At 47.2% G+C, this 46,211-nt stretch carries 34 protein-coding genes; 8 read left to right on the top strand and 26 right to left on the bottom strand.

From position 1 onward, the window contains the following. The first annotated feature begins 174 nt into the window (after positions 1 to 174). Entirely contained in the window at positions 175 to 2,238 is a 2,064-nt protein-coding gene (locus ACR0QT_RS11220) for an ATP-binding protein (RefSeq protein ID WP_432630862.1), read from the top strand. A 238-nt stretch (positions 2,239 to 2,476) separates the two neighbouring features. Here the strand turns inward: ACR0QT_RS11220 and ACR0QT_RS11215 are convergent, their stop codons facing one another. From ACR0QT_RS11215 to ACR0QT_RS11170, 10 genes are all read right to left on the bottom strand, one after another. Next, positions 2,477 to 3,976, bottom strand: a complete 1,500-nt coding sequence (locus tag ACR0QT_RS11215) for a response regulator transcription factor (protein WP_432630861.1) — start codon at positions 3,974 to 3,976, stop codon at positions 2,477 to 2,479. Next, positions 3,957 to 5,741, bottom strand: coding sequence for a sensor histidine kinase (locus ACR0QT_RS11210; RefSeq protein ID WP_432630860.1), 1,785 nt, complete (start codon positions 5,739 to 5,741; stop codon positions 3,957 to 3,959). Before ACR0QT_RS11210 ends, ACR0QT_RS11215 begins: the two co-directional genes overlap by 20 nt. Before the next feature lie 182 nt (positions 5,742 to 5,923). Beyond that, on the bottom strand, positions 5,924 to 6,751 hold the full coding sequence (locus ACR0QT_RS11205; protein ID WP_432630859.1) for a carbohydrate ABC transporter permease: 828 nt from the start codon (positions 6,749 to 6,751) through the stop codon (positions 5,924 to 5,926). 4 nt (positions 6,752 to 6,755) lie between these two features. Beyond that, positions 6,756 to 7,685, bottom strand: a complete 930-nt coding sequence (locus ACR0QT_RS11200) for a carbohydrate ABC transporter permease (RefSeq protein ID WP_432630858.1) — start codon at positions 7,683 to 7,685, stop codon at positions 6,756 to 6,758. Between the two features lie 93 nt (positions 7,686 to 7,778). Then, entirely contained in the window at positions 7,779 to 9,116 is a 1,338-nt protein-coding gene (locus ACR0QT_RS11195; protein WP_432630857.1) for an ABC transporter substrate-binding protein, read from the bottom strand. 281 nt (positions 9,117 to 9,397) lie between these two features. Continuing rightward, complete coding sequence (locus tag ACR0QT_RS11190) at positions 9,398 to 11,881, bottom strand: TIM-barrel domain-containing protein (RefSeq protein ID WP_432630856.1); 2,484 nt, start codon at positions 11,879 to 11,881, stop codon at positions 9,398 to 9,400. Between the two features lie 489 nt (positions 11,882 to 12,370). Further along, positions 12,371 to 14,092 (bottom strand): ABC transporter ATP-binding protein, encoded by a 1,722-nt coding sequence (locus ACR0QT_RS11185; RefSeq protein ID WP_432630855.1) that lies wholly within the window; start codon positions 14,090 to 14,092, stop codon positions 12,371 to 12,373. Then, entirely contained in the window at positions 14,083 to 14,856 is a 774-nt protein-coding gene (locus ACR0QT_RS11180) for an energy-coupling factor transporter transmembrane component T family protein (protein ID WP_432630854.1), read from the bottom strand. Before ACR0QT_RS11180 ends, ACR0QT_RS11185 begins: the two co-directional genes overlap by 10 nt. Positions 14,857 to 14,966: 110 nt before the next feature. Beyond that, a complete protein-coding gene (locus ACR0QT_RS11175) occupies positions 14,967 to 15,569 on the bottom strand; it encodes an ECF transporter S component (protein ID WP_432630863.1) in 603 nt (200 codons plus the stop codon). A gap of 107 nt (positions 15,570 to 15,676) precedes the next feature. Further along, on the bottom strand, positions 15,677 to 16,465 hold the full coding sequence (locus ACR0QT_RS11170; RefSeq protein ID WP_432630853.1) for a nucleoside phosphorylase: 789 nt from the start codon (positions 16,463 to 16,465) through the stop codon (positions 15,677 to 15,679). Positions 16,466 to 16,803: 338 nt separating this feature from the next. On the opposite strand from ACR0QT_RS11170, the gene ACR0QT_RS11165 reads away from it, so the two are divergent. Then, a complete protein-coding gene (locus ACR0QT_RS11165; protein WP_432630852.1) occupies positions 16,804 to 17,391 on the top strand; it encodes a cysteine hydrolase family protein in 588 nt (195 codons plus the stop codon). Between the two features lie 138 nt (positions 17,392 to 17,529). Here the strand turns inward: ACR0QT_RS11165 and ACR0QT_RS11160 are convergent, their stop codons facing one another. Beyond that, the gene (locus tag ACR0QT_RS11160; protein ID WP_432630851.1) at positions 17,530 to 17,865 is read right to left on the bottom strand and encodes a nuclear transport factor 2 family protein; all 336 of its coding nucleotides are present in this window, start codon (positions 17,863 to 17,865) and stop codon (positions 17,530 to 17,532) included. A gap of 172 nt (positions 17,866 to 18,037) precedes the next feature. After that, positions 18,038 to 18,829: an SDR family oxidoreductase gene (locus tag ACR0QT_RS11155; protein WP_432630850.1), complete on the bottom strand. Its 792-nt coding sequence runs from the start codon at positions 18,827 to 18,829 to the stop codon at positions 18,038 to 18,040. A gap of 255 nt (positions 18,830 to 19,084) precedes the next feature. Between ACR0QT_RS11155 and ACR0QT_RS11150 the strand changes: the two genes are divergently transcribed. From ACR0QT_RS11150 to ACR0QT_RS11140, 3 genes are all read left to right on the top strand, one after another. Next, positions 19,085 to 19,240 carry a hypothetical protein gene (locus ACR0QT_RS11150; protein ID WP_432630849.1) on the top strand — a complete coding sequence of 52 codons (156 nt, stop codon included), beginning with the start codon at positions 19,085 to 19,087 and terminating at the stop codon, positions 19,238 to 19,240. Positions 19,241 to 19,259: 19 nt separating this feature from the next. Beyond that, the gene (locus tag ACR0QT_RS11145) at positions 19,260 to 20,657 is read left to right on the top strand and encodes a PLP-dependent aminotransferase family protein (RefSeq protein WP_432630848.1); all 1,398 of its coding nucleotides are present in this window, start codon (positions 19,260 to 19,262) and stop codon (positions 20,655 to 20,657) included. Between the two features lie 285 nt (positions 20,658 to 20,942). Beyond that, positions 20,943 to 22,094: an iron-containing alcohol dehydrogenase gene (locus tag ACR0QT_RS11140; protein WP_432630847.1), complete on the top strand. Its 1,152-nt coding sequence runs from the start codon at positions 20,943 to 20,945 to the stop codon at positions 22,092 to 22,094. Positions 22,095 to 22,272: 178 nt separating this feature from the next. On the opposite strand, the gene hemC is transcribed toward ACR0QT_RS11140, so the two are convergent. The 9 genes from hemC to ACR0QT_RS11095 form a co-directional block, all read right to left on the bottom strand. After that, a complete protein-coding gene (gene hemC, locus ACR0QT_RS11135; protein ID WP_432630846.1) occupies positions 22,273 to 25,428 on the bottom strand; it encodes a hydroxymethylbilane synthase in 3,156 nt (1,051 codons plus the stop codon). 270 nt (positions 25,429 to 25,698) lie between these two features. Continuing rightward, positions 25,699 to 26,487 carry an HAD-IIB family hydrolase gene (locus tag ACR0QT_RS11130; protein WP_432630845.1) on the bottom strand — a complete coding sequence of 263 codons (789 nt, stop codon included), beginning with the start codon at positions 26,485 to 26,487 and terminating at the stop codon, positions 25,699 to 25,701. A gap of 110 nt (positions 26,488 to 26,597) precedes the next feature. After that, entirely contained in the window at positions 26,598 to 27,680 is a 1,083-nt protein-coding gene (gene tig, locus ACR0QT_RS11125) for a trigger factor (protein WP_432630844.1), read from the bottom strand. Between the two features lie 132 nt (positions 27,681 to 27,812). Continuing rightward, on the bottom strand, positions 27,813 to 29,495 hold the full coding sequence (locus ACR0QT_RS11120) for an AAA family ATPase (RefSeq protein ID WP_432630843.1): 1,683 nt from the start codon (positions 29,493 to 29,495) through the stop codon (positions 27,813 to 27,815). Between the two features lie 241 nt (positions 29,496 to 29,736). Beyond that, a complete protein-coding gene (locus ACR0QT_RS11115; RefSeq protein WP_432630842.1) occupies positions 29,737 to 32,733 on the bottom strand; it encodes a hypothetical protein in 2,997 nt (998 codons plus the stop codon). 50 nt (positions 32,734 to 32,783) lie between these two features. Then, positions 32,784 to 33,665 (bottom strand): hypothetical protein, encoded by an 882-nt coding sequence (locus ACR0QT_RS11110; RefSeq protein WP_432630841.1) that lies wholly within the window; start codon positions 33,663 to 33,665, stop codon positions 32,784 to 32,786. Between the two features lie 597 nt (positions 33,666 to 34,262). Further along, on the bottom strand, positions 34,263 to 35,000 hold the full coding sequence (locus ACR0QT_RS11105) for a hypothetical protein (protein ID WP_432630840.1): 738 nt from the start codon (positions 34,998 to 35,000) through the stop codon (positions 34,263 to 34,265). A gap of 412 nt (positions 35,001 to 35,412) precedes the next feature. After that, positions 35,413 to 35,886, bottom strand: coding sequence for a hypothetical protein (locus ACR0QT_RS11100; RefSeq protein ID WP_432630839.1), 474 nt, complete (start codon positions 35,884 to 35,886; stop codon positions 35,413 to 35,415). Between the two features lie 282 nt (positions 35,887 to 36,168). Further along, a complete protein-coding gene (locus ACR0QT_RS11095) occupies positions 36,169 to 37,074 on the bottom strand; it encodes a tyrosine-type recombinase/integrase (protein ID WP_432630838.1) in 906 nt (301 codons plus the stop codon). 328 nt (positions 37,075 to 37,402) lie between these two features. Between ACR0QT_RS11095 and ACR0QT_RS11090 the strand changes: the two genes are divergently transcribed. Then, entirely contained in the window at positions 37,403 to 38,335 is a 933-nt protein-coding gene (locus ACR0QT_RS11090; RefSeq protein WP_432630837.1) for a rolling circle replication-associated protein, read from the top strand. A 102-nt stretch (positions 38,336 to 38,437) separates the two neighbouring features. Here ACR0QT_RS11090 and ACR0QT_RS11085 read toward each other — a convergent pair whose 3' ends face one another. The 5 genes from ACR0QT_RS11085 to ACR0QT_RS11065 form a co-directional block, all read right to left on the bottom strand. After that, entirely contained in the window at positions 38,438 to 39,844 is a 1,407-nt protein-coding gene (locus ACR0QT_RS11085; RefSeq protein WP_432630836.1) for an aminopeptidase, read from the bottom strand. A gap of 124 nt (positions 39,845 to 39,968) precedes the next feature. Then, complete coding sequence (gene dtd, locus ACR0QT_RS11080) at positions 39,969 to 40,415, bottom strand: D-aminoacyl-tRNA deacylase (RefSeq protein WP_432630835.1); 447 nt, start codon at positions 40,413 to 40,415, stop codon at positions 39,969 to 39,971. A gap of 97 nt (positions 40,416 to 40,512) precedes the next feature. Next, a complete protein-coding gene (locus ACR0QT_RS11075) occupies positions 40,513 to 42,315 on the bottom strand; it encodes a glycerophosphodiester phosphodiesterase family protein (RefSeq protein ID WP_432630834.1) in 1,803 nt (600 codons plus the stop codon). Between the two features lie 163 nt (positions 42,316 to 42,478). Next, complete coding sequence (locus ACR0QT_RS11070) at positions 42,479 to 43,144, bottom strand: GTP pyrophosphokinase (protein WP_432630833.1); 666 nt, start codon at positions 43,142 to 43,144, stop codon at positions 42,479 to 42,481. 183 nt (positions 43,145 to 43,327) lie between these two features. After that, positions 43,328 to 44,056: a S1 RNA-binding domain-containing protein gene (locus ACR0QT_RS11065; RefSeq protein WP_432626686.1), complete on the bottom strand. Its 729-nt coding sequence runs from the start codon at positions 44,054 to 44,056 to the stop codon at positions 43,328 to 43,330. Between the two features lie 339 nt (positions 44,057 to 44,395). On the opposite strand from ACR0QT_RS11065, the gene ACR0QT_RS11060 reads away from it, so the two are divergent. Beyond that, the gene (locus ACR0QT_RS11060; protein WP_432630832.1) at positions 44,396 to 45,145 is read left to right on the top strand and encodes a phosphatase; all 750 of its coding nucleotides are present in this window, start codon (positions 44,396 to 44,398) and stop codon (positions 45,143 to 45,145) included. Next, entirely contained in the window at positions 45,138 to 46,076 is a 939-nt protein-coding gene (locus tag ACR0QT_RS11055; protein WP_432630831.1) for a LysR family transcriptional regulator, read from the top strand. The genes ACR0QT_RS11060 and ACR0QT_RS11055 overlap by 8 nt, the downstream gene beginning before the upstream one ends. Positions 46,077 to 46,211 lie beyond the last annotated feature (135 nt).

Here is a 46,211-nt window from a genome sequence, read left to right as displayed (position 1 = left end):
TATAAGGGGTCACCTCCGTAACATTAAACTTTGGTCGGTAAAATGATTTGGGAGGCTTCTTATAGATGTATTTTATTACAACAAAAAGAATGTTGGAAGTATGTTTTTCAACACACCCCAACATTCAGTATAGAACCAAAACTTTTTTCCAACTATACGCTTCAGCGTGGTGGCATGATTCTGCTACTGGAAGATCTCTCCAACATTTCCGGTCTGTCCTCCAATAACGATACAAACCGGATCTTTGTCCGTTTTCTCTCTGATGAAACTGGTTTTTCTGAACTTCACGCTGACCGTGAGGAAGAAGTATCAGATCGAGACGTCGACGCTACGACAACCGCAAGCGCACCTGTCGTTTTAGAAAATTCCGGCTCAGATAAGAACAAGAATACGGCCGAATTTTTCTTTTCCTGCAACTTTAACGATCGAAGTCACGGCCTTTTAAAATGTCAGATGAAAGGGCAGTCCTGGTATGGCGACGCGATACGGACAAGCGGATATACCCTCTGTGTCTTTTTCCCGAGCTCTGAGGCCTTTTCTCAACGCTCAACTGCAATGTTTTTCGTCATTGCCTTTTACATCATTTTCCTGTTGCTCCTGCTTTTGATCCGCAGACATCTCGATGCCAAAAATATGGCAGAGCTGAACCGCCAGTATCGGATCATCGAGGCGATCGGAAATATTTATGAAACGGTTCTCGTCGTCGATTTAAAGACCAACACGCTGGAGGCTGTCACCGCTCCGGACTACCTGTTTGATGACATTCCATCCCACTCGCCCGCAGACCAGATCCTCGAGAAGTGGGCGAAAAAATACGTTGCCCCGGATTACATCCAGAAACATATTGATTTCATGGAATTCTCCACAATCCAGGAACGCCTCGGGACAAACACCCACCTTGAGCTCAAATACCTGCTCAACAATGGGGTCTGGTGTCAGGTCATGATGATTCCAAAGCGATACAACAATAGCCATCACATCGAGGCGATCCTTCTCGTCACGCGCAACATCACGGACGAGATGAAACACGAGCTTGCAGTCAACCAGCAACTTCGCGAATCCGCCGATGAGGCCAAAAAGGCAAATTCTGCAAAGACGGATTTCCTGCGCCGGATGAGCCACGATATTCGCACTCCGATCAACGGAATCCGCGGAATGCTCGAGATCGCTGACCATTTTCCAAACGATATGAAAAAGCAGGCGGAATGTCGAAAAAAGATTCTTCAGGCTTCCGACTTTCTTCTCGATCTCGTCAACAGCGTCCTCGACATGAACAAGCTCGAGTCCGGAGAATTGATTCTCGAGGAGGTTCCATTCTCGCTTCAGGACGTCTCCCATGAGGTTGCCACAATCATTCGCCCACAGACTGCTGAGCACGGTCTAAAGCTGAGAACCGGAGGTCTTTTTATCCGCCATCATCATCTGATCGGAAGTCCGCTCTACCTGCGCCAGATTCTCTTGAATCTCGCCGGAAACGCGGTCAAATACAATCGCCCCGGCGGTTTTATCTCCGTCTCCTGTCAGGAGATCTCAAGTGACGAGACGACCGCGACGTTTGTCTTCACCGTCGAGGATTCCGGTCTTGGCATGAGCGAGGAGTTCCAGAAGCACCTGTTTGAGCCGTTCTCTCAGGAGAATGTCGCAAGCCGGACTTCGTACACCGGAACGGGTCTTGGTCTCTCGATCACGAAAGAGCTGATTGAGAAAATGGGTGGCACAATCGCATTTAAGAGCAAACAGAACGTCGGGACAACGTTCACCGTCACCCTGCCATTCAAGATTGACAAGAATTATCAGGATTCTGCGTCCGCTCAGGCACTCGACGCCAACTGCAATTTAAACGGCATCCGCGTTCTGCTCGTCGAGGACAATGAACTCAACCGCGAGATCGTGGAATTCCTGCTTGAGAACGAGGGCATCCTCGTCACAAGCGCAGTTGACGGTCAGCAGGCTCTCGACAAGTTTAGGGAGTCAAAACCCGGAACCTTCCATTTCATTCTGATGGATGTGATGATGCCGGTGATGGACGGACTTGAGGCGACACGCCGGATTCGTGCGCTTGACCGCCCGGATGCAAAAAACATTCCGATCTTTGCGATGACGGCAAATGCCTTCGCCGATGACATCCGCCAATGCCGGGAGGCGGGAATGAATGAACACCTCGCCAAACCGCTTGACTCGAAGCACTTGATTGAGCTGATGCACCGGTATTTCTGTATGCAGAAGGGAGATATGTAATAACGATTATTCTCTTAACCGGCTCTCTCAGCGGGCAAAGTCCTGCAAACTCGCTCTCGCTCCGGATTCGGTCAGCGGAAGCGTCACTGGCGCTTCCTAGACATGCAGAGCAACGTAATGGTGCATAAGACCGTAAAAGACACGGTCTAAGCACCAACGTCTCACACGGGTTTGCAGTGACTTGCCCGCCGGAGAGCCAGTTTCCCATTCTTAGAACAAAAGAGCCTGTGAGACACTCTCACAGGCTCTTTCTATACTGCTCCGGGGTCATGCCCTCGACCTTCTTAAAGACTTTTGAAAAATAGGTGCTGTTCTCATAGCCGAGCAGATCGGAGACCTGATAGACCATCTTCCCCTCCGCGAGCAACTGCTTTGCGCGTCGGATTTTCTGGCGGTTCACATACGGGATAAAGTTCTCGTTCATCACGCGCTTGAAAAAGGAACTCAGATACGGCTCTGACACGCCGATATGGCGCGCAACATCAGCAAGCTGAATCGGGGAACTCAAATTCTGTTCAATGTAATCGAGTGCCATCTCAATGATGTCGGACTCGGATTTCTTTTGTCTCGTAAAATATGCGGTTGCAAAATGTTTTGTGAACTCTTTCCACCAGATGCGAAGATCCTCGAGGTTTGCCATATTTACGATCTTCTGGTAATGGCGTCTGCTGTCTGCGACCTCAAGCTCGTCGATCGCCCCGCCAAGCTGGGCGGACTTATCTGAAAATCGGCTCAGAATCTCAATCATCAACCGTTTGATGTACGGCACCGGATAATTCCCCGCCGTCTCAATCTCATCAAAGAGTTCCGAGATATTTTTGTCCATCTCCTCGAGCGACATTTTCTGGATTGCGCGCTCAAGGCGTTCCATATATTCCGCTCCGCCGAGAGTCTGCTGTTTTTCAAATGTAAACGGGGTCTCGAGGTCAACGATCTCCTCCCTGTTTCCATAAAATCCATATGCCTCGATGCTGTCCGCCAATCGGGTGAAAAATCCGGTCTCATGATCCCGGTCGCTGTACGGCGTGATCCCGATGTAACACCGGTTTGTGATGAAAAGCTCAATCTGTCGCTTGAGCGCCTCAACCTCCACGTTCTCTGTTCCCTCGCGGATCAAAAGAAGAAGTTTGCCCTCCCACATCAGTGCGAGGACATGCTTTCCAAGCCCCTGATAATACTGGGTCGCGATCGTCTCGATCAGCTTCATGTCCGTCATCTCTTCCGCATACTTCCACACCATGTAAAAACTCAGACAGCACCCACTCTGAAACTCCTCGGGAATGTTGCGAACCCGTTTTCGCATCTCATATCCGGTCTGCGCAGCGGACTTTTGCTCCGGCACGCTCTCCTCCTCGACTTCCATCTCCGGAAACGAATCCCGCAGATGTTTGAGCGACGCGAGAAGCTCTTCCTTGGAAAGACCAAATTTGCGGATGTAATCGACTGCTCCGAGCTTCATCGCCTCCTTCACCGTATCAAAATCATCGTAACAGCTCACAACGATCGTCTTCACCGAAAGATGGCGACTGCGAATGATTTTTAAGAGTTCCAGACCACTGATCTCCGGGATATTCAGATCCAGAAACATCAGATCCGGATGACCGCTCTCAATCTGTTGCAGAGCCTCCCTGCCGTCGCACGCATCCTCAAGAAGTGTGATCCCAAGTTCCTCCCACGGAAGCAGGGAACGCATTCCAACTCTCGCGAGAAGTTCATCCTCAACAATCAGCGCTTTCATTTTCATCCCCCTTTTCCTCGATCGCCGGAATCCGGAGCGAAACGCGGAATCCACTCTCGATCTCTGTATCAATCGTGAGTCCGTATCCATCTCCGAACAGCCCGGTCAGTCTCTTGTGAATATTCGGAAGACCGATCCCGGTCAGTCCCCGTTTTCCCGGCTCCTCGCGGTTTAAATCGAGCGTTTTTCCCCGGAGTCCCTCGCCGTTGTCTATCAACGTCAGCACAATATCCGTCCCCTGCATTTCCCCGCGAAGCGCAATCACCCCGCACTCCACATGAGACATTCCGTGAATAAACGAATTCTCGACGAGAGGCTGGAGACAGAAGCGCGGGATCTGGTACTTTCGGATATTTTCCGGAATCGAGAAAAAGAACTGAACCTTGTTTCCAAAACGGATCTGCATGATCTTCACATAGGCATTCAGGATGCGCACCGCATTGCCGATGCTCTCCATCTCCGCGTCGCTCTTGTACGTTTCACTTAAGAGAACGCCAAGCTCCGACAGCACATCTGCGACCTCCTCATCGTGATTCATCGAAGCCTTCCAGCGGATCGCATTCAGCGTGTTAAACAGAAAATGGGGATTGATCTGTGCCTTGAGCGCATCGAACCTCGCCTTCTCCTTCATCACGGCTTCCCGTCTCACGTCCTCCATCAGCTTTGCGATTCTGCTCTGCGCGCGGATCATCCCGTTCTCAAGCGCCTGCGTCTCAAGGAAACGGTTCTCCTCGAGTATCAGCTTCTTCGGATCGTTCTGCTCAATCCAGTCAACCTGCCTTGCAAAGAAGAGAATCGGATTCGTGATATACCGGCTGATCATCAACATGATTGCGACGAGAGCAACACCTGCACCTGCCATAAACAGAATCACAACCAGCTGGATCTGCTCGCTCTGTGCAAAAATTTCATGATAATTTCCGACATAGACGACCTGATTATTGCTCGAGGTCAGATTTGAGGAAAGCACATAAAAATTGCCGATCCGCCCCTGCTTTCCCTTAAATTTTCTCCAAACCTCAATCGTCTGCTCTGCGATCTCCGGCGAGAGTTCCTCGGGACCGGATGTGATGATTCTGCCGTTCTGGTCACACATGAACACGGTTCCACTGCGATAAACGGAATCAGACGAGTTCTTCGCCTTTCCGAAAAAGACATCTCTCGGAATCCGCACAAGCGCATAGCCGAGCGCATTTCCACGGTAACGCACGAGTGCGCGTCCAAAGCTCACATATCTGCGATTATCCTTGTAATCAAAGTACGGTGTCATCGCACTGTCCCAGTACGGAATCTGACCACTCTTTTGCATATTTTGATACCAGGTAGCCTCCTGATACTTTTCCGGGATCTCAGCGATCCTTGTGGAGCTGATCTTCTTTCCGTCATTCATCAGAATCATCAGCTCCGCCTCGATGCTTCCGAGCGTCGAGACATTCGTGTTGAGGATCATTCCCTCAATCTGTCCGACCGCGCGGTTTTTCATATACTCATTTTTCGCATTGTAATAATTCTTTAAAAAGCGACTGTTCTCCGTGTAGGTGATCATCGTACTGCTCGCATAGTTTGAGAGCAGGATTGCACTGTCAATCTCCTGCACATTCTGCGCGAACATCATCTTCATCGCTTCCTCAATCCCGGAGTCCGTCTTTTTCTTCAACAAAAAACAAAGGACAGTCAGAGCGAGAAAGAGGGGCACCAGAATGTAAAGCGTCACACTCTGAACCATACTGCGCCAGATGCTCGGCGCACCCTTCCTCTCTCTCATCTCTAACTGTCTCCTGAAACTTCTGTCTATTCTATCTATGTACGATGTATTCCGTCTGTAAATCTACCTGTCTACTTAATCATATTCCCTCGCCACTCTGATCAAATGCTCTGACTGAGAATATTGATCCTCACCTCGCATATCCTCATCATATAGAATTTTCTTCTACAAGAATCGGAATATCATCCCTTGACTGCTCCGGCAGACAGACCACCTACGAGGTTGTCCTGAACGAAGACGAAGAAGACGATAACCGGAATCAGGCTCAAGATAACGGACGCCATCAGCGGGCCCCAGTCGGTCGAATACTCTCCGATGTAATCGCGGATACCAACCTGAACCGTCTTTTTCAGCGTGGAATTGATGAACGTGTTTGCATACATAAACTCATCCCAGGACATCAGGAAGCAATACAGCGTTGTCGCGGAGATACCCGGCTTTGCCATCGGGAAAATCACCTTGATAAACGACTGAAATCTACTGCATCCATCAATCAGCGCGGACTCCTCGATCTCCCACGGAATCTGAAGGAAAAACGTGCACATATTCCAGACTGCAAACGGAAGAACGAACGAGCAGTTGATGATAATCAGACCTGTATGCGTATCAACCAGTCCCATATTTTTCATGATAACATAGTAGGGAATGGAAAGCAACACGCCCGGGAACATTTTCGTGAACAGGATGCTCAGCTTCATCTTCTCTGCTCCGACAATGTTGTAACGACAGAAGCCATATGCCGCCATGACTGCGAGAACCATCGAGATCACCGTCACGACAACGGAAATATACGCACTGTTTAAAAAGTAGCGCACGAAATTTGACTGAAACAAAACTCGCTTAAAATTATCAAATGTGACGTATTTCGGTATGATCTGATTCATATCATAGATCTGCTCCGGCGACTTCACCGAAGTCATCAGAACCCAGATAAATGGCAATACCGAGCACAGGGCAATCAAAGATGCCATCACATACAGAAACGTCCACTCACCCTTTGTCCGCTTCATCTCTCTACCTCCTGCCTTCCCGATCTGAGGAAATCATCTTTACATAGATCACAGTCAGAATCGCAATCACGATGAAAATCACAACCGAAGTCGCTGCTGCATATCCGAACTTGTGATCCACAAACGCCTGACGGTATGCATATGTATACATAATTTCAGTGCTGTCAAGCGGGCCTCCCTTTGTCAGAAGCCAGATTGCATTGAAGTTGTTAAAGATGGAAATCAGATTCAAAATAACCGCAACGGCCATCGGCTCCTTGATGTTCGGAAGCGTGATGTAAAGGAAGCGTTTCAGCTTTCCTGCCCCGTCAATCGCTCCGCTCTCATACATATCGTAAGATACGCCCTGAAGGGCTGCAAGAATAAAGATCATCAGAAACGGTGTGCTCTTCCACACATTTGCGACGATAACCGCCGGCATCGCACTCGTGACATTTCCGAGGAAAGAATATCCCTCTTTCAGGATTCCGAGGCGAATCAGAATTGCATTGAACACACCAATTTTGGTATCGTAGAGTGCGCTGAATGTCAGTGCACTGATCGCTGCCGGGATCGCCCACGGCAGAAGTGCCATTGTACGGAACACACCGCGTCCTTTGAGTTTCTCGTTGAGGATCAGCGCCACTCCCATCGCAAGTGCAAGCTGGATCACGATGTTCACGAGCGTCCACACAATCGAATTCATCACTGCATTGCGATACTTGGAATTTGCAAACACAACGAGATAGTTCTTGAGTCCGGCGAATGTCCCGAAATTCGGGGCATTCGCCTTTGTCATATCATAGTTCAGCAAGCTGATCCAGATTCCCTGCAAAAGCGGATAAACGCTGAGAAGCAGGATTGCGAGGATTGCCGGTGCAATCAGCAGATAACCGTGAATATTTCTCTGAAACGAGTACTCATCGGGTCTTCGTTTCTTTGTCTTCTCTCTCATAAAAGCGCCTCTATCATTCTAATCCAATATACTATGCTCACTCAAGCAATCATCGAAATCAAATACGATTCCAACCATTCTTCACGATTGATTCTAGTAGTTTTCGTTGACAAAGTCATTCAGCTCTGCTTCCAGCTCATTCAGTGCTTCCTCAGCAGTCTTCTGATCGAAGAATACCTTCTTGAATGCGTCTACAACCTTCTGATCGACGGAAGCTGCATTCTTTACTCGCGGTCTCGGAACCGTGTAAGCAGACTCGTCAATGAAGACCTGATACTCCGGATTCATCTCCAGAATCGGGGTGTAATCTACATCGCTTCTTCCAGGAATTCTTCCCTGCTCAGTCATGACATAGTCACATTCCTTGCTCGTCAGATAGTCAACAAACGCCCATGCAAGATCCGGGTTTGCGGTGTTTGCATTGATCGCCATGTTATATCCGCCAAGGCAGACAGCCTGTACGCTTCCCTTCGGCATCGGAGCCAGACCAAATTCCATATCCGGGTTGCCCTTCTGGATGTTCACATAAGCCCAGTCACCGCAGACAAAGAAGAGACAGTCGTCAGAGACGAACGTCGTGTATGCGGTTGCCCAGTCGGTTGCATCTTTCATTCCCTCCGGGAATGCATGGTACTTCGTGTGAAGACCAGTCCAGAATGAGAATGCTTCTTTACCAGACTCATCGTTGACGGTTACGACCGGCTTCTCTCCGGTTGTATCGATCACATCATTTCCATTCTCAAAGAAAATGTTGAAGAGTGCGTAGCCATCGAGACGGGTGGAGATTCCGGAATATCCCTTCTCAGTTGCAAGTTTGATGTCTTCCTCAAGCTCATCCCAGGTCGTCGGTGCGCTGTCCTTTCCGATCTCGGACAGGATTCTCTTATTATAATAGAGTCCGGTGTTGTTGTAATACCACGGAACGGAATAGTAATTTCCCTCATAGAGTCCTGACTCGAGCGGTCCCTGAAGATACTTGTTGTCCGATGCCTCGATCTTGTCATCGAGTGGCATGATCAGTCCCATTGCAGCCAGATCGATCGGCCATCCGGAGTTGTCGAGTGCCACGACATCCGGTCCGGAACCTGCCATTGCGGTCGTCGTAAACTTGCTGATCAGCTCCTGTCCTGCCAGTCCCTCAATCGTGACCTTCGTGCCCGGGTTCTGCTCCTCAAATGCCTTCGCCGCTCTCATGATCGCCGGATCATCCATTCCCGTGAACGTGCTGTTTACCATCACGGTGATCTCTCCGGATACGCTTCCGTCTGATGCCTCAGATGACTCCGATCCCCCATTCTCTGCGGACGACTCTGCAACTTCCTGTTTCGTCTCCGGGGCTACTGCCGATTTTCCTGCGCTTGCTCCCACACAACCGGTCAGTGCGCTCACTGCCGTCAAAGTTGCCATTGCCAGTGCCAGATGTTTTTTCATACCGATTTCCTCCTGTCATTTCCGCTCCCGGAATCCGAACTTTTTTATCTCAGATTTTCTTTCTTCCAAATCTTATTTATCTGTTTCAGATCTTATTTGTTTCAGATCTTATTTGTTTCAGATTCCGGGAACTTTTTGTTTCCTCCGTTTTTCTATGTGCTTATTATAGAAAAATCTTCCGACAAAAGGAATGGCGGTTTTTTTTCAATTTTTGCTCGCTTTTATGAATTATTTTCTGTATGTAATTTTTTCACCAGTTTTCTGCGTTTTATGATTAAAATTTAGCCGATCAGCATCTCGGTCAGCACTGCCTTCCAGCTCTCCGGAAGTTCAAGACCCGTAAGAGATGCCAAAATTTCTTCCTTCGTGTAGTCTCCTGCAAAGTACTGGTAGACATTTTTCTTCTTCACAATGCTTCCCTGAACTCGATCGAGGAAGTCAAAGACTCTTTCATTCAACTTCTCGCGCGATTCTTTTGCAGTGCAATCATCTGCTCCCGGAAGCGTCACGCTCACACTTCTTCCAGCCTCCAAAAGATCGGTCGTCAGTGTCAGCGTTCTCGTCTCCTCATCGTACTCGCCCGCCATCGCCTCACTCGAAGCAGTCGGCTCCACCTGTGCAAATCCACGCAGGCGCAGAACATAGCGACGTTTCTCCGGCACAACCGAGAGATCTCCGGACGGACTGATCGTCAGACTGACAGCATCATCCGTCCAGCTCAGAGAGATCTCCGTCCTCAGGCATGCACCATTCTCATAGTCAAATCCGTCTCCGCTATCCTCAAACAGCGTGTAGGTGTTGTCCTGTCCCGGGAAAACGAGAATCTCAAGCGTCTCCGGATTATCGATGCAATTATCTCCGGTATCCGGTGCCATCGGAACAATCGCGCCCGCCTTTGCGAGAACGCCCTGACGCTCAATCGGTCTGCTGATCGTCGTGTAATGTCCCTTCGGACCTCCGTGGCGGACTGCACCATTATCAAAATCATACCAGTTTCCGGCCGGAATCCATGATTTCTCCGTCGTGTATCCGGTCTCGTGATCGGTCGGATGAACCATCGGCTGAACGAGAAGTTCCGTTCCGAAGAAATACTCATTTCGGCAGACGTAGCTTCCCTCCTCCATCGGATAATAATAGTAAGCCGGAACAACAACCGGAACCATCTTTTCATGGCACTGTGCGTTCATCGTGTAGATGTACGGCAGAAGGCGATGGCGCAGGCGCAGGCTCTCTCTTGCGAGATCATCATACGGCTTCGGATAACGCCACGGCTCTTTTCCGCAGAACGGGTTGCTGTTGCTGTGAAGGCGGTTGATCGGGGAGAAGACACCAAACTGAATCCAGCGCACATACAGCTCATTATCCTTGATTCCGTTCATGTGACCGCCGATGTCATGACTCCACCAGGTGTAACCGACGTTCGATGCCGTCGCCGTAAAGTATGGCTGATACTGAAGCGCATTCCACGTCACATGCGTATCGCCCGAAAATCCGATCGGGTAGCGATGACTGCCGAGGCCACTGTAACGCGACAGCATAACTCCGCGCTTTCCAGTTCTCGTCAGATCAAAGTGATGATAGTGGTTCAGCATCCAGATCGGGTCCATTCCCTCAACTGCCGAGATCTTGCCCTGTTGCCAGTCCATCCACCAGAAATCCACACCGTTCTCCTCGTTCGGATGATGCAGGAAATGGAAGTAAGCGCGGATAAATTCCTGATTCGTGAAATCAAAGCGAACCGGATACTCAGACTCCGGATCTACACCCATCGCCTTTGCCATCTCCGGATATGCCTCCTCAAATGCACGCACACCGTCTGCCGGATGAAGGTTCAGCGTCACGCGGTAGCCGTGCTCATGAAGCCATGCCATGAATCCCTCCGGGTCCGGGAAACACTCCTTATTCCAGGTATAGCCAGTCCAGCCCTTTCCGAATCTCTCCGGAATGTCAACAAGGTGCCAGTCCATATCCATGACAACAACCGAGAACGGAACTTTCTCTCTCTCAAAACGCTCGAGAAGCTCGCGGTACGTCTCCTCGGTGTACTTCCAGTAACGGCTCCACCAGTTTCCGAGCACATATTTCGGAAGCATCGGAACTGCGCCAGACAGACGGTAAAAGTCATGAATCGCATGGAAGTAATCACGGCCATATCCGAGGAAATACACATCGACACAGCCCTTCTTTCTCGGCGTTACCCAGCCATCCTCCTCCATGATCAGAGACTCGCTGTCATCAAAAAATGTACGTCCGCTCGTATCGCAAAGACCCATGCCGAGATCGACATCGCCGTCCTCACGGTTTGTCTTTCCACCCGTCGTGCGCATGCGCTCAAGCGGACCAGAGCCCACATACCACTCACCGTCACAGCGGTCAAGCGTTCTCGCCGTTCCCTTTAAATTGTGCTCTCTCGCCGGATCGCCGTAGTCGGTTCTTCCATAATACCATCTTCCGCCGTAGTTCGTGAACGCATACTTCACATCGATGTAGAGGTGGTTCGGACTGAACTCCTTCTTATCATACACAAGATGAAAATACTCGGTATCAATCTCAAGACAATTCTCCTGATCCCGCACCGTAAATTTCGGAGTCTCAAAATCACGATTCCACACGACCTGAGTCGGGCGATCCTCAAACTCACCGGTCTCTGAATACTCCATACGAAGCATCTGAGAAGTCAACACCGTAAAGCGGTACTTATCCCCCTGTACCACCGACTCCGGACGACATTTTCCATTCAGTTTCAGACAAAATTGTTTTTCCATAACGTTCCCTGTCTCCCTTCTTTTTTCTCATTCAGCCTTATCGCTATTACCGTTCATGAGTTGCACAAACAATAATGGATCTTGCAAAATCTCCCTTTCATGTTCCTATAAACTTTCTCATAAAAATCTAATCCTATCGTACCACGACTCCCCCAAAAAGTCGCCATTCATTTTTCACTTGACCCTGCACTTTTTTCATGTCTAAAAAAGATTCTCACAAAAAAAGCTGGTAGGATTTTCCTACCAGCACGTTTCGTTTTCTATAACTCAGAGTAGATGTCCCCCTTCTGAGTTATACGCTCCGCGAGCGTCGACTTGAATGATTTGATATACCTGGCACAGCGACAAGGCGAATAAGTCCATGCAAACCCGTGTGAGGCGTCGGTGTTTAGACTGCGTATTTTGCAGTCTTACGCACCGTTACGCCGAACCCGGAGCGAGAGCGCGTTTGCAGGACTTTATTCGCCATTGGAGCTATCTGAGACATTTTTACTTTTCAATAACCTTATCACTCAGCAGTTCCTCGACCGTCAGATACGGCTTCTCATACCCCAACCGACTGCAAAGCTGCATCACATACGGCTTCTGAAGACACGCTTTTTTCAGTGCCTCCTCCTGCTCAAAGACTTCCTCTGCTCTTCCATCTGCAAGCACCGTTCCATGCGCCATGACGATCACGCGCTCGAAATTCTCTGCGACGAAATCCATATCGTGAAGAATCGCAATCACGAGTTTTCCGCGCTCCGTCAAACTGCGGATGATCGACCCGATGATGCGTCGTCCACGCCAGTCCTGCGCGATTGTCGGCTCATCGAGAATCAGCACATCCGTATCCATCGCAAGCACAGACGCGATCGCTGTCATCTTTCTCTCATACATCTCGAGATCATAGGGATTCTCCCCCTCTTTTCCGGAAAGCCCGGTCAGCTCGAGTGCCTTTTTCGCCTCGCTCTTTGCGCGCTCCGGGTCCATTCCGATGTTCAGCGGTCCGAACATGACCTCATCGAGAACGTTGTACTTGAAAATCTGGTCATCTGGATTCTGGAATACATAACCGACATTTCCGGCAAGCATTGCAACGGTTTTTCCTGCCATGTCCTCCCCGCGGAAATAAATATTTCCGGACACCGGCTTTAAAAGTCCCTTGAGCAGTTTGACAAGCGTCGTCTTTCCTGCTCCATTCTGTCCGATGATTGCGGTCGGTCTGCCGTCAAGATGAAGATTCAAATCTTTAAGAATCGGAACGTTCGCAAGATACGAGAAATCAAGATGCTCAATCCGAAACATTTCCATGCTCTTCTTCACGGCATTCTCTGCGCTGTTCGCCCCATCTAATCCATTCGATCCACTCAATTCACTCGATGCATTTGATGCATGTTTTGCCTGCATCACACCGACGGCTTCCTCAACCGTCACCGGATATGTGCCATCCGGAAGCGTGACATTCTCAGCACGGCAGATTCTCGTAAATGCCGGTGCCTGAACGCCGTAATCCTCAAGATTTTCCATCGAAAAAATCTTCTGTGGCGTGTCAAATGCGATCTGCTTTCCCTCGTGCAAAAGTAAAATTCGATTGCAATATGCCGCCAATTTCTCAATCTTCTGCTCAATCATCAGAATCGTGATTCCCGACTTTGTCAGCTTCTCAACCGCCCGGAAAACTTCCTCGCTTCCCTCCGGATCAAGCTGGGAAGTCGGCTCATCGAGCACCATCACATCCGGTCTCATGACAAGCACACTCGCGATTGCGACACGTTGCATCTGGCCACCTGACAGATCAAACGGATTGCGATCGCGGTACTGCCAGATATCGAGAAGTTTCAGTGCCTCCTCGGCGCGACTGTGCATCTCCTCTCTCGGCACACCGAGATTCTGCATACCAAACGCAACCTCATCGTACACCGTATCCTTTGCACCCGAGAGCTGATTGAACGGATTCTGGAACACGAGTCCTACATTTCCACACATCTGTGCAACCGGAGTACTCCCCGCTTCCTTGCCATTGACAATGACTTTTCCACCGTAAGCACCTTTATAAAACTGGGGAACGAGTCCGATCAGAGCCTGACTCAGCGTGCTCTTTCCAGCCCCGTTTTCCCCAATGATTCCGATAAATTCACCTTTTTCCACAGAAAAGGTGATTCCATCCAGAGCGAGCTTCTCTGCGTGCGGATACTGATACCGCAGGTTTTCCACTGTTATCACAGACATTCCACAACCCTCCAAATCACGGCTACCAGAATCAGAATACCGAGAAGAATCGTGATCTCCCGATCTCCCTTATGTTTCGGTCTGTCCTGAAGCCAGGTTTTCTTTCGGTTTGCACCGAAGCCACGCACCTCAAGTGCAATCGCACGCTCTCTCGTGTTGATCAGAGAACTCATGACAACCGGCGAGATCAGCGGAAGAAAGGCTTTCGCACGGGTGCGCAGATTTCCCTCCGTCTCAAGTCCACGACTGCGCTGTGCATCCATGATCGTGTTCATCGTTCCCATCATCTGCGGAATGATCTGGAAAACAGAGGTGACGATGTATCCGAAGCGCGGAGAAAATCCCCGTTTTTCAAGCTCATCGACAAGCTCGGACGGCTTTGTGGAAAGCACAAAAACCGCAAAAGAGAGAAGCATGTTTAAAATGTTCAGTCCGATTCGCAGTGCATAGAGCAGACCCTCCCGGTAGAACTTCAGCGGTCCGATTCGAAACAGCACATTTGTATTTTTCTGGTTGAAAAGTCCGTGAATCAGGAAAATGGTCAACAGAATCGTGAAAGAAAATGCAATCAGCGGAACCGTTTTTCTTAGAATCTTTCCGCTCGCCAGAATACACAGGCTGACGGCAATCAAAACACCAAACATCCAAAGCCGTCCCGTGATCAGCGGAATGCTGATCGCGGTGGCAATGTACATCAATTTTGTAAAGGGATGAACCTTTGTCAGGTATGTCCCATTATCCACAAAAAGGCTTATACTTTTCATTTTTGATTTCCTAAATTTTTTTAAACTATTTTGATCGATTCTCGATTCAGAATGCTAGATTTCAATCCAACTTTTTGTTCGGCTTTTAATCCGACTTCTTAGTCCGGCTTTTAATCCAGCGTCTTAATCTCGGAATCTGCCTCGTAAAGGTTCGTCAGCTTCTTCGGAAGTCCCTTTAAAATAAAGAATACAACGATCAGAGTGATCAGCTTGTCCGGAACATCCACAACAACCTCATCGAGCAGAGAGCCAAGCATAACCGGCATATTGGAAGCCTGAGTTACTGCAAAAACTGCATCGCCCCATACATTTCCGGTTGTACCGCCCCAGAAAATAACATTTAACGGAGTCGAGATTACAACAGCGGTCAGACCAGCCACACATGCGGTCAGAATTGCTTTCGGGAATGATTTCATAAATCCAAGGCGCGCCATGATTCCGACTGCAACACCGATGCCCAAACTTGTAAGCGCATAAACCAACGTAATGTTATCACCAGCAGAAAAACCGTAAATCAGGTTGTTTGCCGCACCACAGATCGCACCGATCAGCGGACCGCCAAGGCAACCGCCGATACAGGTTCCGATGGAATCCAACCACAGTGGCAGTTTCAGCACACTTGCAAACAGCTTTCCTAAATAGTTGATTCCGATACATGCCGGAATCAGTACGATCGTAACCGCATCAAATTTCGTTTTAAACAGATTATTCATATTCACCCGTCCCTTCCCGTTTTTGCGTTTTTGCATTTTCGCTTTCTTACTAATTTTTTTACTCTTATTTACTACTTACCTACTCTACTATTTACCGATCTGCCGATTCAACGTTTGGCATCTTCCAGACACTCAAACGCTCCGAATGCCGTCAGAATTTCATGCTCTTCACCGAGCGCGGTCAGCTTTTCCCCATCCGCATAGCGCCCGATATCCTCTGCGACATCACTCTTGCATCCGGCGACGACATTCAGAATCGACGCAGTCTTCGCTCCCCGGATTCTTCCGGTCACATAGAGTGCCGCCGTCTCCATATCGGAGGACATGACTCCCCGTCGCGCCCACTCCTCATAGATCTGCGGATTCTCATCGCGGTACAGACAATCATGGCTTCTTCCGATTCCCATATGCCACGAAAATCCCTGCTTTTTCGCACTCTCTCTGCACGCGGAGAGAAGTTCAAAATCTGCAACTGCCGGATAACTTAACGGAGCATATCCAAGAGAAGTTCCCTCATCGCGCACCGCAGCTTCCACAAGCACCAGATCCCCGACTTTTGCCTCCGGCTGAAGTGCTCCACAGCTTCCAATCCGAATCATCGCCTTCACTCCGGCTTTCTTTAATTCCTCCACCGCAATCGCTGTGGACGGACCACCCATGCCGGTCGACATCACAAGAATCGGAATTCCATGCCAGGTTCCGCGATAACTCTTGTACTCCCGGTTAAATGCGAGAAATTCCGGGTTGTCCAGATACTTTGACGCACGCTCTGCACGCGCCGGATCTCCCGGAAGAACCGCATACGCAATCCCGAGATCTTCCGGAATCTGGATGTGTGGCATACGCTTTTGTGTCTCTGCGTTTCCTATGTTTCCCGTGTTTTCTGTGTTCCCCATGTTTCCATTCCCCCTTTCTGCTTCTATTCATGTTTTGGAAAGTTTTTGTTGCTGTTTGTGCAAGGCGTGAACAGTAACAAGTTTTTTTGATTTTCTGAATTATTACCCAAACTTTTCCCAAAATATAGAAACAATTTACGTTTACGATAGCATTGTATCTGAAAAAAGTCAATGAAAAGGAAGGTTTTTGAGCTTATATTGTCATTATTTTAACGATCATTATTTTTCTCCTTGTCAGCCCTATTTTCTCCCCTTATACTTATTTTTAGGAGATTGTTTTTCGTGTAATTTTTTGTGTAACGGAGTGTGTCTCAAATATCTATTTTGGAGGGATTTTTATGGAAAAAAATACAGATCTCTTTCTTGTCATCGACATGCAAAATGTGTATACAAAAGGGCAGGAATGGGCATGCGAGGGTGTGGACTCTGCAACCTCTGCGATTCTGCGCGTTTTAAACGCGGATGTCTGCTTGAATGTTCTCTTTACCCGCTATCTCGCCCCGGAATATCCCGTAGGAATCTGGAAAGAGTACAACAAAGTCAATGCAAATGTCAACGCCGATCCATTTGCAAATGAGATGATTGCAGACTTTCTCCCGTGGACAGAGAAATATCCGCTTCTGACAAAGAGTGTCTATTCCTCATTTGCGATTCCAGAGGTAAAAGAGATGGCTCATCATGCCAGAAATGTCGTGATCTCCGGTGTCGTCGCTGAGTGTTGTGTCCTCTCCACCGTTCTGTCCGCAATCGATGAGGGATGCAAGGTGATCTATCTGACAGACGGCGTTGCCGGTCTGAGTCAGGAGTCCAGACAGGAAGCCGAAAAGATCGTCTCCTACTTTGCTCCCCTGCACACCGAACTCATGACCGCAGACGAGTACATTGAGAAATGCAAATGCCAAAAAGAATCGGAATCCGCCATCTAATGACAATTATTCTGTGATCATTATCTTGTGACAATCTCATCCTGTCACAATCCCATTTTGTCACAGACTCCCCGATTCGCTCACCTGTCTTTTCCTATCTATTTTCCCGTGCGCTCTCAACCATTTGCTTGCGCACGCTCACTTTGGGCGGACGGTCAGTCTCCGGATATGACCGTCTGCCGTGATCTGCTGAAGGCTGACAATCGCCATCACATAGTAACCGCCGAAGCAGGCGATAAATTCTGCCTGTCGATCATTTAAAATCGCCGGTTGCATGATCGAATACTGACAAAACAGAAATTTGTTTCGGAAAAACATCGAGATCGCTTCTTTTCCGTAGAGATGGTACTCATGCTGTGGCGTTCCGTTTGCGCAGTAATCACAGTAATGACCATCCGGCGTAAAAAGCTCACCAAGTCCCTCATAATCTTTGTTCTCTATCACTTCCACAAACTGCTCTATGGTCTTCATCATCCGATTCCCTCCTCTTTCTATCGTCTTTCTATTGTCTGGACTCTATCATATTATCTATCGTTCTACTTATCATTCTACTTATCGTTTTATCTATTGTTTTATTTATTGTTCTATCTATAACTATTCATCTTAAATTTTCACTTTTTACCCATTACTCTTAGTAAACTTAAATTTAGTAAACTTTCTCCGTGTTAAGCAGTGCGTCTGTTCCACCGTCTACAAACAGGATGATTCCATTGATGCCTCTCGCCTCCTCCGATCCGAGAAAGACAATCGCAGAAGCGATCTCCTCCGGGTCCATCAGCGTCTCTTTTCCGTACTTGGTCGGAATCGGGAGTGCGTTCAGTGCCATCTTCGCGTTGATCGACATCGTCGCCGTCATCGCAGTATTCACATTTCCCGGGGCAACTGCATTGATCCGGACTCCATTCGCCGCATAGGATGCAGAATGACGACGCACCCAACGTGCAAGCGCATACTTCGTGGCGACATAAACACTGTTTCCGACACTCAGACTCGTCTCATCCATTCCGTCAACCAGGTTCAGAATTCTCTGCTCATCCTCGTTGTTGTTGTTCAGAAGATCCGCAAGATCCATTCTGAGTGCTCCCTGAGAGATTGTGTTGGAGCTGAGTACCACACAGTTTCCACCCTTCTTTTTTAACAGGTCGTAGACTCCCTTAATTAAAGAAATCGTTCCGAAAAAGTTCAGAGAAACGATCAGTCTCAGATTTCCACAGGCTCCGGAGACTCCTGCATTGCACACCAGTCCATCAATGCCCTCCGGGTATCTCTCATACAGTTCATCAATCGCGGTCTGACGTCCCTCCGGAAGTGCAAGATTTGCCTCAATATCCCCTTTCTTCAGATCAATGTTGACAACCTCATGACCTTTCTTCTTTAATAATGCAACTGTCTTTGCTCCGATTCCACTTGAACCACCGGTCACTGCATAAACACCCATCTTATTTTCCTCCTGTCATTTTTGTCTATTTCTGTAATTTCTATCATTTCTGTTAGTTCTACTGTTAATTCTATTTATAGCTCTATTTCGTTCTATCATTTTTATTGTTTCTATTCTGTTTCTATTTTTTTTCTATATCATCTTTCATATCGTTCTTTTAATAGCCTTTACAACCTTTACAGAACTTCTGGTTTTTATTATAATCACAACTGAGATCTAAAAAATACCCATTTTGCGAAAATAAAAAGATACCAGATGAAAGATTCAGCAAAAACACTTGGAAAAAACCGTAAAACACCTTGCGCAAAAGAACCTGTAAGAAAAACCTGCGCGAAAGAGCAGAAAAAAGAAGATGCAAAGAAAGAATACGCAAAACATATACAAGAAGTATGCATAGAAAAAAGAGGATAAGAAAAAAGGAGGAAGCGACATGCTAATCTACGATTTTCAAAAACGAGAAAAAGAACCGCTTTATGAATTTTTATACCGGTGCATCAAGGAAGATATTCTGTCCGGAAGGCTCAAGGCTGGAACCCGCCTCCCGTCAAAACGGGAACTTGCACGGGACAACGGAATCAGCGTCCGCACCGTGCTTGGTGCCTATGAACAGCTGATTGTGGAAGGCTATCTGACCGCCAAAGAAAAGCGTGGATATTTCGTTGCGGAAGTCGAAGCCTCCCCCGTCCGTCGCTCCCCCGTCCCGGAATTTCCGCCGATGTACCAGGAGGATCAATGGTTTGTCGATTTCACCTCCAACACCGTGATGTGCGAACAGTTTCCATTTTCGACCTGGCGAAAAGTCATGAGAGAAGTCCTCTCCAATGGTGGTCAGGAACTTGTGCGCCGTGCCGATTTCATCGGAGTGAAGGAGCTTCGCCAGACAATCGCCTCCTACCTCTACCGCACCCGCGGAATGGAAGTCTCACCGGAGTGTATCGTCATCGGAGCGGGCATCGAGTACCTCTATGAACGCCTGATCCGCATTCTTCCAAGGGATGCCATCTATGGCATGGAAAATCCCGGCTACCGCAAGATTCCTCGCATCTATGAGGATGCCGGACTGACCTGGCGCTGTATCGGCATGGACGAAAATGGAATCTCGATGGAGAGCCTGATTGCAAGTCAGGCGGATGTCATCCATGTCTCACCCGAGCACCACTATCCGCTTGGCACTGTGACCTCGGCTACGCGCCGTCAGGAACTTCTAAACTGGGCAGGAGAAAAGGCAGACCGCTACATCATCGAGGACGACTACGACTGCGAATTTCGCTACCGCTCCCGCAGTATCCCTGCACTTCAGAGCATGGACCGCAGACACCGCGTGATCTACATGAACACGTTCAGCAAGACACTTGCGCCCTCGATCCGCATCAGCTACATGATTCTCCCGGAAAAGCTGATGGCGCGCTATATCAAGACGACAAACTTCTACTCAAATACCGTCGGAAGCTGTGAACAGTACGCCCTCGCGCGCTTTATCCAGCAGGGATATTTTGAGCGACACATCAGCCGACTCAAAAAGCGGTATTTCACGCTTGGTCAGCTCCTGATCCAGACCCTGCGTCAGTCGACTCTGCTCCCAATCTCCGAGATTCGGGGCGGAGAGAGCGGAACCCACCTTCTCGTCCGCGTGGATACCTCGCTGACTGACGTTGAGATCAAATGGGGGGCGCGCCAGCAGGGAATCTGTTTGAGCTGTCTGTCCGAGTTTCTTCAGGAAACCGCCCCCGAGTACGAGCATATCCTTGTGCTTCAATACGCGGATTTAGACGAAAACACCATGCAGGAAGCCGTCCGCCGTCTCGGAAACATTTTTACGCAGTGGTAGGCATCCCCTCCCGTTACGTTCCAAAGATAGGCAACCTGCATTCCTCCCCATTGGTTTTATCTGATACCATTAAAAAGTTTTTATTTGGATATTTTTTAGATACCAGTTTCGTGATAAAGTGTAGCCATCACAAAACGACAGGCACAAAACAAACAAACGTACCGATACAATCTCACAGCCGGTCGTCAAACAAAGCTCTGGCAAAACAGAGCAGGCACAGACAAGTCCACCGTTAAATAGAACAAGCGAACACGGGTGGCACGCAAAGAAAGGGAGGAATTTCACATGGCTACTACTTATTACTTCTTACCAACCAGAAACTTATTCGGTGAGGATTCCGTAAAGGAAACCGGAACCCTGATGCAGAGCCTTGGTGGCAAAAAAGCTCTGATCGTAACAGACAGCTTTCTCGCAAAGAGCGGAATGGCTTCTGATATTCAGAAAATTCTCTCCGATGCAAATGTGGAGAGCGTTGTATTTGACGGTGTTGAGCCGAACCCGAAGGATGTGAACGTCGAGGCAGGTCTGAAACTCTTCAAGGAGAGCAACTGCGACTCGATCATCTCCCTCGGCGGTGGTTCTTCCCACGACTGTGCAAAGGCAATCGGCATCGTTGCCTCCAATGGTGGAAACATCCGCGACTATGAGGGCGTTGACCGCTCGACCAACCCGATGTGCCCGATGATCGCAGTCAACACAACTGCCGGAACTGCTTCTGAGATCACCCGTTTCTGCATCATCACCGATACCAGCCGTCACGTCAAGATGGCGATCGTCGACTGGCGCGTAACTCCTCAGATCGCAATCAACGATCCGAACCTCATGGTCGGTATGCCACCGGCACTGACCGCTGCAACCGGAATGGATGCCCTGACCCACGCAATCGAGGCTTACGTCTCCACCGCTGCCAACCCGCTGACCGACGCTGCTGCGCTGATGGCAATCACAATGATCACCCAGTACCTCCCGAAGGCAGTTGCAAACGGCACTTACATGAAGGCCCGCGACAAGATGGCATACGGTCAGTACCTTGCCGGAATCGCATTCAACAACGCTTCCCTCGGCTACGTTCACGCAATGGCTCACCAGCTCGGCGGTTTCTACAACCTGCCTCACGGTGTCTGCAACGCAATCCTGCTTCCTCATGTTGAGGAGTTCAACCTGATCGGCAATGCAAACCGTTTCCGCGACATCGCAAAGGCAATGGGCGAGGTGACTGAGGGTCTGTCCACGATGGATGCCGCAAGAAAGGCAATCGCAGCCATCCGCCAGCTCAGCGAGCAGGTCGGCATCCCGAAGAACCTGCGCAGTCTCGGTGTAAAGGAAGAAGACTTCGGCATCATGGCAGAGAATGCAATGAAGGATGTCTGCCAGCTGACCAACCCGCGCAAGGCAACCAAGGAGCAGATCATCGAGATCTTCCGCTCTGCATACTAAAAACTACTCAGAAGAAGAATTAAGAAACAACTCCAAAAATATTTAAAAATTCAAAACTTACAAATTCCATTCACATATGACAATATGACAAGAGGGACGCACCACTGGTGCGTCCCTCAATACAATACAATTCTATTCTATTCAAGTCGACACTCGCAGAGAGTTGTATACATCAGAACTATCTTTCGCTCTTCTGCGTCTCCATCCACTCTTTGAGTTTCTCTGTCACGGCTCTCGCAAGATGATGATCTGCTCCCGATGCCGTCACACCGGCGACAAGGCTTCCTTCCCTTGCAATTCCCGGGAAGTAGAAATCACACTGCTCTTTGTCGCCTGCATTGTTCACAAGAATGCCTTTTTCTTTTCCCTGCTTTGCAATTCTTGTGTTCAGAGCTGCATCATCGGTCACTGCAAGCGCCATCTTTCTTCCATCGAGGTCAGACAGCGTGAACGGGCGGTGTTTCCAGAGGATCTTTCCCTCAGTCTCAAGCTGTCTCATCGCGGTACATCCCTCCGGCGCAATCACCGTCACCTCTGCGCCAAAGTCCGCAAGCACAGACGCACGGCGCGACGCAATCTTTCCTGCGCCCACGATCAGCACATCAGCACCATTCAAATTAAAGAACAGTGGGAAATATGCCGTCGCAGTTTCTGTTTCTGCACCCTCTTCTCCCTGTGCTTTTTCTTCCTCTGCTACGTCCTTTTCATCTCCTCCGTCTGACTTTTCAGCCAACTGAGTCGACTTCAAACGCTCCGAATTTCCTGCACGGTCTGCGTCCTCCTGATCCTGAGCCTGTGTCTCCGTTTCCGTCTCCTGTTTTTCCTGTTTCTCCTGCTCTTCCCGACTACGGATTGCTTCCCGATAGAGTTCACTGTCCTTGACCACGCGGTCGGACTTGATCTTCTCAACCGGAGCATAGTGCTCCTCCTCGGTATCTGCAAGGATCACCGATGCAATGCCGGACGCCGTGTACTCAACTGCGTCCGCATAGACCGGAAGTCCCATCTCGCGCACCGTTCTCGTCGTGTACGGTCCGATCGAGATGATTTTCGCCTCAAACTCTTTTTCCTCGAGCATGTTGCAGAGCGCACGCGCTGCGGAACTGCTTGCAACTGCCACATAATCGACCTGATGGATGATGCGGTTGAGTTCTTCTTTTCTTCTCGTGTCGACCCAGGTCTCATAGAGCGGGACATCATCAAAATCGACGCCAGCCTCTTTGAGTTTTCTCGGCAGAACCTCCGATCCTTCCTTTGCGCGCATCAGAAGGATTCTCTCATCCCCCTTCAGCGTCGGAATCCACTCGCGTGCAAGATCGGTTCCTGAGAAATTCTCCGGAACGAAGTCGCATCGGAATCCGTGCTCCTTGAGCGCCGACTCGGTCTTTCTTCCGATTGCCGCAAATTTCAGATGCATCAGACAGCGAAGATCGCGGTCTGCTCGGCGCATTGCCTCAAAGAAGAGGTCGACACCGTTACTGCTTGTAAATACAAGCCACTGATAGTTTCCCAGATTATCGAGTGCTTGGCGAACTTCAGCATTGTCGAGCAGACGGCTCTCAATCAGGCTGACTGCGATCGTCTCTGCTCCGAGCGGGCGAAGCTCATCCTCAAGTTCCTGAGAAATATAACGCGTTCCGGTCACAAGCACGCGCTTTCCGGAGAGCGGACGACCAGATCCAAACCAGGAGAGCTTTTTCTCAAGACCAACAACCGGTCCGACCACCGTAATTGCCGGAGTCTGGATTCCACATCGCTCTGCCTCCTCGGCAATGTGGGCAAGATCGGAAAATGCCACTTTCTGATTTGCCGTCGTGCCGTTCTGAATAACCGCAGACGGCGTATCTGCCGGCTTGCCGCCCTCGATCAAACGGCGGGAAATTTCGCCGAGATGACGCAGTCCCATCAGGAAGACGAGGGTTCCCTCCTCTTTTGCAAGGACCTCATAATTTAAGGATTCCTGTGTTTTTCCTGCGCCCTCATGACCCGTGATCACATGGAAGGAGGAGGCGAGTTTTCTGTGCGTCACCGGAATTCCTGCATAGGCAGGTACACTGTACGAGGAGGAGATGCCCGGTACAATCTCAAACGGGATTCCATGTCTCGTCAGCTCAAGCGCTTCCTCACCACCGCGTCCAAAGATATACGGATCTCCGCCCTTGAGACGGACAACGGACTTGCCGGTCATCGCAAGCTGTACGAGGAGCTGGCTGATCTCCTCCTGCTTCATTGAATGCTGACCGGAGCGTTTTCCCGCATAGATCAACTCCGCATCAAGACGAGCCTCATTGAGAATCGAGCCGGAGATCAGGTTGTCATAGACAATCACATCGGCATTGCGCACGCACTCGAGACCTTTTCTCGTAAAGAGTCCTGCATCCCCCGGGCCTGCGCCGACAAGATAGACCGGACGGAAACGCACCTGAATCGCAAGGCTGTCCGCAAGTTTCTCCGCAATCTCAAGTCCACTCTCAAGACCCTCGGCACTCGTCGCATTCTCCGGAAGTTCCACTCCACCTCTGCGGAAGACCGGATGAACACCGTCTCTCGCATACATGACTGTCATCACCAACTTGTTCTCTTCCTTCCGGCAGTATGCTCCACACGGTGCATTACAGCTTCCGCCGAGAATCGTCAGAAACTCTCGCTCTGCGCGAAGCTGTACAGCCGCCTCCGGCGAATGGATTGCCTGCATGATCTCACCGAGTTCTCCCTCGCGGATCTCAAGTGCCAGAATTCCCTGACCCGCTGCCGGAATAAAGAGTTCCTTATCGAGATATTCCAGATGAAGATCCTCCGGATTCTGAAGCTCAAGTCGCTCAAGTCCTGCCGCTGCAAGAAGGATTCCATCATATTCTCCATTTCTGAGCTTTTCAAGACGAGTCTGCACATTTCCGCGAAGCATCTTTGTGAAGACCTGCGGATTCAGACTGCGAATCTCAATCTGACGGCGCAGACTGCTTGTTCCGATCACACTTCCAGCCGGAAGGTCTCTCGCCGGAATTCCGCTTCTCGTCACCAGCACATCCGACGCCTCCGCACGCGTGAGCACAGCTCCCATCGCAAGTCCCTTCGGAAATTCCATCGGCATATCCTTTGCGGAGTGCACGGCAAGATCAATCTCGTTTCTGAGAAGTGCCTCCTCAAGCTCCTTTGTGAACACGCCCTTTCCGCCAAAGCTCGTCAGAGAGCGGTCGAGAATCTTGTCTCCCTTTGTGCTCATCGGAATCACTTCGATTTCCAGATCCGGAAAACATGCCTCCAACTTTTGCTTTACCATCTCCGTCTGCACCATCGCCAGACGGCTCTTTCTCGTCCCAATACGAAGTTTCATACGCTTACCCTTCCTCTCATTCCCGTAATTTCTTAAGCAGATTTCCACGATACGATCTGCAACACCCAACTTCCCCAAATCACAGTTTATTCCTAATGTCCGAATATCGGACATTAAAAAAGTTTTCTTCTGCAAAATGAAATGAAAAACGCTACTCCAGTCTGCACTGCCGGTTCCCCCGGGCTGACGGACAACAGTAGCGTTCTTGTTTTTTATTTTAATATGATTCGCATATGATTCATATATGACTCATACATATATGAATCTGACTCACTCTAACAATCCAAGATGTTCCATCGCATACCAGATTCCGTCCTGCTCGACCGTCTTCGTGCAGAAGCTCGCATACGGCTCAAGCTGAGGGCTGTGTTTGCCCATCATGATCGCATTTGGAACATGTTCAAACATGGAAAGATCGTTCGTGCTGTCTCCAAACACATAGGCATCCTCAAGCGTCAGATCATAAGCCTCGAGAATCCGGTCGATCGCATTTGCCTTGGAGTGACCTGCCGGCACACACTCATAGAATCCGTTTCCGCGGTCGATCACATCGATGTCGAGACCGAGTTTTCGGAAAAATCCTGCCCGATCGCTCTTCTCATCCGCAAGCACGCAGAATTTCTCCACATCCCCGCAGGACTCGCTCCAATCCATCGAGCGCAGTGCAAAATGGATGCTCTTGCGAATCCGTCGTCCCTCCGCAAAACGAGAGTCCGGACTCGGCACATAACAGCCGTCCTTGCCCTCCATGAGTCCATCCATATCGGCATCCTCAATCGCCTGACAGATCATCCGTCTCTGCTCCTCCGGCATAATCCGGTGATACAGAGATTTTCCATCCACCTCAATGTATGTTCCACATCCGCAGAGCCAGCCGTCCGGCTCGACCATCTGCTTAATCTTTCCAAGTTCGCTGTAAGAGCGTCCGGTATTGACAAATACCAGATTTCCACACTCGCGGGTGCGCCGGAGCGCTTCTTTTGCGCTCTCCGGCACCTCCCTCGTCACTTCACTCATCAGCGTCCCATCAATATCAAAAAACAGTGCTTTTCTACTCATTCTTCCCTTACATTTACTTTCTTTTTCCACTGCCTTCGTTGCCATTGCTTCTTATCATTGCTTTTCGTTGCTTTTCATTGTTTTTCGTTATTATTCGTTGTTTTTGTAATTTATTTTACAACTGCATTATCCTTGATGAAATCAATTACCTTGTACATCATCGCAGTCTGGTTTACTGCCTCTTCGCCGTAGCTCTGCTCAAGCGTTGCGACATCCATGCCGTACTGATTTGCGACTGCCTCCTTATCGGCATCCTCTACCTGAAGGCCCTCTTTCTCTGCAATCGCCTCAGCCATCAACTGCTGTTTGATTGCATTCTCAGCAGACGTTCTGAGCTGAGTCTTGAAGTCATCCTCGGTCATGCCGTAAAGGCTTGCATAGCTCTCCAAAGTCATGCCGTAAGCCTGCATCATACTCTCATAATAGTTGAGCTGGTTGTTGTACTGCTGATCCACAGCTGCCTCATTCAGATCAAACTCACAATCATTCAGTGCGCTCATAAACGCATCTTCCTCAACCTGCTGATCTGCTGCCTGCTCCTTCTGATCCTGAAGCTCTGCAAGATTATCTGCGCGGAACTCATCTACGGTCTTGAAATCGGATACTCTCTGAACGAAGTTGTCGTCAAGAACTGCATCCTTCTTCTCCTCGATCGCATTCACCGTCACATCAAATACAACTGCCTGACCAGCGAGGTCGCTGTTGCCGTAATCCTCCGGGAAGGTCAGATTCAGGCTGAGCTCCTGACCCACAGATGCGCCGACAAGTCCATCCTCGAATCCATCGATGAAAGTGCCGGAACCAAGCTCCAGCTTGTATCCCTGAGCCGTACCGCCATCGAATGCGACGCCGTCCTTCATTCCTACATAGTCGATGTCAACGGTATCGCCGTTCTGTGCCGGACGATCGGTGATCTCCACATACTCCGGATTTGCATCGAGAATGCTCTGAATCTTCTGATCCAGCTCCTCATCGGTAACTTCGGTGGACTCACGCTTTACTTCCACACCCTTGTAATTTCCGAGCTTCGTCACTTCGCCCTTATCCGTGATCTCTGCCTCAGTCTCGGTAGAAGCACTGCTGTCAGACTCCGTCGCCGTCGTCTCTTTTGCCGTATCATCTTTTTTGGAACAGCCCGCTGCCAGCATTGCAACTGCCAGACCGCAGAGCACCAGTTTTACATGTTTTCTCATGATCATTCTGCCCTTTTCTTTGTCAAAAAAATTACACAGTCAAATATGTGCCCCTCAAGTATAGCATATCCGCCAGAATTTAAAAAGCGATTTGCCGGAATTCATAAATTATTCAGATTCGGGAAAATCCCCCTACTCTCCCTCTGCGCACATCACCATGCAACGTTTTTTATAAAAAGAAATGCCGTAACAGCAGATCTGATCATAGTCATCCTGAAAATCTTTTGCATACATCCGATCGGAAATCTGACGGATCGCTCTCTTGCAATCCTCTGTCATGTCCTGTAATGTCTTGGAATATTTTGCCTCAAAAATTGCGACACGACCATTCACAGAATCATACACTACCACATCGCTTCGACCTTCCCCATGCTCTTTATTTGATTCCACCTCATATCCCGCTCCCGCAAAAATTCCTGCCAGAAATGCATGATAAAAGTCTTCTTTATAATCATGATAACTGATCGTTTTGCGAAGCAATTTGCTCATTTCCTCGGTAAGAACCTTGTCATCTCCATTCCACACTGCATGAAACAGAGTTCCCCGATCCCAACTTTTTGCATTATCATCAAACCACTTCATCACCGTAGTTTCAAAAATCTCCCGGATTTCCTTATTCGGAATTTTCAGTGCAAATGTTCCATCGGACAGAGAACTCGAATTCTCCATATCCCTGATTTTCGTCAGGTATCCAGTCAGATAAAGCACACTCCACAGATTCTCCTCTGAAGAATGAAGATAATCATATGTCAGATTTTCATCTACACGTTGAAAAATCGCCCCACCAGCTAACAAAGTTTCCATCTTCTTTGTAATACTGCTTCCTGCATAGTCAATGAACGATCGAATGATTGCATTATCACTCGTATTTTTCCAGTAACTTGCAGGCTGTATATTCGGATTTTTCTGAACATCAAACAGATAATTCATCACATCCCAGGGACAGTACACATCGAAATCTCCAAAATGATATCCGTCATACCATTCTTTGATACAATCTCTTTTTTCCATTGCATCCGCATCTTTAAGAATTTGCGAAACTTCCTCCTGCGTAAAGCCAAAGTACTCATTCAGCTTGGAATCCGTAATCGTATCAGAAACAAAATTATTTGTCCCGGTAAATACACTCTCCTTGGCAATCTTCAGGCATCCTGTAATCACTGCAAACCGAAGAGACGGATTATCTTTTAATGAGGTGCTCATCATCGTTTTTACGATCTCCATCATTTGCGCATAATATCCATTACTGCTCGCCTTTGCAATCGGAACATCGTACTCATCTAAGAGCAAGACGACCTGCTTCTTATAATACCTGTGCATCATCCGCATTAAAAGATTTAATGATCGGCTAAGCTGGACCTCATTTGCATTTCCCGCTTTTATTTGAAGAAAAAGATTTTTATCATCAGGATCAATCTCGTCAGAATCAAGCAGATAAGTATATTCTTTATATAAATTCGCAATCTGCATCTGCATTTGATTATATGCGTTTGAAAAAGTCAATCCATCAATATCTTTCAAAGAAAATAAAATTGTAGGACACTGATTCATCCAACGTTCGCACAATTTCCTATTTCCCATGATTTCCAAACCATCAAACAATCTGCTGCTGTCTTTGCGGACATCAAAAAAATTGGCAAGCATGCTCATTCCCAATGTCTTGCCAAATCTCCGCGGACGCGTAATCAGCGTCACCTCCGCAGTCTCCCTCTCCAACAACTCCGAAATCAGACCACTTTTATCTACATAGTAATATCCATTTTCACGAATCTTTTCAAAATCAGAAATCCCCACCGGCAGATTCAATTTTTTCAACGCTCCCGCTCCTTTCTGCCACTCGTTTAACACGATCTTTCCGCACCAAAAATACTACCTCAGTGATGTTATATTTCGTTGAGTCTTTCATCGTATATTCATATACTTAATTATATGGGATTTTAGATTTTACAGCAAGTTATATACTAGACTATATATCATAAATCGACAAAAACAAATTAAGTGTACCCTTAGCTAGAAAATATCTTAAAGTTCTATATATAACTGCCCCTAGTATCTCTCACATTTTATCCCCTACTATTTCTGATACACACCATGCATTCTCAAAGATCTGATTTGGATCGTCTTTTGATGCGATCAAGTCTTCAGCGGCATTGTGATTGAAGCAGTGGCAACATCCGCGGGTTGCGAGCTGGAGTTTTCCAACATAGTTGTCGTTATCCTCAGGGTGGATGGAATACCACATACGCCCCTCTTTTGCCGTGTCACTTTCTGCCACGTTGAAGATTACATCCGCCAGTTCCTTGCCGGTTCCGGTTACTGTATCGTCGTCCTCAAAGGTGATCTGACGAATACCATTGACCTTGGACTGCTCCAGTCTCCAGACATGCGCTTCCTTGATCTTTGCGTAGTTCATGCCAGTATATGATTGAGTCCAACGGATTGCACCGAGGTTTGTCTGGTGTCCATCCCCATTCTCATAATGAACGTGGTATGACTTAACCGTTCCGGAATAACGGCGTGCGCGTACCTTGTGAAACTCTTGGTAACATCCACCGTAGTCACACTCTACCGGATCAGGCTTATCTTCCTCTGATAAATCCTCATGATATTCGTGCGGGAACTCACAGGATACTTCGATTGGTTCGCCATTCTCGTCGGTACCTTCTTCGTGTCCACCACCTTCACCACCGTCGTTCTCCCAATCCCATGTTACAGCTTCAAGGTCAAGCTCTGTATAGTAATTGCCGGGAACAGGCTTGTCATCACCGGAAACCCACTTAGTAATTTCTGTCTTGATGATGTGCTCGTTGCCAGTGCCGTTGGTATGGGTTGTGCCACATACGGAGCACTTCTTGGCTGTGATGAAATCCCCTGTTGTGGATGGAGCGTCCGTGTGATCGCGAAGCCATTGATTGATTTCCTCGACTGTGGCGTTCTTGAACTCCATTGTGACTGGTTCCCAGTATCCTTCACATTGGGTGCCTTGATACTTCTGTTCAAAGTTTCTCACCGCAGTCATGTTGGGTGTGTATTCGTATTTTAATTGGGCGACGAACTCCTGACCCCCAGAGACAAAGTATAGATTCTCTGTGGTAGGTAATCCTGCCATAGCCTCATATGGTTCTCTGTATGCATCAGTATTGAAGTATCCACATTTAATCTCTGCATATCCATCTGGAGCATCTGACTTGTACTCGTATGTTCCTGGGGTGGATCGGTACTCTACCCATTCCGCTTGATTGTTGGTGAAGTCTTGCCATGCTTTGTTACCTACTTTGACTTCGACTCGTACTGCGTATGTCACTCGTATGCCTTGCTCAAGTGAACCCCTAATTGTCTCAGAGGTCATGGCGAGTCCTGTTCCGGTGTTCAAGATATTGATGAGTTCTTCATTGGTCATGGTGCCCGACTCTGTACCGGATGTCGCATTGGGTAATCCTGTAATCTTTGCGTCTCCGACTACAACTCTGTCGAATCCCTCAGTTGCGTTCTTACCTTGTTGCATAACTTGTTCACGAGTGTACTGTGATGCTTTAGTATCTGCCAAATCTTCGGGCACCCTGTATACTGTGATGCGCATGCGGTTATTATTGTTACCATTCTGTGCAATATACGTTTTCCACTTGTCGATGTTGTTCTGGTTGTACCCGTTCTGGGATACGTTAATCTCATACACCGTGGAGGACTCATTGACCTCTGTGTCCGGTGTCATGTCATGCGCGCCATTCGGTGTGAGTTTCCAAGTGAATGATCCCGGGACTTCCACGTTTGGGTTGGTTGGGTTTATAACACCTCCAGTAGTTAGCTGAGTATCCGCTACATATGTGAAACCAAGGAGGTATCCGTATGATGCGTTCTTATCGTCTGAAGGCCAAGCTAATCGACAGTATGCGCGATCTTTGTAACAATCAGATGCGGCACCTTTCTTTATAGTATAGCCTAATCCCTGCCCTACAACGGCATCTTTAACCGGCGACGATGTGCCCAAGCTATCAACGAGTACATCTTGAATGGTCTTATTTGAATCCCATCCACGATAGAGAGTCTCGACAGCACCGGAGCCACCGTCTGGGTACTGGGTACGAATCGTGTATGGAAGTGTTGCAAGCTGAGAGTTTGATTCGTTTGGAGTGTTCGTTCCGTCCAGACCAATCTCTTGGCATGCTTCAACTTCTAGGAGTGGCATATCTCGAAGTAAGTAACCGTGTCCTACCCAATTCCAGATGGCTGTCTCGAATTGCTGATAACTCGGATTGTCCGTAACTTGTGCGAGCCAAGCAAACTGGATGAGCATTGTGACATATCCAATCTGACTCCACTTTGCTCTGTCCTGTGCAGTCACTCCTGCTTGAGTATATAACGAAGTATCCCATGAGAAGTTACGGATATTGTTACCGGTGCCATTTCCGTTACTCATCAGATCTCTCATCAACTCCACGATGTAGGATTTGAATTCTTGCTCAGAGTTTAGATTAGCATTCGCCATGAACATTGTTTTCATGTGGTACAGGAAATCTCCGCCAGTCTCATAGTTACCCGCTGCCCCGAAGAGTGCCTTACCCATATCTGGAACATATGCGGTCGATACTGTTCGGTTGAACCCATCGATTCCAGAATAGCACATGGCGGCGAGCTTATTGTCTTGATCCGTCACAGTTGTATTTTTCTTAATCTTTATTCTGTGATTTTGGATTGGGAATCCTTTACCACCATACGACGACATAACTCCCCAGTTCGGTCTGAAGTCGTCTCGTCTTGCTCCGTAAAAGTAGATACCGTCATTGCCTGGCTCCATGTAAATGTGGCGTAAATGCTCAACAACTTTCTGTCGCTGATCATCAAGATCTCGATCGGTGTATCCACCTTTCAATCCCTCGATTACACCATCGAGGTTTCCATCTGATATAGTTACACGGAATCCATAATCATCGAAGATCGGTGCTGTTCCGTTCTTTCCGTATCCCTTTCCACCTGGAGTCATAATCGGTCTACTAGATCCAGTTGTATCACCTGGAGATTCCGCTAATGCTGTGAGTGGTACCTGAATAATCATCAGTACAGCCAGCAAAAGCGAACATAATCTTTTGAAGATTAATTTTAAATTCATTTAGTATATGGAATACCGTACTTATCGAAGATACTATAGATTACAGAATCGTCAGTAGTTTCATTGAATGTTTTAGCATCTGCTTCGGAAATGTAATAATCAACACCACCCTTACGAAGTACAGATGTACCCTCCGGTGCATTGAAAGACTTGATACGATCATCAGACATAGAGATGCTGTTACCTACCATAGCATCTACTAAGTTGTCCACAGCATTATCCTCAGTATACTCGTATGGCAGAGACTCTGCATACATGCTTCTGTGATTGAGGTCGTAATCGCAAAGGTCGCTGTAATAGGTATTACCGTTCAAAGTCACTTTTAATACCTTGTAAGACTGGTTGTATCCGTTGATTGCGATACCAGAAGAGATCTGTGCCTGAATACCTACTGCATCGCAAAGTGCCTTACCTACAAATGTATAACCATAAACATCAGCTTTCTTTGCGTTGATCTGGTATGCCATGTTTACTGGCAGTCCCTGCATATCAGGTGCGAAATACTCAGCTACCTTATTGGCTACTGCTTCGTAACATGCCTTCTCGTCTGCGATGCTTGCAATGTCACCCTTATTCTCTTCTGCCCATCTGCGAGCCTGCTCAACACCCTCTGCACGTGCCCACTCATCTGTACCGTACTGTGCTCTGAGTTCTGCTGAAGATTTAGTTGGGTCGATAATCCAATTGATATTCGGATCGCCATTGAATTTCTGCTTTACTGCTTCGTTGATCTCCTGCTGAGACTTGGTTGAGGTTGACGTAGTTGTGGTTTGCTCAGTTGACTTACCAGATCCTGCTTCGATAACCGCTGCATATGTAGGTACTGCTGAACTAATCATCATTAAGCTAGCTAATGCTACTAATATTTGTTTTCTCATGTTAATTCTCCTTTCATGCCTTTGTTATCTATTTTTTATATACATTGATATGTATTATTTTTTCAGTTAATTGTTGGGGATGTTTCAAGAAGTCTATAATAGATATTGCCCGCGGCTTCGCCGCTTTTTTGCTAATGGTGTCAGGCTTCGCCCTCCACCAGGGTCTCTGCCACTAGGAACGTCACCCTACTGGAGCAACCTCATGTTATCTCCCCTAGGAGTGTGGGTTTGGTATTTCGCGCGTAGCGCATGTCGATATTATTTTGATTATACCTATTCTGAGAAACATTTATCTCGTACACCGTTGAGGGTTCGTTTACCTCAGTATCTAGGGGCATGTCGTGACTGCCGTTTGGATTTAACTTCCACGTGACCTGGTACCTCAACATTTGAAGTATTCGGTGTTGACGGTATTCCCCAGTCTGGTGCGTCCGCTGCATATGTGAATCCAAGAAGATATCCGTACGATGCATCCTGTTGATCCGATGGATACGCTAATCGGTAATAAGCTCGGTCTGCATTAATAGGTGATGAAGCACCTCGCTTTATTGTATAACCTAAAACCTGTCCAACAACACCATTACTGATAAGTGATGACTATAAAGATTCCTCTAATACTTGCTGTATTGTCTTACCTGCATCCCATCCTGCGTATAATGTCTCAACCGCGCCAGAGCCACTATCTGTATATTGTGTGCGGATTGTGTACGGAAGGTTTGCAAATTGCATATTATCAGATACTGCATCAGGCGTACCATTCAAGCCGATCTCGTGACAAGCTTCAATCTCCAGAAGTGGCATCGAGCGAAGCTGGTACCCGTCCTGAACCCAATTCCAAATTGCCGTCTCAAACTGCGGATATGTTTCTGTGTCACCTACTGCTTGTGCTAACCACGCGAACTGAATCAACATTGTAAGGTATCCGATACGGCTCCACTTCACTCTATCGGAAGCAGTTACCCCGGAGTTGTTATGCAGCGATGTATCCCAACAAAACTCACGCAGATTGTCAGCAGTGAGTTCTCCATTGCTCATAAGGTTTTGCATAAGCTGAATTAATTTGTTGTTGAAATCTGTTTCAGATGAAATATCGGATGAATTGGCGATGTAGAGTTGTTTCAGATGATACAGGAAGTCTCCACCATTGTCATAATTGTTTGTAGCACCGAATAATGCTGTCACCATGTCTGGTGCCGAATCTGACATATATGGTGTGGTTGCATCTCGTGTTCCACCGAAAACACCCTCATAACACATCCACGCAAGTTTGTTATCTGTTTCGGCAACCATTGTACCATTCTCAGGAATTTCAAGACGACTACTCTTGATTGGCATACCATCACCTGGATATGACGATACTACTCCGAGCGTCGGCTTAATGTTTCGATTGAGTCTTGCCCAGAAGTATATACCGTCATTTCCCGGTTCGTAATAAATATGTGACAAATAACTCTCCACATCATCTCTCTGTTGAGTCAGTTGTTCTCGTGTATACTCACCACCCAGAGCCGATATTGCATTCTGTAATTGCTTTGACGTCGGAATTGTGATTCTGAATCCGTAGTCTCTGTAAATTGGTGCAGTTGCTCCTGTGCCATTACCAGAGCTACCTGGTCCGCCAGGGTATGATACGCTAATCTGTGAACCTTGCGATCCACCTGGGATGTCCGCTAATGCTGTGAGAAATACTTGACTGCATATCATTGCTCACACAAAAATATACGTCCATATTTATTCTGCCAAAATTTTAAACATTCATCATAGCTTCCATCATAGAAACTAAAATTTTATAATATGAACGCTTACGCGTTGCAAAATTTACAAATACATATTCTACAAAGAACAAACATATTCCCATAATTATAGCTGCGAAAATCTCCAGCGCACTGATTAAATTAACATCTTTGCTATTGGCTACTAATGTATAGAACATTGATGATACTGCTATAATCAATGTCAGAAAAGAAAGAATACCCGCCCAAGCATTTGCATAAATCTCATCTCGCGTAACTTTTGTTTTCATTTCCCAATAGATTTGCTCAAATACATCCAAATCTTCTTGTTTCATTCTTTTTATAGTAGGAAGTAGCATGTTTATTAGGGTATGATTTGTAATGTTTTTTTGAAAACCTGTGTTCTCTTTGCATTTCTCCCATTTTTTTCGAGTATCTTCCAATTCCTCTAAATTTTTGTCATATAGCTCTTTTTTCTTTGAATCCATCCTATTCCCCTTTCCTGTTCTCCTTTGCATTTTCTTACGCCACTTTTTTAACATTTTTCGACGTCTACTACATTAGGAACATTATGTAGTCTCTGTTATTATCTTGTTCTGAACTTAGGGGATAAAAAAGTAATTAAAAACAGATTTATTAAATAAAAAATAATTTTGATCAACACAAAAAGGGTGGGTTCTATTTTTTTCTCTTTCCACCCTTATTTTGCGTTGGTTAGAATTGCTTTTTTTGCTTGATCATGATAAAATTAGAACAGTGGGATTTTCTCTCTATATCGGAGAAAACAACATAATGTTCCTTATGTAATCATTCCCACCCACACCTTCTCTTGTGGAAAAATCACATTCACAAAACAGCTCCATTTTTTCTAAAATTTTTCGATGTACTTCCCCACTCTCCCGAATGTAAATACGTGTAGTTGATAAATTTGAATGTCCAAGAAGATCCGAGAGCCGAACAAGATCTTTTTCTACCTCATAAAATGTTCTCGCAAAAAGATGTCTCAGATTGTGTGGGAAAATTTTTTCTGCCGGAACACCAGATTTTTCAAACAGTTTCTTCATCTCTCTCCATATATTTGACCGATTTAAAGGGCTCTTATTTCTTGTCAAAAATATCATCCCAGAAAGTATTTTTTCTCTTCTGCAATAATCTCTCAAAATATGACAGAGCTTTGTTGGCAATAAAATTTTACGGATTTTCCCTTTATTGCATACACTTACTATCTTGTCTTTCAATGCTTCTACTGTGATATATTTTAATTCAGAAATTCTGATTCCTGTCATCCCCAGCGTTCTTAAAATCAATGCAAGTCTGTGTTTTCCAAGTTTTTCTGCTGTCTCAACAAGTCTGCGATACTCTTGTTTTGTGAGTTCCTTTCGTGGGTCTGCAAATATTTTTTCCTGAATTTTTATAAGACGAATCATCCAATTTCGATACCCCATCCACGCAAGGAACTGATTCAATGCAACCAACATAGAATTAACGCTGACAAGAGCATAATTTGATATCAAATACTGCTTCCATTCCGATAACTTCTGTGGATTTATTTTTGAATCTTTTTTCCAAGACAAAAAATTCTTTACATCTCGTATATATTTAAACACCGTATTTTCGCTGTACCCTTCGCCAATTAAATAATTTCTATATTCCTGTAATTCTTCACTCTCATTCATTTTTTCGTTTTCTCCAACGTTTTGTATTGACAGTATTTTTCATCTTCATTATAATGATTCTTGTAATTTTATACTTCTCATTTTCTCCATAGACAGGAAAATGAGTATTTGTGTTTCTGAAAAACATTAACCTTAACTTTTTTCAAATTTTTTAATCCGGTTCGGATAAAAAATTGCTTTAAAACAAAACAACAAGCTGTCTATTTTGTTTTGATGCGATTTTTTAGAGCCGGATTTTTTATTATATTTTTTTGTAAACTATCCTATCCATTTTGAAACATCGCATCAAAAAACTCGAAAGCATATTTCAAAATGGAGGCTAGTTTTAATGGAAAACAAGTCAAGGTTACGTCCATACAAATTTTGCAATGCATCCGTCAAGCAATTTGGCAAGCATTTTAAAGTTTTGACTTACTGTTATGTTTCACAATACGCAAAAAGACCGGAAATGCGTCAGTTTTCAAAAAAAGGATCTGTCAATACTAAAAAACTGAGTAACAATCTTTCACGAACCAAATCACGTATTCGTGAACTTGCACTCTGCAACGACTGGGACTGGTTTGTCACATTAACTTTGGATCCGCAAAAATTCAATCGCTATGATCTTAAGCAGGCAAAGGAATCAATTTACCGTTTTATCCGTGATTGCCAAAAGAAGACTCACCAGGAAATCAAGTACCTTTTAATTCCTGAGCATCACAAAGATGGAGCATGGCACTTTCATGGTTTGCTCCATGGAATTTCTGTTGATTCTTTTCGTGCGTTCTCCCTTGAGGAAAAACTTCCAAATAAGATAAGATCAGAACTCCTCAAGGGCAACATTGTTTATGACTGGACACCTTATCGTGAGAAGTTTGGTTATTGCTCAATCAGTGCGACCCGAAACACGCACGCACTGGCAGGGTATTTAACAAAATACATCTCGAAGGATTTCCTTTCTCGACAGTCTGAATTGAGCGCTCATCTTTATTTCGCCTCAAAAGGTCTTAAAAGTGCTGAGATTCTCAAAAAAGGATTTCTTGCAACTGAATATTTGCGTTTGATTACATGGGATTTTGAGAATGATTACATCTTAAAAAAGAATTTTGATATCTCCGATCAACCGGAGCTATTGCTTACTAGCAATCAGAATCTTTACGATTCACAGTTTCATCAAAAAGAAGCTTTACTCTTAGAACTTGTACCGTGGCAATACCAGTGCGATCAAGATACGGGTGAAATTTTGTTTGACACTCCATTTTCACCAAAAGATCAGTCATAGTTTTGTCCACAAATCATTTTTCTTATACTTTTCCACAAAACAAGGCCCGCTCAGCGTATATCTCTGAGCGAGCCCTATTTCAACCTACATTTATACGATCTCTTATTTATAGAATGCCTTAAATGCCTTATAAGTATTGTAAATATCCAGCTTTGCTGCCAGCTCAAACGGTGCGTGCATCGATACGATCGGCACACCGAGATCGACTACATCAATGTCGAGATGAGCGATGTATTTTGCGATGGTACCACCACCACCTGCATCGACTGCGCCGAGCTCGCCGGTCTGCCAGTAAACGCCGTTCTCTTCCATGATGCGGATAACTTTCGCCATCGTCTCTGCGCTTGCATCGTTGGAGGAAGATTTTCCTCTTGCGCCGGTGTACTTCGTCAGCACACAGCCCTTGTTGATGTAGCTCGCGTTGTTTGCCTCAAATACATCGGAGAATGTCGGATCGTAAGCTGCATTGACGTCAGAAGACAGGCACAGGGAACGGGTGAAGACATCTCTGACCGGAACTCCTGCCATGTCTGCGAGTCTCTCGACATAGTGCTTGAAGTAATCGGAATTCATTCCGGTATTTCCCTCAGAACCGATCTCCTCCTTGTCGGAGAGAATTGTGACTGTTGTGTACTCCGGATCTTTCGCCTCGATCTCTGCCATCAGAGCCGTATATCCGCAGACCTTGTCATCCTGTCCGTAAGCGCCGACAAGACTTCTGTCAAATCCGACATCGACTGCCTTCTGTGCCGGAACCATCTCGATCTCTGCTCGGAAGAAATCTGCCTCCGTAATGCCGTATTTCTCGTTCAGAAGTTTGAGGGCGAGCAGTTTCACTGGCTCTTTCACCTTGTCATCCACAAACGGAATCGAGCCGACGATGACATTGAGTTCCTCTCCGCGAAGTCCCTCAGACAGCTTGCGCTCATTCTGCTTTCCTGCCAGATGCGGAAGAAGATCGCTGACGCAGAATACCGAATCTCCCTCTTTCTCACCGATGCAAACCGTCACTTCTTCTCCGTTTTTCTTCACAACAACACCGTGCATCGCAAGCGGAGTCGTTCCCCACTGGTACTTGCGGATTCCGCCGTAATAATGAGTCTTAAAGTAAGCGATGTCGCTCTTCTCATAAAGCGGATTCGGCTTTAAGTCGAGACGCGGAGAATCGATATGAGCCACGTTGATGCGGACACCGTCGCTGACCGGACGTTTTCCAAATGTCGTCATCAGAATCGCTTTCTTGCGGTTCACATAGTAAACCTTATCGCCCGGTGCGTAAGATTTCTTCTCATCGAGCTCCTCGTATCCAGCCTCTTTGAGCAGTTTCAGCGCGCCAAGAACACACTCGCGCTCGGTCTTTCCTGCATTCAAAAATGCCTTGTATCCCTCGCAGAATGCATTTGCCTCCTCAGTCTGCTCCGGTGCTTCCTTGCCGATATGCGGAAACTTCCACATCAGTTCCTCCTCGAGCAACTGTCCGGCACTCTTCTGTTTTTCCATCTCTGCCATGATATAAACTCCTTTTTTACTCAGTAAATTTCAAGAAATCTCATCTTTCTCTGATTTCCATTTTTCTTTTTTCTTTAAATCTTATTTTCATCTTCACGAGTTTTCTATCTCGCAAAATAATTCGTTATAATTCCTTGCTGTCAAGCATCAGCGTAAACGGACCGTCATTGAGCAGTTCCACCTTCATATCGGCACCGAACTGTCCATGTTCAACCGTCTGCACATGCGTCTCACAGCGTTTCATGAAATACTCGTAAAGGCGGTTTGCTTTTTCCGGATTTCCCGCTTTCACAAAACTTGGGCGGTTGCCCTTTTTGCAGTCCGCATACAGCGTAAACTGGCTGACTACAAGAATCTCCCCGCCGACATCGGCAAGCGAAAGATTCGTCTTTCCATTCTCATCTTCAAAAATTCTCAGACGACAGATCTTGTCCGCCATCTTATCTGCAATGGCTTCGTCATCTTCCTCTGCCACGCCAAGCAGGATCAGAAATCCCTTTCCGATCTCTCCGATTGTCTGACCATCCACCTTTACACTGGCATGGGTCACACGCTGTACAACTGTACGCATCTTTTGTTCTCTTTTCTTTTTCTTTTTATTTTCTTTCCGTTTTTATCGTTCTGTTTTTTATTTCATTTGTTTTCATTTGCCAATAGGAGCTCTTTGCCTACCGAAACACCATTCTCAAATACTCAAAGAGCGTCTCCGTCGCTTCCTCCCGATAAACAATCTCCCTTGCAAGAACCGGGCGGTCAGTGATGATTCCATCCACACCGAGCATCATCAGTCTCTCCATCTCGCTCTTATGGTTGACCGTCCACGCAAAAACGCCCTTGCCCTGTGCATGAACATTTTCCACGAGACGCCGATCGACAAAACTGCTTCTCAGACTGATGAAATCAAGGGCATCGCTCGAATAGAAATTTCCGTATGCCGCCGAGATGATGTATCCCGTCAAAATCTGGGGATCAATCTCCTTGACTGCCTTTAAGTAACTCAGGCTTGTCGAGGTGATCACACACTGCTCTTCCATTCCTGCATTCTTAATCAAATTTACAACACGGGCAGGAAGGTCGCTGTCCGCTCCCACATTTTTGATCTCAATATTCAGATGCATTTTTCCACGGCATACCTCAAGCACTTCCTCAAGCGACGGAATTCTCTCCCCCACATAGGAATCCGAAAACCACGAGCCGACATCAAGTTTCTGAATCTGCTCCCAGGTCATCGAACTGATTGAGCGATTGACCCCCGCCACGCGTTTCAGGCTCGCGTCATGACCGAGGACAACCACTCCATCCGAAGTGAGCTGAACATCGATCTCCGCGCTGTCCGCCATCTCTTCCATTGCCATCTGAATTGCCGACATCGTGTTCTCCGGCGCATTCTGTGAACTTCCGCGGTGCGCCGTGATCTCCACCTGAGTCAACAGTCGATCCGTCACCGTCGGACCCGTCCGCACCATATCCCAGATCGAAAATACTCCGATCGATGCCAGAATCGCCATTACAGTCACAATTCTGCGCCGTTTTGGCGTTCCCCGTGCCGGATAGCGAAAATCCCAGCGTTCCTCATGGAGATGTCTCGTCCCATACTGGTAATAGCACACTGAGAGCGAGGCATAACACCCCACAACTGCCAGAATGCTTCCCGCAAAGAGAACTGCCAGCTCAATCCGATCTGCAATTCGCAGAAGAACTGCCATCGCAAGCGTCTGATCCGCATAGAAATTCACAAGAACCGACGCAATCACAACTCCGATCAGATAAGCGATAACCACCATCGCACAGACGCAGATCTCGCACAGCGCCATGAGTCCGGCGACAAAACGTTTCCGATGACGGGTCAAGACATAACTCCGGTGCAGGCTGTCCGAAAAAGTTTTCTGCTCCACCATACATCCATATGGCACAAACATTGCCGGATAAACCGCCACCATCAAAGCAAACAGAACAACCGCAAGAAAAAATGCCACCCACGGCTCGTTCATGATCTCTTTGAGCACAAAATTCAACGGTTTTGTGTGCGTCAGAATCCTCAAAATAAAGAAAAGATTCATCAGCACAACCTGAACGGAGGTCGTGACTGCCAATTTCCAGTTTTTCTTCCAGATCTCTGTCGCGGTTTTTTCCATTCCGCCCCATAAAATATGCAAAGGGGTCAGCTTCTGATAATAGGCTGACCCCTGAAATGCAGTAATGAGTCCGGCTATCTCCAGAACAACCAGAAGCATTCCCACCGCCACAATTCCAATCAAAATCAGAATCGTCCACGGACAAAGGAAAAATCCTCCGATATTCCCTGCTGTGAGATAGCTGTATCCGGCTTTCTCAAGGGCCAGACGCACCCCACGGCTGATCAGCCGTAAATAAGCCGGCATCGTCACCATACGGTACAGAAGCTCGAACAAAAGAATATTTTTCCAGTTCTGACAGGCGATCTGCCAGGTATCTTTTGCCAGTGTCTTCATTTTATGTCTGTTTCTCCTGTGCTGTAAACCTGAATGTTAAACTTAAACGTTAAACATACATACTCATTAACATTAAGCCTGAACATTAAACTTGAACACCAAACTTAAACATCAAACTTGAATATTATGTTCACAGCACAGTTTTTACTCCCAACTCTATCCTTTATTTGTCTTTCTGTTCCTGCGCATTTTCCCGTCCATCCTGTCCCAGTGCCAAAATGGACTGGTTCAGGGAGAACATCTTCGCATCAAGCATATCCACCATATCGGCGCATGCCTTCAGCTCTGCCTCGAGAAAATCAGGAGCATTGCCCTCAAACTTGTAATAAATCTTGTGTTCCAGACTCGCCCAGAAATCCATCGCAACCGTGCGGATCTGGATCTCCACCTTCGTCTCCACCGGTCCCTCAGTCAGATAAATCGGAATCGTCACAACCATGTGATAACTCTTGTATCCGTTTGGCTTGGGCTGTTTGATGTAATCCTTCACATAGAGAACGGTCACATCCTTCTGTCTCGCAATCATATCCGCAATCTTATAAATATCCTGAGTGAACGAGCAGATAATCCGGATTCCGGCGATGTCACTGAGTTTTTCCACCATATTTTCAATCGTGACCTCGTGACCATCGCCCTTCAGTTTTTTGACAATGCTCTCCGGCGTTTTCAGGCGCGACTTGATATGTTCGATCGGAGTGTGCCCGTAAATATGGACAAACTCTCCGTTTAAAATCTCTATCTTTGTGTTGATCGCCTTGAGCGCCGAATCATACAGAAACATTACCGAGTTCCACTGGTCCAACTGGCTGTATGCATCGGGGATATTCATCTTACCTATCCCTCCTTCTTTTTTCTAAATGCATGATTTTAATTTCTGCATTCTTTTGTAACTGTTTTGCACAGTACCTTACCGTACTTTCACAGTCACATTTGCTTTCTTCTTGTACATAAGAGCCTGCCGGACCGGAATCCCAGAGTGCAGATGATCCTATCAGGGGAATTCAGCCACACTCTAAAGTTTCAGGCCTTTCAGCAGTGCGCCAAGACCGGTTGTTGCCTCACCGCTCTCCTTGTAATCATAGGTATTGGTCTCTTCTGCTGCTTCCACATCCTCATCGAGAGCCTTGATGCTCAAGCTGATCTTGCCATCCTTGAGTGCGATGATCTTTGCCTTTACCTTCTCGCCTTCCTTCAGAACAGCAGCCGGATTCTTCACTCTCTGCTTGCTGATCTGGGAAACGTGAATCAGTCCGCTCAGACCATTGTCCAGATTTACGAATGCGCCGTAATCTTTCAGAGAATCTACGGTTCCCTCTACGATCTCGCCAACCTGAATGCTTGCCATCTTCTCTGCGCGCTCAGCTGCCTCTTTCTCTCTCATGACAGCTCTTGCGGAGAGAACAAGTCTCTTCTTCTCCGGATCAACCGTGATCGGAACAACATCGAGATGCTGACCAACACAGTCCTCTAACTTCTCTACATAGTGAGTAGAAACCTGAGATGCCGGGATGAATCCCTGTACATCGTTGATATAAGCAACCAGTCCGCCTTTTACAGCTTCCTTTACCTTTACGGTGGTTACGGTCTTGTCTTCCATCATCTGAGCCAGTTCTGCCCACTTCTCTGCATCCGGGCCATCCTGTTCCTCATAACGACTGTTACGGCGCTGATCAAACTCTTTATAGGATGCCTCCAGCTCGCTGGCGTAATCCTCCATCGTCTCTTTTACTTCTTCGCTCATAAGTCAAGTCCTCCTCTTCTCTCGCCGGTTCAAGATCCGGCAACTATGTTGTTACTGCTCATGTGTTACATGACCAGCAACGGAATTTGCCGTGGCTTCGCATTTGAATACGGCAAATTCCCGCGACCATTCCGTTCTTGTACGGCACTTTCGGTTCCAAAAGTGCCTACCCACGCACAGTAACACTATGTTGACTCTACCACATTTTTGCCCTTTTTTCCATAGTTTTATGTGTAAAAATATGCTATAATAACCGAATAGGAAAACATACATAAATGTATCACATTTGTATAACATTTCGCCAAATGAAACAAACTAAAATACAACGAGGACATTTTTATGAAAGACATCATGGACCTGCACAGCCACACGATTGTCAGTGGTCATGCATACAACACTCTTTACGAGATGGTTCGCTCGGCTTCTGACAAGGGACTCAGTCTCTTAGGCGTCACGGAGCACGCGCCGGGAATTCCGGGAGCCTGCCATCCATTTTATTTTATCAACTTTAAAGTCGTTCCGAGAGAACTTTACGGCGTTCGCCTGATGCTCGGATGCGAGTTAAATATCATCGATTATCTCGGAAGCGTCGACTTGGAGCCACGTTTCTTGAGAGGTCTCGACTTTGGAATCGCAAGCATTCACGATCCGTGCTTCACAAGTGGAACGGTGGCTCAGAATACCTCTGCCTACCTCGGTGCGATGAAACATCCGTCCGTTCAGATCATCGGTCATCCCGACGATGGACGTTTCCCGGTGGATTATGAGACTCTTGTCTGTGCAGCAAAGGAGGAGCATGTTCTCTTAGAGGTCAACTCAAGCTCCCTGCATCCACTGAGCAACCGCAAAAATGCGCGCGAGAACTATCTGACGATGCTTGAGCTTTGCAAGAAGCACAAGACGTCGATCGTCCTTGACAGCGATGCTCACTGCGAGGCAGATGTCGGCAATCACAGCCGTGCTCACGATCTCTTAAAAGAAGTCGATTTCCCGGAGGAGCTTGTCGTAAACACTTCCCTCGAGAAGGCTGCCTCCTACATCCCATGCCTTGCAAAAATGCTGACCGCAGGAGGTCCGGCAAATGATTAATTTCCTGAATCTGGAATATTTTCTCGTGGCTTCTGAGGAGTTGAATTTCACAAAGGCTGCCAAACGCCTCTTCATCTCCCAGCAGTCCCTGAGCAATCACATTTCCAATATGGAAAAAGAATTTGATGTGGTTCTCTTTAATCGCACCACCCCGCTGACCCTGACTTACGCCGGTCACGCACTCCAGGCAAAGGCGCGCCAGCTTCTCGAACTGCGCGATGAGACCTACCGCGAGCTCTCCGACATCAAGGATTTCTCGGTTGGTCAGTTGACCATCGGTCTCTCCCACACCCGCGGTCGTGTGATTCTCCCGGAGATTCTTCCTGTATACAAGGAGCGGTTTCCGAATATTGAACTGCGGCTCGAGGAGGGCAATTCCTCCGAACTTGCAGACGGTCTTCTTCACGGAAACATCGACCTGCTGATCGATATGCTTCCGATCAAGGTTGAAAATGTCGAGACGGTTCCGATCTGCGAGGAGGAGATTCTTCTCGCCGTTCCCGATGCCGTTCTCGAGAAGGCTTTCCCGGGACAGCTTCAGGAGATCAAGGAACAGCTCTCCAAGCACATCGACTTGAAATTGTTGAGTCGTTGTCCGTTCCTCTTAATCAACAAGGGAAACCGGGTACGCACACTCGCAGATGAGATGTTTGAGGAGGCCGAGGTCTCGCCAAATATCGTCCTTGAGACGGAGAACATCGAGACGGTTCTCGCCCTTGCATTCAAGGGAATGGGAATCACGTTTTATCCGAAGATGTTTATCTCAAGCTATCGAGAGCTGTCCTCGAACGCTGAAAATGGAATGCCCGTGAACTTTTATTCACTGGATTACCCGAAGGCGCACGGTGTTCTCGCAATCGGCTACCACAAAGGTCATTATATGTCTCAGGCAACGAAAGAATTCATCCAAATTGCGAAAGAGACGATATAACTCAGAGTGGATGTCCCCCTCCTCTATAGGTGGGGGTATCACAAACTTTCTCAGGAGGGGAGACAATCCCCTTCTGAGTTATACGCTCCGCGAGGGTGCAAAGCGCCAGTGGCGCTTGTTATGCACCGACCGCAG

The organism is Brotaphodocola sp., assembly GCF_050873365.1.
Classification (GTDB): domain Bacteria; phylum Bacillota; class Clostridia; order Lachnospirales; family Lachnospiraceae; genus Brotaphodocola.
The sequence above is the reverse complement of the archived record's forward strand: the minus strand, read 5'-3'. Positions and strand labels throughout refer to the sequence as shown.

Excerpts from the sequence above, each read along its gene's own strand:
- ACR0QT_RS11075 (WP_432630834.1), bottom strand. The coding sequence starts at position 42,315 with ATGAAGACACTGGCAAAAGATACCTGGCAGATCGCCTGTCAGAACTGG.
- ACR0QT_RS11140 (WP_432630847.1), top strand. The coding sequence starts at position 20,943 with ATGGCTACTACTTATTACTTCTTACCAACCAGAAACTTATTCGGTGAG.
- hemC (WP_432630846.1), bottom strand. The coding sequence starts at position 25,428 with ATGAAACTTCGTATTGGGACGAGAAAGAGCCGTCTGGCGATGGTGCAG.
- ACR0QT_RS11195 (WP_432630857.1), bottom strand. The coding sequence starts at position 9,116 with ATGAAAAAACATCTGGCACTGGCAATGGCAACTTTGACGGCAGTGAGC.
- dtd (WP_432630835.1), bottom strand. The coding sequence starts at position 40,415 with ATGCGTACAGTTGTACAGCGTGTGACCCATGCCAGTGTAAAGGTGGAT.
- ACR0QT_RS11085 (WP_432630836.1), bottom strand. The coding sequence starts at position 39,844 with ATGGCAGAGATGGAAAAACAGAAGAGTGCCGGACAGTTGCTCGAGGAG.
- ACR0QT_RS11115 (WP_432630842.1), bottom strand. The coding sequence starts at position 32,733 with ATGATTATTCAGGTACCACTCACAGCATTAGCGGAATCTCCAGGTGAT.
- ACR0QT_RS11190 (WP_432630856.1), bottom strand. The coding sequence starts at position 11,881 with ATGGAAAAACAATTTTGTCTGAAACTGAATGGAAAATGTCGTCCGGAG.
- ACR0QT_RS11150 (WP_432630849.1), top strand. The coding sequence starts at position 19,085 with ATGAAAGATTCAGCAAAAACACTTGGAAAAAACCGTAAAACACCTTGC.
- ACR0QT_RS11110 (WP_432630841.1), bottom strand. The coding sequence starts at position 33,665 with ATGAGAAAACAAATATTAGTAGCATTAGCTAGCTTAATGATGATTAGT.
- ACR0QT_RS11165 (WP_432630852.1), top strand. The coding sequence starts at position 16,804 with ATGGAAAAAAATACAGATCTCTTTCTTGTCATCGACATGCAAAATGTG.
- tig (WP_432630844.1), bottom strand. The coding sequence starts at position 27,680 with ATGAGAAAACATGTAAAACTGGTGCTCTGCGGTCTGGCAGTTGCAATG.
- ACR0QT_RS11090 (WP_432630837.1), top strand. The coding sequence starts at position 37,403 with ATGGAAAACAAGTCAAGGTTACGTCCATACAAATTTTGCAATGCATCC.
- ACR0QT_RS11180 (WP_432630854.1), bottom strand. The coding sequence starts at position 14,856 with ATGAAAAGTATAAGCCTTTTTGTGGATAATGGGACATACCTGACAAAG.
- ACR0QT_RS11220 (WP_432630862.1), top strand. The coding sequence starts at position 175 with ATGATTCTGCTACTGGAAGATCTCTCCAACATTTCCGGTCTGTCCTCC.
- ACR0QT_RS11205 (WP_432630859.1), bottom strand. The coding sequence starts at position 6,751 with ATGAAGCGGACAAAGGGTGAGTGGACGTTTCTGTATGTGATGGCATCT.
- ACR0QT_RS11160 (WP_432630851.1), bottom strand. The coding sequence starts at position 17,865 with ATGATGAAGACCATAGAGCAGTTTGTGGAAGTGATAGAGAACAAAGAT.
- ACR0QT_RS11055 (WP_432630831.1), top strand. The coding sequence starts at position 45,138 with ATGATTAATTTCCTGAATCTGGAATATTTTCTCGTGGCTTCTGAGGAG.
- ACR0QT_RS11215 (WP_432630861.1), bottom strand. The coding sequence starts at position 3,976 with ATGAAAGCGCTGATTGTTGAGGATGAACTTCTCGCGAGAGTTGGAATG.
- ACR0QT_RS11155 (WP_432630850.1), bottom strand. The coding sequence starts at position 18,829 with ATGGGTGTTTATGCAGTGACCGGTGGTTCAAGTGGAATCGGAGCAAAG.
- ACR0QT_RS11100 (WP_432630839.1), bottom strand. The coding sequence starts at position 35,886 with ATGGATTCAAAGAAAAAAGAGCTATATGACAAAAATTTAGAGGAATTG.
- ACR0QT_RS11065 (WP_432626686.1), bottom strand. The coding sequence starts at position 44,056 with ATGAGCGAAGAAGTAAAAGAGACGATGGAGGATTACGCCAGCGAGCTG.
- ACR0QT_RS11200 (WP_432630858.1), bottom strand. The coding sequence starts at position 7,685 with ATGAGAGAGAAGACAAAGAAACGAAGACCCGATGAGTACTCGTTTCAG.
- ACR0QT_RS11210 (WP_432630860.1), bottom strand. The coding sequence starts at position 5,741 with ATGAGAGAGAGGAAGGGTGCGCCGAGCATCTGGCGCAGTATGGTTCAG.
- ACR0QT_RS11070 (WP_432630833.1), bottom strand. The coding sequence starts at position 43,144 with ATGAATATCCCCGATGCATACAGCCAGTTGGACCAGTGGAACTCGGTA.
- ACR0QT_RS11105 (WP_432630840.1), bottom strand. The coding sequence starts at position 35,000 with ATGCCAATCAAGAGTAGTCGTCTTGAAATTCCTGAGAATGGTACAATG.
- ACR0QT_RS11095 (WP_432630838.1), bottom strand. The coding sequence starts at position 37,074 with ATGAATGAGAGTGAAGAATTACAGGAATATAGAAATTATTTAATTGGC.
- ACR0QT_RS11185 (WP_432630855.1), bottom strand. The coding sequence starts at position 14,092 with ATGTCTGTGATAACAGTGGAAAACCTGCGGTATCAGTATCCGCACGCA.
- ACR0QT_RS11175 (WP_432630863.1), bottom strand. The coding sequence starts at position 15,569 with ATGAATAATCTGTTTAAAACGAAATTTGATGCGGTTACGATCGTACTG.
- ACR0QT_RS11170 (WP_432630853.1), bottom strand. The coding sequence starts at position 16,465 with ATGGGGAACACAGAAAACACGGGAAACATAGGAAACGCAGAGACACAA.
- ACR0QT_RS11060 (WP_432630832.1), top strand. The coding sequence starts at position 44,396 with ATGAAAGACATCATGGACCTGCACAGCCACACGATTGTCAGTGGTCAT.
- ACR0QT_RS11130 (WP_432630845.1), bottom strand. The coding sequence starts at position 26,487 with ATGAGTAGAAAAGCACTGTTTTTTGATATTGATGGGACGCTGATGAGT.
- ACR0QT_RS11145 (WP_432630848.1), top strand. The coding sequence starts at position 19,260 with ATGCTAATCTACGATTTTCAAAAACGAGAAAAAGAACCGCTTTATGAA.